This window comes from Listeria valentina, from assembly GCF_011800755.1.
Classification (GTDB): domain Bacteria; phylum Bacillota; class Bacilli; order Lactobacillales; family Listeriaceae; genus Listeria; species Listeria valentina.
On the sequence record NZ_JAATJW010000018.1, the window covers coordinates 1 to 43,339 of the forward strand.

The 43,339-nt window shown below is 38.1% G+C and carries 36 protein-coding genes; 30 read left to right on the top strand and 6 right to left on the bottom strand.

Features of this window, described 5'->3' with window-relative positions; genetic code table 11:
- Window positions 1–180 precede the first annotated feature (180 nt).
- The 12 genes from HCK02_RS06215 (at window position 181) to HCK02_RS06270 (ending at window position 13,893) form a co-directional block, all read left to right on the top strand.
- The gene (locus HCK02_RS06215; protein ID WP_167629227.1) at window positions 181–378 is read left to right on the top strand and encodes a PLDc N-terminal domain-containing protein; all 198 of its coding nucleotides are present in this window, start codon (window positions 181–183) and stop codon (window positions 376–378) included.
- Window positions 375–1,280 (top strand): ABC transporter ATP-binding protein, encoded by a 906-nt coding sequence (locus tag HCK02_RS06220; RefSeq protein ID WP_167629228.1) that lies wholly within the window; start codon window positions 375–377, stop codon window positions 1,278–1,280. Before HCK02_RS06215 ends, HCK02_RS06220 begins: the two co-directional genes overlap by 4 nt.
- Entirely contained in the window at window positions 1,277–2,065 is a 789-nt protein-coding gene (locus HCK02_RS06225) for an ABC transporter permease subunit (protein ID WP_167629229.1), read from the top strand. The genes HCK02_RS06220 and HCK02_RS06225 overlap by 4 nt, the downstream gene beginning before the upstream one ends.
- Window positions 2,066–2,103: 38 nt before the next feature.
- A complete protein-coding gene (gene fumC / locus HCK02_RS06230; RefSeq protein ID WP_167629230.1) occupies window positions 2,104–3,468 on the top strand; it encodes a class II fumarate hydratase in 1,365 nt (454 codons plus the stop codon).
- 118 nt (window positions 3,469–3,586) lie between these two features.
- Window positions 3,587–4,720 (top strand): DUF445 domain-containing protein, encoded by a 1,134-nt coding sequence (locus HCK02_RS06235; protein ID WP_167629231.1) that lies wholly within the window; start codon window positions 3,587–3,589, stop codon window positions 4,718–4,720.
- Window positions 4,721–4,791: 71 nt separating this feature from the next.
- On the top strand, window positions 4,792–5,142 hold the full coding sequence (locus HCK02_RS06240; RefSeq protein WP_167629232.1) for a YlbF/YmcA family competence regulator: 351 nt from the start codon (window positions 4,792–4,794) through the stop codon (window positions 5,140–5,142).
- A gap of 280 nt (window positions 5,143–5,422) precedes the next feature.
- Window positions 5,423–6,652 carry a metallophosphoesterase family protein gene (locus tag HCK02_RS06245; protein WP_167629233.1) on the top strand — a complete coding sequence of 410 codons (1,230 nt, stop codon included), beginning with the start codon at window positions 5,423–5,425 and terminating at the stop codon, window positions 6,650–6,652.
- Window positions 6,649–9,351: an ATP-binding protein gene (locus HCK02_RS06250; RefSeq protein ID WP_167629234.1), complete on the top strand. Its 2,703-nt coding sequence runs from the start codon at window positions 6,649–6,651 to the stop codon at window positions 9,349–9,351. The genes HCK02_RS06245 and HCK02_RS06250 overlap by 4 nt, the downstream gene beginning before the upstream one ends.
- Window positions 9,352–9,389: 38 nt before the next feature.
- The gene (gene yhaM / locus HCK02_RS06255) at window positions 9,390–10,337 is read left to right on the top strand and encodes a 3'-5' exoribonuclease YhaM (protein WP_115753097.1); all 948 of its coding nucleotides are present in this window, start codon (window positions 9,390–9,392) and stop codon (window positions 10,335–10,337) included.
- 164 nt (window positions 10,338–10,501) lie between these two features.
- Window positions 10,502–11,815 (top strand): xylose isomerase, encoded by a 1,314-nt coding sequence (xylA, locus tag HCK02_RS06260; protein WP_167629235.1) that lies wholly within the window; start codon window positions 10,502–10,504, stop codon window positions 11,813–11,815.
- A gap of 16 nt (window positions 11,816–11,831) precedes the next feature.
- On the top strand, window positions 11,832–13,328 hold the full coding sequence (gene xylB, locus HCK02_RS06265) for a xylulokinase (protein ID WP_167629236.1): 1,497 nt from the start codon (window positions 11,832–11,834) through the stop codon (window positions 13,326–13,328).
- 115 nt (window positions 13,329–13,443) lie between these two features.
- A complete protein-coding gene (locus HCK02_RS06270; protein ID WP_167629237.1) occupies window positions 13,444–13,893 on the top strand; it encodes a VOC family protein in 450 nt (149 codons plus the stop codon).
- Between the two features lie 94 nt (window positions 13,894–13,987).
- Here the strand turns inward: HCK02_RS06270 and HCK02_RS06275 are convergent, their stop codons facing one another.
- The 4 genes from HCK02_RS06275 to HCK02_RS06290 form a co-directional block, all read right to left on the bottom strand.
- The gene (locus tag HCK02_RS06275; RefSeq protein WP_167629258.1) at window positions 13,988–14,860 is read right to left on the bottom strand and encodes a peptidylprolyl isomerase; all 873 of its coding nucleotides are present in this window, start codon (window positions 14,858–14,860) and stop codon (window positions 13,988–13,990) included.
- 135 nt (window positions 14,861–14,995) lie between these two features.
- The gene (locus HCK02_RS06280; protein WP_167629238.1) at window positions 14,996–15,535 is read right to left on the bottom strand and encodes a DUF3267 domain-containing protein; all 540 of its coding nucleotides are present in this window, start codon (window positions 15,533–15,535) and stop codon (window positions 14,996–14,998) included.
- Between the two features lie 172 nt (window positions 15,536–15,707).
- Window positions 15,708–16,070, bottom strand: coding sequence for a YtxH domain-containing protein (locus HCK02_RS06285; protein WP_115753082.1), 363 nt, complete (start codon window positions 16,068–16,070; stop codon window positions 15,708–15,710).
- A 68-nt stretch (window positions 16,071–16,138) separates the two neighbouring features.
- Window positions 16,139–16,561, bottom strand: a complete 423-nt coding sequence (locus HCK02_RS06290; protein ID WP_167629239.1) for an HIT family protein — start codon at window positions 16,559–16,561, stop codon at window positions 16,139–16,141.
- A 163-nt stretch (window positions 16,562–16,724) separates the two neighbouring features.
- Here HCK02_RS06290 and HCK02_RS06295 point away from each other — a divergent pair, with 163 nt between their 5' ends.
- Together HCK02_RS06295 and HCK02_RS06300 are read left to right on the top strand one after the other, a co-directional pair.
- Window positions 16,725–17,474 (top strand): ABC transporter ATP-binding protein, encoded by a 750-nt coding sequence (locus HCK02_RS06295; protein ID WP_115753081.1) that lies wholly within the window; start codon window positions 16,725–16,727, stop codon window positions 17,472–17,474.
- Window positions 17,461–18,681, top strand: a complete 1,221-nt coding sequence (locus HCK02_RS06300) for an ABC transporter permease (RefSeq protein ID WP_167629240.1) — start codon at window positions 17,461–17,463, stop codon at window positions 18,679–18,681. The genes HCK02_RS06295 and HCK02_RS06300 overlap by 14 nt, the downstream gene beginning before the upstream one ends.
- An 81-nt stretch (window positions 18,682–18,762) precedes the next feature.
- On the opposite strand, the gene HCK02_RS06305 is transcribed toward HCK02_RS06300, so the two are convergent.
- Window positions 18,763–19,140 carry a hypothetical protein gene (locus HCK02_RS06305; protein ID WP_167629241.1) on the bottom strand — a complete coding sequence of 126 codons (378 nt, stop codon included), beginning with the start codon at window positions 19,138–19,140 and terminating at the stop codon, window positions 18,763–18,765.
- Entirely contained in the window at window positions 19,137–20,591 is a 1,455-nt protein-coding gene (locus HCK02_RS06310; RefSeq protein ID WP_167629242.1) for a helix-turn-helix domain-containing protein, read from the bottom strand. The genes HCK02_RS06305 and HCK02_RS06310 overlap by 4 nt, the downstream gene beginning before the upstream one ends.
- Window positions 20,592–20,795: 204 nt before the next feature.
- Here HCK02_RS06310 and HCK02_RS06315 point away from each other — a divergent pair, with 204 nt between their 5' ends.
- From HCK02_RS06315 to HCK02_RS06390, 16 genes are all read left to right on the top strand, one after another.
- On the top strand, window positions 20,796–21,506 hold the full coding sequence (locus HCK02_RS06315; RefSeq protein WP_167629243.1) for a Crp/Fnr family transcriptional regulator: 711 nt from the start codon (window positions 20,796–20,798) through the stop codon (window positions 21,504–21,506).
- A 159-nt stretch (window positions 21,507–21,665) separates the two neighbouring features.
- Window positions 21,666–25,055: a SpaA isopeptide-forming pilin-related protein gene (locus tag HCK02_RS06320; RefSeq protein WP_167629244.1), complete on the top strand. Its 3,390-nt coding sequence runs from the start codon at window positions 21,666–21,668 to the stop codon at window positions 25,053–25,055.
- 386 nt (window positions 25,056–25,441) lie between these two features.
- Entirely contained in the window at window positions 25,442–28,168 is a 2,727-nt protein-coding gene (locus HCK02_RS06325) for an immunoglobulin-like domain-containing protein (protein ID WP_167629245.1), read from the top strand.
- Between the two features lie 73 nt (window positions 28,169–28,241).
- Window positions 28,242–28,727 carry a DUF4352 domain-containing protein gene (locus tag HCK02_RS06330; protein WP_167629246.1) on the top strand — a complete coding sequence of 162 codons (486 nt, stop codon included), beginning with the start codon at window positions 28,242–28,244 and terminating at the stop codon, window positions 28,725–28,727.
- Window positions 28,728–28,749: 22 nt separating this feature from the next.
- Complete coding sequence (locus tag HCK02_RS06335) at window positions 28,750–30,027, top strand: nucleotide sugar dehydrogenase (RefSeq protein WP_167629247.1); 1,278 nt, start codon at window positions 28,750–28,752, stop codon at window positions 30,025–30,027.
- 24 nt (window positions 30,028–30,051) lie between these two features.
- A complete protein-coding gene (locus HCK02_RS06340; protein ID WP_167629248.1) occupies window positions 30,052–31,314 on the top strand; it encodes a glycosyltransferase family 4 protein in 1,263 nt (420 codons plus the stop codon).
- Entirely contained in the window at window positions 31,268–32,509 is a 1,242-nt protein-coding gene (locus HCK02_RS06345) for a glycosyltransferase family 4 protein (RefSeq protein WP_167629249.1), read from the top strand. Before HCK02_RS06340 ends, HCK02_RS06345 begins: the two co-directional genes overlap by 47 nt.
- Window positions 32,510–32,513: 4 nt before the next feature.
- Window positions 32,514–33,047, top strand: a complete 534-nt coding sequence (locus HCK02_RS06350; protein WP_167629250.1) for a hypothetical protein — start codon at window positions 32,514–32,516, stop codon at window positions 33,045–33,047.
- Entirely contained in the window at window positions 33,008–35,197 is a 2,190-nt protein-coding gene (locus HCK02_RS06355; protein ID WP_167629251.1) for a CgeB family protein, read from the top strand. Before HCK02_RS06350 ends, HCK02_RS06355 begins: the two co-directional genes overlap by 40 nt.
- Before the next feature lie 16 nt (window positions 35,198–35,213).
- Window positions 35,214–37,364, top strand: coding sequence for a glycosyltransferase family protein (locus tag HCK02_RS06360; protein ID WP_167629252.1), 2,151 nt, complete (start codon window positions 35,214–35,216; stop codon window positions 37,362–37,364).
- A 12-nt stretch (window positions 37,365–37,376) separates the two neighbouring features.
- Window positions 37,377–37,706, top strand: coding sequence for a hypothetical protein (locus tag HCK02_RS06365; protein ID WP_167629253.1), 330 nt, complete (start codon window positions 37,377–37,379; stop codon window positions 37,704–37,706).
- Window positions 37,707–37,718: 12 nt separating this feature from the next.
- A complete protein-coding gene (locus tag HCK02_RS06370; RefSeq protein WP_246215540.1) occupies window positions 37,719–38,522 on the top strand; it encodes a hypothetical protein in 804 nt (267 codons plus the stop codon).
- A gap of 16 nt (window positions 38,523–38,538) precedes the next feature.
- Entirely contained in the window at window positions 38,539–39,603 is a 1,065-nt protein-coding gene (locus HCK02_RS06375; RefSeq protein ID WP_167629254.1) for an accessory Sec system protein Asp2, read from the top strand.
- Window positions 39,600–40,409: an ABC transporter permease gene (locus tag HCK02_RS06380; protein ID WP_167629255.1), complete on the top strand. Its 810-nt coding sequence runs from the start codon at window positions 39,600–39,602 to the stop codon at window positions 40,407–40,409. The genes HCK02_RS06375 and HCK02_RS06380 overlap by 4 nt, the downstream gene beginning before the upstream one ends.
- Window positions 40,410–40,421: 12 nt before the next feature.
- A complete protein-coding gene (locus tag HCK02_RS06385) occupies window positions 40,422–41,372 on the top strand; it encodes an ABC transporter ATP-binding protein (protein ID WP_167629256.1) in 951 nt (316 codons plus the stop codon).
- 34 nt (window positions 41,373–41,406) lie between these two features.
- A complete protein-coding gene (locus HCK02_RS06390) occupies window positions 41,407–43,230 on the top strand; it encodes a MucBP domain-containing protein (protein WP_167629257.1) in 1,824 nt (607 codons plus the stop codon).
- Window positions 43,231–43,339: the final 109 nt, after the last annotated feature.

The following is a 43,339-nucleotide window of genomic DNA, read 5'->3' on the forward strand; positions in this document are numbered from 1 at the left end:
TTTATGTATGTTCTATCACAAGTATATCTAAAAAAAGACTGTAAACAAAGTTTTTCACTACTTTGTCTACAGTCTGGCACGTGACGAGGAGTCACGTGCTTTTTTTGCCATCAGCAGTTGACGGCTAGAAACTTCCTGTTATACAATAAATATAACAGGAAGTTGAGGGAGGAACTGTAGATGGAAATTGCTGGGATTGATTTAACGTTATTGCTACCGATTTTTATTTTATATTTAATTTTGCTCGTTACTGCACTTGTTGATCTTATTCGCCACTGGCAGGTAAGGAAAGCGCCGGTTGTTTGGCTTGTTGTGATTCTTGTTGTCAGCTCGTTTGGTCCGATTGCTTACTTTATTTTTGGAAGGAAGGAACTATGACAACTCTTAAAATTCATCAATTATCAAAACAATTTGAAAGCAAAAAAGCGGTTGTGGATGTGTCATTTTCTGTCCAAGATGGGGAATGCCTAGCATTAATTGGCCCGAATGGCGCTGGGAAAACAACGCTAATCAATATGCTCGTGCAAATTTTAAAACCGGATCAAGGGACGATTTTGCTGGATGGGGAAAAAATGAGCGGAGCGCGTGAGAAAATAGGATTCTTGCCGCAGTATCCGGCTTTTTATGGTTTTATGACGGCGGTTGAGACGCTTCGGTTTATGGGAAGGCTTTCCAAAATGAGCGGAAAAGAGCTTGAGATGCGTATTGATGAGGTGCTCCGACAAGTGGGGCTAAGCGAAGAAGGCAAGAAAAGGGTAAGTGGCTTTTCAGGGGGAATGCGGCAACGGTTAGGGATCGCCCAAGCCATTTTGCATAAGCCTAAACTGCTGGTTCTTGATGAGCCGGTTTCTGCTCTTGATCCCATCGGTAGGCGAGAAGTGATCACGCTCATTGAGGAACTGAAAAAGGAGACGACTATTCTTTTTTCGACGCATATTTTGCAAGACGCTGAGGAGATTTGTGACCATATTACGATGATGAGCCGCGGTGAAATCGTGCTCGACAAGCCACTTTCTGAGATCAAAAGGGAAGCGAGTACGTCTGTTTTTGAAGTGGAGTTCGCTCGTTTCCCGGAACAGTGGTTTGAAGAAATAAGAAAAAGTGATCGCTGGATTCGGGCAGAGCGGATTGGAACGATTTGCCGCTTTGAGGCGAAGGATCGCCGTATTGACGGAGAATGGCTGTTTAATGAGGCAGGAAACGCGGGATTAGAAATTCAACGATTTGAGAATATCCACGAAAGTCTGGAACAAATTTTCATGAAGAAGGTGAGCGAATGAAAGCACTGCTAGCAAAGGAATGGCTTGAGAAAAAGCGGAATTTGAAGTGGATTTGGTTGCCGGTTGTTTTTGCTATTCTTGGTTTGACACAGCCGCTCATGGTGAAATTTTTACCGGAAATTTTGAAAGCTGTTGGTGGAATTGAAAATCCAGATGCGCTGTTACAAATGATGGGGACGCAAACTTCGGCAAGCATTCTCGGACAAACTTTAGCTTCCCAGTTTGATCAATTGGGCGTTATCATTTTTGCGGTTGCTACGATGGGCTGCATTTCGGCAGACCGAACGAGTGGCATGCTTGCTTTCATGATGACAAAGCCTCTGCAGGTTTCAAGCTATTTGAACGCGAAATGGATCAGTGAAGGGCTAACGGCTTTCTGCGCGCTTTTGATTGGCTATTTGTTTTCCGTTTATTATACGGTCGCATTGTTCGGAAAAATGGAATGGGAACGTATTATTATAGCTTTTTTTGTTTATTTTATTTGGTTTGTATTTTTAGTAGGGCTGCTCATTTTATGCAGTGCAAGTTTTAGTAGTGGGGCCGCTTCAGCAAGTATTACTGTGGTTGTTGCTATTTTGCTTACGAGTGTCACGGCGGTGGGGACAAAATGGCAAATGCTAAATCCGGCTTATTTAAGTCAAAATGCGGTCGCTTTTCTTGTAGATGGAAAAGGTCTCGAGCACTTTGTTGTTTCGTTACTTTGGACGCTTGGGCTGATTGTGCTGCTTTATTTTGCGGCTTTTTGGGTGATGAAGAAAAAACCACTTCAAACTGAAAATCATTGAAAAAACATGCTATACTGGATGAAAAAGGAGTGTGGCATGTGGAAAGAATCGAAAAAGATACGTTTGGTGAAATTTCTGTAGACGCTTCTAAGTTTTGGGGCGCGCAAACGGAACGAAGCTTACGAAATTTTAAAATTGGTGCGGATAAAATGCCGCTTGAGATTATTGATGCATTTGCGTTTTTAAAAAAGGCTTGTGCGACGGTAAATATTTCGGTGGGAAAGCTTTCTGAGGCAAAAGGTAAGGCGATTAAGCAAGCTTGTGATGAGATTTTGAGTGGGAAGCTCGACGAACATTTTCCGTTAGTGGTTTATCAAACGGGAAGCGGGACGCAAACGAATATGAATGTGAATGAAGTCGTGGCGTATGTTGCGAGTGAAAAAAGTGGACAAAAGATCCATCCAAATGACGATGTGAACATGTCGCAAAGTTCGAATGACACGTTTCCAACAGCGATGCACATTGCGGCTTATCAAAGAATCCAGCAAGAGCTTCTTCCAGAACTCGACAAGTTTGAACGCGTTTTGAAAGAGAAAAAGGAAGCTTTTATGGATGTTGTGAAAATTGGTCGGACTCACCTTCAAGATGCAACACCGCTCACGCTTGGTCAAGAAATCAGTGGCTACGAAGCGATGATCCGTCGAGCGAAGCGCTTTATTGAAGAGAGCAGCAAGGAGCTACTTCCGCTTGCAATTGGCGGAACGGCAGTTGGAACGGGTGTTAACGCACCAACTGGTTTTGGTGATGGGGTGGCGCGCGAACTTGCGAAGCTCACAGGGGCACCGTTTGTTTCGGATGAAAATAAATTTTTTGCGCTTTCGAGCCACAGTCCGCTTAGTTTTGTTCATGGGGCACTGCGAAGTTTGGCGGCAGATTTGATGAAAATCGCGAATGATATTCGCTTTCTTGCTAGTGGACCGCGAAGTGGGATTGGCGAAATTTCGATTCCTGCTAATGAACCAGGTAGTTCGATTATGCCGGGAAAAGTTAATCCAACGCAATGTGAAGCGCTAACGATGGTCGCGGCGCAAGTGATGGGGAACGACACGACGATTGAAGTGGCAAGCAGCCAAGGAAATCTTGAATTGAATGTGTATAAGCCTGTGATTATTTTTAATTTCTTGCAGTCGGTGAAATTGCTCAGTGATGGGATGCGTTCGTTCCGGATGCACACTTTGGATGGGCTTCAAGCTAATGAGCAGGCGATCAAAGAGAAACTTGAAAACTCGTTGATGCTTGTTACGGCGCTAAATCCGCATATTGGTTATGAGAAGGCGGCACAAATTGCTAAGGCTGCTCATGAAAACGGAACGACATTACGAGCGGAAGCTGTGAAATCGGGCTTTTTAACGGCGGAAGAATTTGATGAGTGGGTTGACCCGCTAAAAATGACGAATCTATGAACCAAGAATTTTTTCTTGGTTTTTTTGTGTCATACTTTAGAATGAATTTTCGGCGTAGGCGTTGTCGTTTCCCTGCTTGGTAGCTTATAATGATAACACTTGAAAAGGTGGTGCAGGCGTGAATATTTGGATTTCAATACTGGTCATGATGGTGATTGGCGGTTTTATTGGGATGATGACGAATTTTATTGCAATTCGGATGCTTTTTAGACCATATAAAGCGATTTTTTTAGGGAAGTGGCGGTTGCCTTTTACACCAGGACTTATTCCTAAACGGCGCGATGAGTTAGCGCAGAAAATTGGACAGGTTGTAACAGAACATTTGCTGACAGGCGACATGATTCAAAAGAAGCTACAAGATGAACAGCTACGTGATGGCTTAACTGAGACGGCGCAGGAATTTTTTAAGGAGAAGATGGCGCTGGAAACAACCCCCACTGAGCTCGCGGAATTTGCTGGGTTTCAAAATGGCAAGGAGCGCTTGGTGGACTGGGTTTCAAATAAAGCGGTAAGTGAAACGGAACGATTTTTAAATGAAAAGGAAACAACCAAGCTTGAAAAACTAGTTCCGGATGCGGCAAATGCCTTTTTGATGAAAAATCTGGCGGGCTTGTCTGAGATGGGAATTGCGCGTGCGACGGATTATTTGCAAAGTGACACTGGGAAAAAGCAAATCCATTTGATGCTTGAAACTTTTTTTGAAGAGCATGGCAAAATGGGAAGCTTCGCTAAGATGTTTTTAAATGTGGATGCATTAACGGAAAAGGCACAGCGAGAACTGGAAAAGCTATTAAAGCGCCCTGAAATGAAAGAAACACTTGAAAATTTACTGGTTACGGAGTATCAAGCATTACTTGGGAGAGATTTAGGCGAACTGGTCTCATCTGAGAAAAAAGAAGCTTTTTTGCGGCAAGTTGGGCATGAAGCGCGGTGTTTTCTAGAAAATGAAAAATGGTTGAATCGACCTGTCCAAGAGAATTTAGCGAAATATGAAGAGCAAATTACGCGGCACCTTATTCCGTATATTGTGGAGCGCTTGCTTGCGTTTGCCTCAAGTCATAGCGCCGATTTGTTTAACCGCTTAGAAATTGCTGCGCTAATCGAATCCCAGATTGCCACTTTTTCACTTCATGAGATGGAGCAAATCGTCATCAGTGTTTCCGGAAAAGAACTCAAAATGATTACTTATTTAGGTGGAATTCTTGGTGGTGTGATAGGGATTGTGCAAGGTGTTCTGGCGTTATGGATCTAAAGGTAGCATCTGCGCCGTAGTTTTGTTATAGTTAGAGAAGAATAAATTTTAACTTGTGGAGGATTTTATTAATGAGCGAAAATATTTATGATTTAGCGCACGGATTAGAACGTGGAATTCGCGAAACAGACGAATTTAAAAGCCTAGAAGAAGCTTATAAAAAAGTAACAGAAGATGCAGAAGCAAAGGAAAAGTTTGATCGTTTTCGTGAGATTCAAATCACAATTCAAGAAAAACAAATGACAGGCCAAGATATTGATGATGAAACGGTTGATCGTGCGCAAAAAGTTGCGGAGGAAGTTCAACAAAATGAACTGATTCTTGGCTTGATGGAAAAAGAACAAGGCATGAGCACAATTATTAATGATTTGAATCGCATTATCATGATGCCACTTCAATCATTGTACGAAGTGAAAGAATAGAAGATGAAGATACTCGCTTATGGGCGGGTATCTTTTTTCGTTAAAGGGCTGAAAGTCAAAAAGAAAGCATGGAATGAGCTCAGAAAAAATGGAATGAAATTCGTTGTAAATAAGTTTAAATGCCTTCGTTATGAGAATAAGTTACGGAGGTTTTTTTATTTTAGAAGTAGAAATTAAATAGTAAAAGAAGCTTAAAGCAAAACACTAGATCAAGCTTGCGAAATGCAAGGCAGCTCGTTATAATAGGAACATATATTCGTTTTTGTAGGGAGGCTCTAAAATGGCAAAGGTACGATTTTTACATATCGCAGATTTACACTTGGATAGTCCCTTTACTGGACTTAGTGCGCTTTCAGATGTGGTTTACAAGGAACTAAAGGATGCTGCTCATGAGTCGTTAGTGCGGATTGTCACACGAGCAATAGCGGAGCAAGTAGATTTTGTTTTGATTGCTGGTGACGTTTATGACAAAGAAGATCGGAGTATTAAAGCGCAAGTTCAATTTTATAAAGAAATGAAACGGCTGCAAGATGCTGAAATTGACGTTTTTTTAATTCACGGGAATCACGATTTTCTTGAAAAAGATCGAGATGTTTTAGAGCTTCCAGAAAATGTCTTTACTTTCGGAGAGACTGTCCAGTGTGTGCCTTGGAAGGGAAAGTTTGGCCAAACGGTTAACCTTTATGGGTTTAGTTACACGGAACGCCATGTACGTGAAAAGCGCTTAAATGAATTCCAAAAACAAGGCGAAGCGGATTTTCATATTGCGCTGTTACATGGCTCTGAAGAAACAAAGTCGAGTGAACATGATGTGTATGCCCCGTTTAGTTTGAGTGAATTGAAACAAAAAGGATTCGATTACTGGGCACTTGGTCATATTCATAAAAGAGAAATTCTCTCGGAACACCCTGGCGTTTATTACCCGGGAAATATTCAAGGCCGAAGCCGGAAAGAAACAGGCGCGAAAGGCGGAACGATTGTTGAACTTTCTCCAAGAGGTGCTTCATTTGAATTTTTTGAAACGGCACCAGTGATTTGGGGGAAACTGCAAATCGAACTTGATGGGAAAGTGGATCAAACTAAGCTTTTCCGGAAATTAGAGCAAGCTTTACAAGATTACCGTAATGGGAGCCAGTCTTATATTTTAGATCTAGAAGTTTTAGTAGAAAACCCAGATGGAGTCAATACTACGGACTGGTTGCAAATGTTTGAAGATGAAGTGTCTGCGGCGCCATTCGTATGGGTAAATACGCTGAAATTTCGTCCGAAGCAGTCCGAACAAAATGAGGACTGGCAACAAGATCTTTTGTTAGCTGATGAATTAAAACAATCGATTCAAGAATTGCAGGAAGAAGAAAACTTTTTTGAGGCGATTGAATCACTTTATTTACATGCAGGCGTGCGCCAGTATTTGACTGAACTGGATGAGGACAAGCAAAAACAACTTCTTTCAGATGCGCTTGTCAAGTTAAATGAAACCTATAGAGAAATAGAGGATGGTAAAAAATGAAGATCATCTCAGTAGAAATAGTTGGGTTTGGAAAATGGGAGAATACGACATTTGACGATTTTGGCGATTTCCAGATGATTTATGGCGAAAATGAAGCGGGCAAATCGACTATTATGGCATTTATTCATAGCATTTTATTTGGGTTTCCAGCTAAGCAAAGCTCTTATTTGCGGATGGAGCCGAAAAATAAAGGGGCTTACGGCGGGAAGCTGACATTAACCGAGACGAAATTTGGGACGGTTGTGATTGAGCGCTTGCGCGGGAAATCAGCTGGTGATGTGACCGTTCATATGGAAGATGGGTCGCGACACGGCGAAGAGAAGCTGAATGAGATTTTAAATGGAATGGATCGTCGTACGTATGAAGCGATTTTTTCTTTTAATATTCATGGTTTGCAACAAATTGGTCAAATGAAACAAGAAGAGTTTGAAAAATATTTGCTTGCAACGGGAACGGCTGGATCCGATCGTTTGCTTTTGATGAATGAGTCGCTTAAGAAGCAACTGGATGAGTTATTTAAACCTGGCGGGAAAAAACCTGTGATCAATCAAGCTGTAGAGGCGGTGAAGAAGAGTCGGGATGCTTATCTAGATTCGAAGGAACAAAATGAAAAGTATGCTGGGCTTGTTTCGAAAATGGAACGTTTGAAACAGCAAGAAGCTGAGCGAGCTGGGAATAGGCGTGCGCTTCAAATTGAATTAGCGAATTTGGAGCGGTTAAAAGAAAAATGGCCGATTTATTCAGAAAAAGAAGTTTTGGCGGAACAGATTTCACAGCAAATGGAGTTTCCACCGGATGGCTTGGCTCGTTTTGATCAATTGGAAACGCGTTTTAATGAGCGGAATCACGAGCAGATGCAACTTGAGGAACGCAAAAAAGCGCTAGCTGAACGGAATTTGGTGGAGAATGAACTGGATGCTGGTCTGGCGGGAGCTATTCAAGAGCTTTTGGAGAGCTTTCGGGTCTATCAAGATCGTGCGCAGCAGCTAAAGGAGCAAGAAACAGAAAGTGAAATCCTGACAAGGCAAATAGGGATCGATTTTTCGCGGAAGCCTTTGGATGCAAACTTTGATGAGGAAATTGCGCAAATTAGTTTAGCGGAGCGTGATTTGGAACGAGGCGAGCAGGAAAATAGGTTTGTGCTTGAAGCGGAACAGAAAGAAGAAAAGCGCATCCAGCAAGAAGTAGATGAACTGGAAGGACTTTTGTGGACAAGTGAAAAGATGCAAGAGAAGGAAGCTGGACTGAAGAAAGAGAAGAAACAACCGCCTTATTTACTTGGCGGTGCTGTCATTTTATTGATTCTTGGCATTTCTTTGGCTCTTTTTATTCCCGGATTTTTAGGATACGTTTTACTTGTGATGGCGCTTGTGCTATTTTTGGCGGGCTTTTTTAAGAAAACTGAAAATACGGATGAAGTGGCTCGGATTGAACTCGAAGAACAAAGGCGTTACCGAACAAAATGGAAAGAGTTGCTTGGAAAGCTTGATGAAGTTTTGATGCGGATTGCTTTGCTTGAGGAAACGAAAGCGAAGTTAGATCAGGAAAGAGAGAGCGTTGAGCTGGAAAAAGCCAAGCTTTATGAGTCACTTGATTTGAAGCAAGGCGTTTCATTCGATGCGGATATGGCGTTTGTAAAGGAAAGCTACACGAAGTGGTTGCGGCTTCAAGATTTGGAGGAAAGAAGGAATGCGGGGCACGCTTTCTTGAAAGAGTGGGAAGAGCAGTTGCAGCAGTTTCCGGTAGAAGGGGATTCGCCTGAGGAGAAAGTGGCAAGCTTGCGGCATAAGCTTCGAGTTTATCGCGAAAATGCGGCGAGTGCGGCGAAAAATGAAGAAAAAATGGAGCAACTGGACGGACAACTGGATCTTGCCAAGCGTGATTTAAGAAAAATGCGTGAGGAGATGGATGCTTTGCTGGCTGCGGCGCAAGCGAATTCTGAGCTCGAGTTTCGGGAACTTGGGTTGCGCGATAAGGAGCTCAGGGCGGCAAGGGAACGCTTTACTTTGCTTTCGGCACAACTGCCAGAAACGCTTGATTTTTCGGCTTTCTCGGACTTTGAGGCGCTTAAAGAAGCGGAACTTAAACGCAAGGAGGAGCTTATGGCTATGGACGAGGCGCAAGCTGAATTTGAACGCGTGCGAGCTGAGACACGGCATGAAATCGCGCTCCTTGAAGAAGGCGGAACTTTTTCATATCTGACACAGGAATATTATCTGAAGCGTGGCCGAGTTCGGGAGCTTGCGGATGAATGGATGACTTTAAAGCTTGCAGAGGAGCTCACAAACCGAACCGTTGCTCATTTGCAAGAAACGAAATTCCCGAAAGCGCTTGAACTCGCAACGTTTTATTTTGGAAAATTAACGGGCGGTCGCTATACAAAGGTCTCGTTCAATGATGCGAAACGAATTGAAGTGAAACGATCTGACTTCGTTGTTTTTAAACCGGAAGAATTGAGTCAGGCGACAAAAGAACAACTTTATTTGGCGATTCGGCTAGCCTTGATTGAAATCATCGCAGAAGATTTTCCACTCCCCATTTTGATTGATGATGGTTTTGTGAATTTTGATGCGGAGCGGCTCGATTTATTGATGCAGCTTTTAAAATATCGTAAAGATGAAAATCAAGTCATTTTCTTCTCGTGTCATAAGGAAACTAGCAAATATTTTTCCGATAATCGGGTACTCGTGCTATACTAGGGTTAAAGTATTTTCAAGCAGAGAAGGCAGGCGATAAAATGGATAAAAAATTGTTGCTCCACGATGTTGGTGAGAGTGTAGATTTATTCTTGTTGATTAAATCAAGTACAAAGGGAATTGCTAGTAACGGGAAGCCTTTCTTGACGCTCATGCTGCAAGATAAATCTGGCGAAATTGAAGCAAAGTTGTGGGATGTCTCTGAAGAGGATGAGTCAGCTTATGCGGCGGAACAAATTGTACACATTGCTGGCGAAATTCAAAATTATCGTGGGAGAAAGCAACTTAAAATTCGGCAGATTCGCCTTGCAACACCACTTGATAATGTGAGTGCCGCAGATTTGATGGAAACGGCTCCGCTCGACAAGGAAAAGATTGCGGATGAAATTACGCAATACATTTTTGAAATGAAAAATGCGAACTTGCAACGGATTACGCGTTCGCTAATTAAAAAATATCAAGATGCGTTTTATGAATATCCGGCAGCAATGCGACATCATCACGAGTTTGTCTCTGGATTAAGTTTTCACGTGGTTTCGATGCTGAGGCTGGCGAAAGCTATTTCGGATCAGTATCCAAGTGTCAATCGAGATTTGCTGTATGCAGGAGTGATTTTGCATGACCTTGGCAAGGTGATCGAACTTTCTGGCCCGGTTTCAACTTCTTATACGCTCGAAGGGAATTTGATTGGGCATATTTCGATTGTTGTCGAAGAAGTCAGCAAGATGGCGGAAGAGCTGAAAATCGAAGGAGAAGAAGTTGTCGTATTGAAGCACGTCCTTCTTGCTCACCATGGTAAAGGAGAATGGGGCAGTCCGAAGCCACCACTCGTTCGTGAAGCTGAGATTTTACACCAAATTGATTTGATGGACGCGACGATGAACATGATGGATAAGGCGCTTCGCCATACGAAGCCAGGTGAGTTTTCGGAACGGATTTTTGGTCTTGAAAATCGCTCGTTCTACCGCCCAAATTTTGATGCTGAATAATGAAATGGAAATGCGTGGATACTTTGGTATCTGCGTATTTTTTTTGCAGCACGATGGAAGCGCTTTACAAAATAACCGGAAACGTGTATGATAATAAAGTAAATAAGTTAGTTTGTTAAACCAACCAACTAAAAAGAATTGATTTTAAAGGAGGATGTGGGCACATGAGTTATTTTCCACAAATAGAAAAAATCCAATTTGAAGGGAAAGAAACACGAAATCCATTTGCATTTCGTCATTATAATGCATCCGAAGTCGTTTTAGGGAAAACTATGAAGGAACATCTTCGGTTTGCGGTGGCTTACTGGCATACGATGACTCAAGATGGGAGCGACCCATTTGGAATGGCAATAAACGAACGTTCTTGGTTTGGCAAGTCGGAAATGGAAACCGCAAAAAATCGCGTTGAAGCTTTCTTTGAGATTCTTGAAAAATTAGGGGTTGAGTACTTCTGTTTTCATGATGTCGATATTGCGCCAGCGGGCAATTCGCTTGAAGAGTTTATGGCGAACCTTGACGAAATCACGGATTTAATTAAAGTGAAAATGGATGAAACGGGCATCAAATTGTTGTGGAACACAGCTAATATGTTTTCGCATCCACGTTTTAATAATGGTGCGGGATCGACTAATGATCCAGAGGTTTATGCGTATGCGGCAGCTCAAGTGAAAAAAGGACTGGATATTTCGAAAAAATTAAATGGGCAAAATTATGTCTTTTGGGGCGGTCGTGAAGGTTATGAAACGCTTTTAAATACGGATATGAAATTTGAACAAGACAATATCGCACGTCTTTTCAAGATGGTCATCGCGTATGCTGAAAAGATCGGTCACAAGCCGCAATTTTTAATTGAACCAAAACCAAAAGAGCCTTCGAAGCACCAGTATGACTTTGATGCGGCGACAACGATGGCGTTTATCAAAACTTACGGGCTTGAAGGCGACTTTAAATTAAATTTAGAAGCCAACCACGCGACGCTTGCGGGGCACACATTTGAGCATGAATTGCGTGTTGCACGTGAATACGAAGCTCTTGGTTCAATTGATGCCAATCAAGGCGATTTGTTACTTGGATGGGATACGGATGAATTTCCAACGAATGTCCTTGATGTGACACTTGCAATGTATGAAATTTTGGAAAATGGTGGGATCGCACCTGGTGGCATTAATTTTGATGCGAAAGTAAGACGTTCTTCGTTTGAAATGGAAGATTTGTTACTCGCTCATATCGCGGGAATGGATACTTTTGCTCGTGGGCTCAAGGCGGCGGCAAAATTACAAACGGATGGTTTTCTTAAAGAGGTCACCGCGAATCGTTATGAGAAGTGGAGAGAGTCGGAAATCGGGAAGGCGATTCTTTCGGATAAGGAAGATTTGGAATCTTTAACGCGTTATGCGTATGAACATGGGGATGGGATTCAGTTGAAATCAAGCCATATCGAACACGTGAAATCGCGTTTGAATGATTACTTGGTTTAGGAAAGGAAGTTGACGGATGGGATATGTGCTGGGGATTGATCTTGGAACGAGTTCGCTAAAAGGGATTGTTATGAATAAGCTTGGGGATGTTGTTGCGGAAGCATCTAGCGCATATGAGATAGATTCACGGGCGCCGGGTTTTTCGGAGCAGCAGCCGGAATACTGGAAGAAGGCTTGTGAGGCTGTGCTCGCGCAGCTTAGTGCGGAAGCGCCAAACTTTGGAACGGAACTTGAGGCGATCAGCTTTTCTGGCCAGATGCATTCACTTGTCGTGCTAGATGAGGCGCTTACTCCCGTTTATCCGGCAATTTTATGGAATGACGTACGAACCACAAAGCAGTGCCAAGAGATTACGGAGCGCTTCGGTAAACAAATTCTTGAAATTACCAAAAACAGGGTTCTTGAAGGATTTACACTTCCTAAGATCTTATGGTTGCAAGAAAATGAGGCAGAGACTTGGAACAAAGTTCGCCATATTATGCTACCGAAGGATTATTTGGCTTTTGTTTTGACGGGCGAACTGCACACGGAATATTCGGATGCTGCGGGGACGCTTCTGTTCGATGTCGAGAAAGCGGAATGGTCCGAGGAAATCTTGAACGAATTTGGAATTGATCGGGACTTTTTGCCACCAGTTGGTTCGTCGCTTGAGCAAGTCGGCATCGTGAAGGAAAGCTATAGAGAGCGCTTTGGCTTGAGGCAGGCTGTGAAGGTTTATGCTGGTGGGGCAGACAATGCTTGTGCGGCTTTCGGAGCGGGACTTGTAAATGATGAAGCAGCGCTCGTTTCACTTGGGACCAGTGGCGTTTTTAGCTCGTTTGAGCAAGGGCTATCAAATTATCAAGGGAAACTCCACTTTTTCAACCATGTGCTTCCAGAAGCCAATTATTCCATGGGTGTGACGCTTGCGGCCGGAAGTTCGCTAAACTGGTTTAAAAAGGCATTTGGAAAAGGAAAGTCATTCGAGGAACTGCTTCGTGATGTTCGACTCGTGGCGCCGGGTAGTGAAGGCTTACTTTTTACACCTTACATTGTAGGGGAGCGCACGCCTCATTTTGACTCAGGAATTCGGGGAAGTTTTATTGGAATTGATACAAGGCATGAACTGAAACATTTTGCGCGAGCTGTTCTTGAAGGAATCACTTTCAGTTTGAAGGATTCGCAAGTTTTGATGGAACAAGCTAAAAATAAGCGGTTTCAACGGATTATTAGTGTTGGCGGCGGAGCAAAAAATTCGGACTGGATGCAGATTCAAGCGGATGTGTTTAATGCGGAAATGGTGCGGCTTGAAGTGGAACAAGGTCCCGGGGTTGGTGCGTGCATGATTGCTGCTCTTGGTTGTGGCTGGTTTGATTCGCCTGAAACGTGTCGGGAAGTTTTTGTCCATTATAAGGAAGAAAAATTTATACCAAATCCAGAAAATGTGGCTCGCTATGCTCAATTCTATTCGATTTATCGTGAAATTTATCCGGCGACAAAAGAGTTATCTCATGAACTTTTGGATGTGTTATAAGTTTTTGAAGCAATCAGTGGTTGTATCGCTGATTGCTTTTTTGATGAGCGGGTAAAGATAAAAATACATTCGTACGATGTTAGAAATCTAATGATAAGGAAATGAGGGGTTTTAGATGGCGAAGTTATATCCGTATTTAAGTTACGCTAATGCGAAGGAGGCTTTGGCTTATTATGAAGAGGTATTTGGTGCAACGAAGATTATGCGTGTACCTGTTGGAGAAGAGCAGGCAGATGCTTTCGGTATAGAGAAGGAGCATCTCGAAGATACGACGATTCATGCAAGTTTCACTATCCTTGGAGCAGAGTTGTTTTGCTCGGATAATTTTAAAGGAGATCTCGTTAGGGGCAATCAAATTTGGCTGATGTTAGATGTGAATAGTGAAGATGAGGAAGCTGTTCGAAAGGCCGACATGTTTTTTGAACGCGTTCAAGATTCAGGAACTGTAAATGTAACAATGCCTTATGTTGAACAATTCTGGGGTGGGAAAATGGGGCAATTTATCGATCAGTATGGCATTGGTTGGATGCTCCACTCGCAACCTTATTCGAAATTACCGAACTGAACTTACAGAAATAAGTAGTAAAGAAGATAGTTTTATCATTTCAGGCGTCAAAAAAGCACCAGCTCACTTGAGCTGATGCTTTTTTCAGTTATACTTATTTACTTTTAGAGCTGTTGCTTGAAGTATATTGACTGAAAGCATCTTTCAAGTCTTTATCTTCAACTTTAATGCCAGCATCTTTATAAACTTTCTTCAATGCTTTTTGCATGTTTTCTTGCGTTACTTGTGAAGCGATATAAGCCTTTTTCACAGCTTTTTTATCTTGTTCGAATGTTGTTTTCTTAGCAGGTTTTACCATTTCAATAATGTGGTAACCATATTGAGATTTGACTGGAGCACTGATGTCACCTTTTTTCTTAAGCGCATAAGCAGCTTTTTCGAAAGATTCATCCATTTTTCCAGGACCAAAAGCAGGAAGTAAACCACCATCAGATTTTGTGCTTGTATCTGTTGAATATTCCTTAGCTAGATCTTCAAATTTCGCGCCATCTTTAAGTTTCTTTTCAACTTCTTTAGCTGTATCTTCTTTTTCAACTAAGATATGACGAACTGTGATATCTGGTTGCCAAGTTTTGTAATAAGCTTTAAGTTTTTTGTCAGTTACTTTGACATTATCTTCGGTAGCTTTTTCAACAAGCATGTTGTACTTGATGTTTTCTTTAAAGCTATCCTCTGTTAAACCACTTTGCGCAAGAACACTAGCGAATTGATCACCATATTGATCTTTATACGTTTTAACCTTTGCATTCACTTCTTTATCGGTAACCTTGTATTTTTTATCAAGGACCTTTTCAAAAGTAAGTTGTTGAACCGTTTGGCTGCCATACTTATCTTTCATTGCATCGTATAATTCGTCTTTTGTGACATTGCCATCGTCTGTTTTAACAACATCTCCGCCACTTCCGCACGCTGTAAGTCCAACAACTGCAAGCGCAGAAACGATTCCAAGCGCTGCTTTCTTTTTAATATTCATTTAAAAAATACACACTCCTTAAGTTGATCGAATAAATTCTCTGTATCCAAGTAATATCATACCACAAATTATTGAAAAAATGACCAGAAAACAAAAATCTAATAGTTTTTTAATTTTCTTCCCATCTAATTAATCAGAAATTAAAACCGAATAACCACGTTTCGCTTCCTCGATATAACACCTTTTCGGTAAGTTGCGTAGATTGCTCGCGAGTATAAAAGCTGGATAGCTCATTCCAAAATGAACCGCCATTAAAATTAGGAAAACAGGTGAATTCCAAATAGGAACCATCATCATCCAAAAAATCAGTAGCAATAAAATAACAAAAAAAGGGAAAAGCAAGGAAAATAGGTAGTTCTTTTTTGGCATGATATTTTGCACTTTGATTTGAATACATGGCAGTATATAAAATCGACGAACGAGTTGAATACGGATGCTCGATCGATATTTAAAAGAAGCTAAGATATAAAGTACTTTATGAAGCGGATAAATAAAAAGTAGTGCTAGAAATGAGATTCCATTATATTCCGGAGAAAAATCTCCTGGAACAAAAAAATTGTGAACAAGAAATAAAAGGCAAAGCATGAAAAACCAGCTTAATACCCCTTTTAGAATCATGCGGTGATAGGTATCACGGCGCACTGTGTTCACAGATTTCAAACAACGCATTACTTCGTTCCCCCAATAATGTTCAAGATTGTATAAGTATTGTAGTCCCTATAGCTAGTGATTTCAACCCTTTTTGGAAAATTTTTTCTGTTGAATAAAAATAGTTTACAGAAAGGGAACAAAAATATAAAAATACCTAGTTTCTATGGAGATCAGAAACTAGGTCATGGCCTTACTTATTATCTTTTTTTAACGTCTTTTCAAGATCGGCAATGGTCCGCTGCATATCTTTGATTTCATCTTTCAAGCGTTTTTTCTCGGGTTCCATTTCTTCGTTCCACTTGGAAACAGAATCCATAATATCACTTGAAACATCTTTGATTAAAGTAGAACCTTCAGTTCCGAGCACTTGAATGGACTGTAACAGTTCGTTAGCATTATATGCCAATTCTTTTAAGACAACAGAAGCCTCACCTGATTTTTCAACAATATCAGATCGAAGTTCTCGACCAGATTTTGGTGCAAACAAGATGGAAGTCACAGCTCCTGCAGCTGCACCGATAACTGCACCTAAAAATAGCGATTTTTTATTCATCATGACCAGCTCCTTCAATTAATAACCAACTTTTATTTAAGTAAGGAAAACGAACGACAGCTTAAAAATTAGCTAAGCTGTTCACGTATTGCCACTGCACGCTCTTTAAATTCCTCATCATTATAAGTACCTGAGTTATCTTTCCAAATCAATCCAAAATCATCTTTTTTCGAATAGCGTGGAATAAGATGAACATGACAATGAAAAACCGTTTGAGAAGCGATTTCTTCATTATTATTCAAAATATTCATCCCCTCAAGTGGAAAAGCTGCTTTTAAAGCATTAGCAATTTTTGGAATACGACGGAAAAGTTCCGCAGCGGTTTCAGGCGGCAAATCAAAAATATTACGGACATGTTTTTTGGGGATAACAAGTGTGTGCCCTTTAGTAACTTGACTTAAATCAAGAAAAGCCAACACTTGATCATCTTCATAAACTTTCTCAGAAGGAATTTCTCCTCGAACAATCTTACAGAAAATACAATCATCCACAAGGAACGCCACCTTTCTTTTCATTCAGAATCCTCTATTCTTAATTTACCATAAAAAAAACGGAAAAGCATGTAATAGAGATAAATAATTATGAGAAGTTTATGCTTAAATATGCTATTATTAAACTAGTCCAATCACAAATAAAAAAGGAGGCTGTAATAGAATGCCTTTACTAGAAGTAGAACATCTGACAGGCGGCTACACCAAGCGACCAGTCTTAAAAGATATTTCTTTTGAAATCGATGAAAAACAAATCATTGGCCTTATTGGTTTAAATGGTGCGGGAAAAAGTACAACGATTAAACATATTACGGGACTTATGCAGCCCAAGGAAGGACATATCCGAATTAATGGGCATGAACTAACCGATGATGTTGAAGCGTACCGGTCGCAATTTTCCTATATTCCGGAGACGCCAATTCTTTATGAAGAATTAACACTTTATGAGCATCTCGAACTGACTGCAATGGCTTATGGTCTTTCTAAGGAAGAGTTTGAGTCAAGAATGATGCCACTTCTAAAAGAATTTCGGCTTGAGAAAAAACTAAACTGGTTCCCAGCTCATTTTTCAAAAGGAATGAAACAAAAAGTGATGATCATGTCTGCTTTTTTAGTGGAACCCAAACTTTATATTATTGACGAACCTTTTGTCGGACTTGATCCACTAGGAATTCAATCGCTTCTCGGTTGGATTCGAGAAATGCGCGATAAGGGCTCAAGCATTTTGATGTCGACTCATATTCTCGCGACAGCAGAAAAATATTGCGATGCGTTCATCATTTTGCATCAAGGAGAAATCAGAGCGCGTGGAACGCTCGAAGAACTTCAAGCTCAATTCGGGATGGACGGAGCATCTCTTGATGAGATTTATATCCAGTTGACGAAAGAAGAAGCTGAAGATGAAGAAATTTGATAGTGTTGAGCTCTTCAAAAAGCGATTCAGTTCTTATACCGACGAATTAAATAAATATCTCCGTTATATGTTCAATGATCACTTGCTTTTTGTATTGATTATCGGTATAGGCGCTGGCATATTTTATTATGCCGATTGGGTAAAGCATATCGAGCCGAGCTTTCCAGCTATTCCGCTAATGGTAGTTTTATTAACAGCTTCACTTTGTTTTGCTTCTATGGTAACGCTTTTGAAGCGTCCAGATACAGTTTACTTAACCGTTAAAGAAACCGAGATGCTTCGCTATTTTGAACGGGCAAAGCGAGTAACAATCATTTTACAAAGTTATTTATTTGCGATTGTCTTACTTGTTGCAATGCCAATGTATACTGCCGTTACGGGGTATCACTATAGCCGCTTTATCGGGCTTGTTATACTGCTATTTCTCCTTAAAGCATGGAATGTCTATGTTGGGTTTGAAACTGCGAAATTAGACAATAATGATAGTACTTGGTTGTTTTTCCGAGTTTTTGTTACCGCATTAATGGTTTACTTGTTGCTTGCCTTTTCGTTTTGGTGGACGATTCCGCTTGTCCTTATTGTGCTATTTGTTTCGTACTATTTGATTCGTGGGCAAGCTAAAGGAAAAGTACTGCGGTTTGAATATCTTGTAGATAAAGAAGAAGCCAGAATGAACCGCTTTTATCGCTTAGTGAACTTGTTTACAGATGTTCCGCATTTAAAGGGAACTGTGCGAAGAAGAAGCTATCTCGACTTTCTTTACAAACCGATTCCTTATGCAAAAAGAAAAACCTTTGCTTACTTGTTTAGCCGTACCTTCGTGCGAACCAATGAGTACATCGGTTTATATGCCCGACTAACAGTGGTTGCACTCATTTTGTTGATTTTTGTTCAAGGATTCTACTTAAACATTATTTTTTCATTGCTGTTTATTTATTTAACAGGTTTTCAGTTCATCCCAATGTTACGACATTTTGATGGACAAATGATGTTAAGACTTTATCCGATTCAAGATGCCGTCAGAAATCGGAGTTTCATCCATTTCATCCGAATCTTACTTGTTTTTCAAGCGTTGCTGTTTGGTATCGTTGGAATTGCACAAAACGGTTCGATTGGTGGATTAGCAATTCTCGGGATTAACTTTATCTTTGTTATCGCATTTTCATTTTTGTATATTCCATTTCGGGTCAAAAAGATTTATCAATAATATCAATAAAAAACTATTAAAGAAGACGCTGATAGATTTGAAAAATTAATCTACCAGCGTCTTTTGTTTGAAAAATGGAATTTACAAACCACCGTAAGAAACTCCAAATAAAATGGTTCCACTGATGCTTTTCAGAAATAGTCCAAGTTCTGTAGTGTCTTTTAAAGGTGCAGGTTCTATCCGCGATTCTTTAATGGCATATAACTCATATTCGAGTTGATTGAGACTTTTCTTTTTTGAACTTTTGGTTTTCTTTTTTTCAGGAACGTAAACATGTTGTTTTTCCGAAATTTTGTCAGCATCTGCACCATATTCAAGAGTCGCAGAATTAGATTTGATGGTAATTGGTTCTTCTCTTTGAGTCATTTTCTTATACTGATCATGAACTTGGTCAGCTAAAAGAAAAGTAGAACTGCTACCAATTAGAATAAACCCCAGTAATAAATAGGTCTTTTTCAATTTACTTCACTACTCCTTCGAATTTTAACAAGCAAATCACCTAGAAGCTGCCAGTCTGCATGTGATGGCGGCTCTTTCCATACAACTGTCTCACATTGTAAGTTAGGCATCAAGAAGTCTGAAATAAATAGTTGCGTATCTTCAGTCAGAGTACGTTGAACGATGATATTCATTGACTTAAAACGCAAAACATTGTTCTTGATGTACTCCGAATAGTTTACTCCTCGTGAAAAATCAATGCAGATATAAATTTTTGAACTGATTTCTCCAATTGGAAAGGAGGTGATAAACACGAACAGGTAGTCATACATCAGTGCAATTCTATTGATCAAATCCATACTCTTAATGTGCTTTTCAAAGTACTCAGTCAGGAATTGGTAATATTCAGGATAGACCTCTGAAAAATAAGTCAGTTGGTTTTCAGAGATGAAAGAATTAACTGGGGTAGGAAAAATTTCCCATTTCAGGTTAATTCGGTAAATTTCCATCTCAGTTTTTATAAAATAGTGATCTTCAAATTGGACTTGATATTTATCGTTAAAAAAAGAATTGAATCGATTCATTAGTTGTTTAGTATTTTTGGTAACATTTTTTAAGTTTACATGTGAGAGCTCTGGCGGAAGCACGTCCGTCATTTTTTCGGCATAAAAGAATAATTTCACATAATTAATTTCATGAAGACGAATTTCTTCAGGTAGATCAAACAGATTGAAAAATTTACTGATAGTTTCATCGTGAGTAGTTTCTGAAACAGTTTGCTCTTTTGAAAAAATAAATTCGACTAATGGAGCTTCAGCTTTGATGCGGAAAAAATTTACAAACAAGAAAAAGAAAAGTTTTAAACGTTGTGTAATTGGCAGATTAGAAGATAATTCAGTTGTTAGATTTAAGAAGAATTGTTTTGATGCATCATCCATACGTTCAGAAAGAGGCTCTTTTATACCGTGATAAAAATTGTAGTAAATATTGTATAAAAGATTACGAATGGTGATCTCATCCCCAATTAAAATTCCGCCTTTTATTGTCAAATTAAAAGAAGGCAAAATTTGAATCAATTCTTGTTGTACATTATAGGCCTTTGTTTTACTGATATAAAAGTTATCGGCAAAGGTATAAATGCTCGTTGGTTGGATCATGAGCTCTTGTAGTAAAAGAAAAAGGTAAGAATTTTCTAGATAAGCGAGCTTGAGATATGAAATGTCTTTTTCTGTTAAATCAGGACAGTAAATGAAATGTTTATTTTCTATCTTTATTTGTAATTTTGCTGTCTCTGGTTGTTCTTGAAAGTCTTCGTTAATTTCATCAATTAGTTTCTGTAGCTTGAAGTTTGAGATGGATAAAAAGTCCATAATCTTTTGTGAAGGGAGATATTCCGCATGATGTTGTTCTAGAAACCTCAACAGATACGTTTTTTGCTGTGCTGAGTGATCCAAAAACTGATAGATATTCACAAGCATTCCTCCTGAATAACTAGTCATAACTGCTTTGACTGTTTATGGTTTACAGGTCCATTTTTTTTAATTTTTTTCGAAAAAAAATGAACTGCTTTTTTCGAATCTGTCTTGTATGATTTGCAATAGAGATAGTTAATTTTTTTATGTTGTAGTTTCTATCATCTGGCAAATGTAAAAAATTAGAATAAAGGATGGATGGAAATGAATTTTTTAGAGTTTCAAAATTTTGTTGAAACGGATGACTTGCTTGTGTCGCATATAAGGAAGCATTTTTCGTCACCACTACAAAAAGCTAGCAAAGGAGGTAGAATTTATTGTAATCATGGGAAGGTTCTTCTTATCAAGAAAGGCACCTTAGCACTTCGATATAATAATAGGCATCGAGATGTCATTTGTCAATTATACAGTAAAGATGCTTTTGTATATTCGACAATTTTAGATGATGAACAATTTTATCTAGAAGCACTGGAGAATACGGAATACATGGAATTTTCACTTGATGAATTTTCGCTTCAGCTTGACCAAGATCAACTTTTTTCTCACTTTCTTGCAGCCATTTTATCGAATGAAGAACAAGCGATGAAAAATAGATTGGTATTGGAAACCGAAAAGCTTGAAAATCGAATTTTTTATGTCATCGAAATGATCTTCGAAAATTTATATGGATTCAAAATGCAAGATGCTAAGGAGTCGTATTACGCTCTTCCAGCATGGCTAAAAATTAAGACACTAGCTAGTTTTGCTAATGCAAGTGTAGTCGCCGTATCACGAAACTTACAGGGATTTTCAAAAAAAGATCTTATTGAAACAAAAACAACTATTTGGAAGGTTAACATAAAAAAGTGGCTTGAGGAAAGCCCTTTTAGCAATTCGACACAAAATCGTCAAAAAATGAAAAAAATCATAAACTAGTTGTGCTTTTTCACCTCTTTTATGAATTAGTTTACTTTGGCATACTAGAAGTTGGCGGGTAGATAGCTTGAATTTTTGTGTAATGCCGCCAATGCATAAAAAGCGACCTTAAGAAATCTCATATATTTTATTGGTTTTATTTTGGAGAGGAGATTTAAGATGAAAGTTTTAAAAAAGGAATTGAAAAAGGGTTTAACAGGGGGGCTAGCTCTTTTAATTGTACTAGCCAGTTTGTTTTCTAACTTGGGATTGGGCTCGGAAAAGGTTAAAGCTGCGGATCCTAACGATGGGAATATCCACGTAACGCCCACTAACTTTCTGGATTATTTTGAGTTAAATGGCTCAGCAACTTACGATCAAAGTTCGGGAATTGTTACGTTAACAGAAAATGTGGTAAATCAAAGCGGGAACTTTGCTCTAAAGAAGAAGATTGATACTACAAAGGATTTTACTTTAGTTGGTAAAATTAATTTAGGAGATAAATCAAACATTCAAGGTGGGGCTGATGGTATTGGCTTTGCTTTTCATTCAGGAAACACATCAGACATTGGAACGAATGGTGGAGCACTTGGAGTTGGAGGATTAACGGGAGGATTTGGGTGGAAAGCTGATTCCCATTATAATTTTGAAGGTGGATCGAATTATGTGAAAGATCCTGACGAATTTGCAACCCCAATTTCTCCAGATACTAGTACGCCTTCTTTTGGTGGTTTTGTTTACAACGATAGTAGTAAGGTGGCACATACTTATGAAGGAGCAGATGCACCAGCTGCTGTCATTGAACAACCAACAAGTAATCAATTTAAAGATATTCAGTTTTCCTATGATGGTGACACGAAAACAATGACTGTTACTTATGAAGGAAAGACTTGGTCAAAAAATATTTCTGAATGGAATGACGAAAATTCGTTAGCCTTTATCGTCTCTGCTTCAACAGGAAATAAATATAACTTGCAACAGTTTCAAATCGTTTCGTTTGATTATGTGACAACTGGGTCAGTAGTACTTACCAAATCAGATGCAAAAGATAACGCACAAAAACTTTCGGGGGCAGAATTCAGTCTGCAAGATAATTCTGGAGCTGTTGTAAAATCAGGCCTTACAACGGATGCAAATGGACAAATTTCAGTAGATGGATTACCTTTTGGAGATTATCAATTTGTAGAAACAAAAGCGCCAACAGGCTATGTATTAGATGCAACACCAATTCCGTTTACACTTACTTCAGCTAATACGTCTGTACCGCTTGAAGTAAGTGCAATCAATACGCAGCAGCCGGGGGATGTTACTTTAACAAAGGTAGATTCTGCTGATAAAAGCAAAACGCTTGCTGGCGTAGAATTTAGTTTGCAAGATGCCACAGGTCAGGATTTACAAAAAGGTCTTATAACGGATGCAAATGGACAAATTACGGTTCAGGATTTAGAGCCAGGTGACTATCAATTTGTAGAAACGAAAACATTACCGGGCTATGTACTAGACAGTACGCCGCATAAATTTACAATCATAAACACACAGACAAGTGCAGTTCAAGTTATGGTTGAGAACACGCAGCAACCAGGGGATGTAGTCTTGACAAAGGTAGATAAGACAGATGCTTCAAAAACGTTGTCAGGTGCAGAATTTAGTTTGCAAGATAGTGCTGGAACAACCATTCAAGCTGGTCTAATGACAGATGATAGTGGTCAAATTACAGTTAAAGATTTGGCGCCAGGCGACTATCAATTTGTGGAAACGAAAGCACCGACAGGCTACCTGCTAGATACTACACCGCTTAAGTTTACGATTACAAATATGCAGACAGACGCTGTACAAGTGACAGCTGAAAATACGCAGCAACCAGGAGATGTGGTCTTAACAAAAGTTGATAAAGCGGATGCTTCAAAAACGTTATCTGGTGCAGAATTTAGCTTGCAAGATAGCAATGGAACAGTTGTTCAAACTGGTCTAACAACGGATGCAAATGGACAAATTACAGTTAAAGATTTGGCACCAGGTGACTATCAATTTGTAGAAACGAAAGCTCCAACTGGTTACGTGCTTGATGAGACGCCGCTTGCCTTTACCATTACGAATACGCAAACTAGTGCAGTTAAAGTAACGGCTGAAAATACAGAGCGCACTGGGGATGCTATCTTGAAGAAAGTGGATTCTGCTGATTCAAGTAAGACACTAGAAAATGCAGAATTTAGTTTGCAAGATGCTTCTGGAAAAGATATTAAAGCTGGGCTTACTACGGATGCAAATGGAGAAATTTCTGTAAAAGATTTAAAAGCAGGGGATTATCAATTTGTTGAAACAAAAGCACCAACGGGTTATGTATTAGATAGTACGCCACACAAATTCACCATTACAAATACACAAACAGATGCTGTTCAAGTAATAGCTGCAAACACGCAACAACCAGGCGATGTAGTGCTAACAAAAGTTGATACAAATGATATTTCAAAAGCATTAGCAGACGCGGAATTTAGTTTGCAAGATAGCTCAGGAACTACTATTCAAGCTGGCTTAACAACAAACGAGAATGGTCAAATTGTAGTAGAAGATCTAGCACCAGGAAATTATCAATTTGTGGAAACAAAAGCGCCAGTAGGTTATATACTGGATAATACACCGCATAAATTTACGATCACAAATACGCAAACTGAAGCTGTGAGTGTCATAGTTAAAAATGTGCAACAACCAGGAGATGTGGAACTTACGAAAGTTGATACTAATGATAGCAGTAAAACTTTAGCTGGTGCAGAATTTAAATTGCAAGATAGTGCTGGAAATACGATCAAAACAAAACTTCAGACAGATAAAAATGGGAAACTTCTAGTCAAAGACATGACACCGGGAAATTATCAATTTGTGGAAACAAAAGCGCCTCAAGGCTATGTATTAGATACTACACCACTGAAGTTTACCATTACGAATACACAAACTAAACCTGTCCAAGTAACAGCTAAAAATACAGTTAAGGTAGATCCAACAATTCATAAAGATGTTGAAGGCGGGCAGCAATATACTTTGAAACATAAAAATGAATCGTTCGATTGGCATATTACAACTTCGTTTGGAAATGATACAGCTAATTGGAACCGGGCTTCGATCAAAGACGACGTAAATCAAATTCTGGATATTGAATCAATTAAAGTGGTTGATGAGAACGGAAAAGATGTGACTAAAGAAGGTGTAATAACCAAAGAAGATAACCATGTAGTTTTTAAAATTGCTAAAAAAGATGGGAGCTATGCCTTTCTTGCTGGTCACACTTATACAATGACAATTACTACAAAAATCAAAGCGGATGCAACAGACGAACAAATTATTGGTTTTATTAATCAAGGAGGTATTCCTAACCGAGGTGATTTTGATTTTGGGACAGATGAGACTATACAATCAGATGAAATTCCAACTGTAATGCCGCAAGATCCTAAAAATGATGAAGGATTACTTCCACATACAGGAGATACAAACGACTCATTGTTCTTGTTTGCAGGACTTTTGTTGATTGCTGGTCTCTATGCTAGCTTTTTGAAAAGAAGAAGTTCGAACAAATAATAAACGTATTAAGAAAAAAATAGAAGATTGTTAGTAAAAGATGGCTTGATAAACCAGAGATTATTTCTGGGGAATCAAGCCATCTTTTTTGAGGTGTCAAAATTGTGTCGAATTAGCTAAAAGTATGCTATAAGCTTATATTCGAGGTACTTGTTTTTTAAAATTTTAATAAAAAAAATGAACTGCTTTTAGGCGGTTACCGACTTATAATTGGTATTACCAAATTGGTTTTTCAAAGGGGGTGATCAAACTTTAAGTGGTGAGATAAAGATGAGTGATGAAAACAAACTTGTATATTAAAGTAGAAAAAAATAGAGAATATACGGAACTATGGTGATAGACAGATGCTTTTCCAAATACAAGAATTAAAGGAGTAATGATAGGAAATGAAATTTTTGAAAAAGGGTATTATCTCTTTATTTATTGCTTTTCTGACGGTTGCGCCCGTTTTAAACGTCGCTGGGCCATGGCAACAAAAAGTAAAAGCTGCTGACACAGCAACTTCTGATGTACCTGCTCCACCAGAAGAAATTGAAGATTTAACAAAGGTTTTTGAACCGGGAAACGGAAATGCTTCAATTAGTAGCGATGGCAAGGCAGTTAGTCTCGCTACTGGTTATTATCAGGCAGGATCGATGTTTGCAAACTATAAATTGGATTTATCCAAAGACTTTACACTCGGATCATATTTGTATTTTGGTAAAATGGATCCGGACACGAAGTTCGCAGATGGAATTACATTTACAATGCACAATGACAGCAGAGGTGTAACTGCGCTTGGAAATGATGGGCAGGCACTTGGAGCTTATTCTTGGGATGGCTCTTATATCCAAAATGCTTTGTCTTTTGAGTATGATTCATTCTACAATGCTTCTAATCTCGATGCTTATGACCAGAACTTAATAGAAAACACATATGGACATACAGCTTTTGTCACACCAGAAAACTTAGGGAAACTTGAAGCTCAACCACATAATGCGGTAAGTTACATGACAGAGCAAATTGCAGATGGGTCGTGGAAAAAACTTAGTATTCATTGGGATGCGACTAACCACAAATTCACATACACATTTAATGGCGTAAGTAACTCCTATGTGATTGATCCAGTTAAGACTTTTGGATCAAATGAAGTTTATTGGGGATTCACAGGTTCAACTGGACACTATACAGGCGCACATGATTTCCTAATTGGAATTAATGAACTGCCTCAACAACATAAAGTTACCGCTCATTATGTAGATAAAAAAACAGGACAAAAAATAAAAGATGATTATTCTGTCAATGTTGTTGAAGGAAAAAGCTACTCGGTTCCGAAAGACGAAATTGCAGATTATACGTACGACTCTTCTTCAGATCCATTAACTGGAACGATGGGCAGTCAAGATCGTGAAGTTACGCTTTACTACAATAAAAAAGAAAATCATAAATTGACAGTTCACTACGTGGATAAAGATACAGGTAAAACACTTCATACGGATTATACAGCAGATGTAAAAGAAGGGGATAGTTATACGGCTCCTAAAGAAACAATTGCTGACTATACGTATGATTCTTCCTCTGCTCCGTTGACTGGAACGATGGGGAATAGCGACACAGAAATTACACTTTACTATAAAAAGAATATCGCTGAACATAAGTTAGTTGCTCACTATGTTGATAAAGAAACAGGTAAGTCAATCCATGCAGATTATACAGCAACTGTAAAAGAAGGAGATAGTTATACTGTTCCAAAAGAAACAATTACTGATTATACGTACAACTCTTCTTCAGAGAGTTTAACTGGGACAATGGGAACTGGAGATAAAGAAATTACAGTTTACTATGACCGAGTTTTAAAAGGAACAGTCACTGCTGATGATTTTATTATTGGTGAAGATTGGACTGTTACAGGTGAATACACTGGTGACGTTTATAAACTTGTCATTATGATTGACGGTAAAATGTCTGGTCAAAAGTTCCCAACTTCAAGTCCATATAGTCTTTATGTAGGATCTTCTAAGATCTTGAATACAAGTCAAAATGTGGAAGTTATTGCTTATGATATTAATGGAAAAGAATTAGATCGTGCTAAAGTTAACCTGATTAAAAGCGGTGGGGTTCTTAATCCAAATAGCTTTAAGGTAGGAACGGATTCTTATATTACAGGAACTTATACTGGTACGATTACAAAGATTCAGCTATATGTTGACGGCAAGTATACTGGCAAAACGATTCCTGTAAAAGATGGCAAAATTAATTATTATGCACGCGATGTGATCACAAGTATTGATCAAAATGTGGAATTAGTGGGACTAAGTAAAAATGGTGTTGAATTGGATCGTAAACCTGTCCAACTTGTTGCTGGTGCTGGAACCATTACTGCAGATGAATATAAAGTTGGAAGTAGCTATATAACTGGGACAAGTACAGGAGACGTTGCAAAAGTACGCATCTCGGTTGATGGTGTGGAAAAAACTTCTATCGTAACTGTTAATGCTGATGGTTCTTTTAAATACTACGTAGGTGGTTTAAATCTAACAGCAACTAGCAAAGTGGAAGTTATCGGTTATAGCGCCAATTATGAAGAATTAGATCGAGATACCGTTTCGATTACTAGTGCATCTGGTACGATCTCCGCTGATACTTATAATGTAGGAAATTACTATGTGACAGGTAAGGCAACAGGAGACGTAACCAAAGTGAAAATTGAAGTGGATGGTAAAGACTATCCAAATGCTATCACAGTTGTTAAAAGTGATGGAACATTCAGTTATTTTGTTAATGATAAAAACATTAAAGCAGATAGCAAAGTAGAAGTTATTGGTCTAAGTTCGAAGGGCGAAGAGTTAAGTCGTGCAACAGTAAAAATTGTTGACTGGACAGGAACTATTATTCCGAACAGCTATAAGATTGGAAGCAGCTATATTACAGGCAAAGTAACTGGAAACGTTAAGCGTATTGGTCTTAAAGTAGATGGAACAGCGCTTTCTGCTTTTACAGTGGTAAAAGCAGATGGTACTTTTAGTTATTATGCAAAGGATAAAGGGATTACAGCGGACAGTAAAGTAGAGTTGATTGGAATGGATGATTCAGGCACCGCGTTTACACAAGCACAAGTAACAATTACAAAATAAAAACAGATATAAAGGGCTGTAAAGTAAAGCAGTCCTTTATATTTACTATGAAGAATAAGGTGAATTTAACAAAATGAAAAAAAGAAAAATTCTAGTTAGTGCACTAGTTGCGTTTCTTGCGATGCTCATTATTTCAGGCTGCAGCTCGACGCCAAATAGTCAAACAAACGACAAAAATAAAGAAACGGATCAAACTACTGAAAAAGAAATGTATGTCACAAAAACTGTAAATAAAATAGACATGAAAATCGTCGATGTTAAAACAACCGAAAATGGAAAAGGAAATAAAAACCTTGTTACCCTAGAAATGAAGTTCACTAATCATGATGTTTCAGAAGTTGGAGTAGGAGCATATGATTTTACCATGAAAGCAAAGGACAAAACTTATAAGGTATCTGCGAATGGAAATACATTTGGGGATGCTTTTCAGCCGGAAAAAACATTAAGTGGAAAGGTTTCATTTGAAATACCTAAAGATATAAAAACAGCTAAATTATTATACATGCCAGAAAAAAAAGAGTTAGCAGAATGGAATATTGTGATTCCAACGGCTAAATAAAGATGAGAAAGAAGGATACACATTGAAAATTACAGTTGTTGGATTAGGCTATATTGGGTTACCAACTGCGCTGATGTTTGCTAATCATGGGCAAGAAGTGTGTGGAGTAGATATCAGTGAATCAGTCTTAAATAAGTTGACTAATGGACAAATTCATATTGAAGAACCAGGACTGCAAAAAGAACTAGATAAAGCGCTTATGAGTGGCCGATTTCATGCTAGAAGAGAAGTAGAGCCAGCCGACACATTTATTATTTCCGTTCCAACCCCTAATCACTCGGACACGTATAAATCTTGCAATTTAGATTATGTGGAAAGTGCCGTAAGATCTGTACTACCCGTTTTGGAAAAAGGAAACACGATCATCATTGAATCAACAATTGCTCCGCGCTCTATGGTAGATCATATCTATCCAATGGTAGAAGCAAGTGGATTTACAGTTGGAGAAAATGTTTTCTTAGTACACTGTCCAGAACGCGTTTTACCAGGACAAGTAATCCACGAATTAATTTATAACAATCGGATTATTGGCGGAATCACAGATGCTTGCACAGAGGCTGGAAAGGCAGTGTACAATACTTTTGTACAAGGAGAGCTTTTAGCGACAACAGCCTCCGCCGCTGAGATGTCTAAGTTGATGGAAAATACGTATCGAGATGTGAATATTGCACTTGCTAATGAACTTGTTAAGGTTTGTGATGAGCTGGATATTGATGCACTAGAAGTGATTGATCTAGCCAACAAACATCCACGAGTAAATCTTCATTCACCGGGACCGGGCGTTGGTGGGCATTGTTTGGCAGTGGATCCATACTTTATTATTGAAAAAGCTCCTAGGCAAACGCCGTTGATTCAAGCATCTCGAACAGTTAATTCACTAATGCCAAGCTTCATTGTCCAAAAAGTAGAAGATCTATTGCATAATATAGCCAAACCAAAAATTGCTGTTCTAGGGTTGACGTATAAAGGAAATATTGATGATATACGAGAAAGTCCAGCTATGGAAATTTTTGATCAGCTCGTTTTTCATGCAAACTATCAAGTCAGGGCTTTCGATTCTCATGTTCAAGCTGATTTCGTAAGTACTGATTTTAAGGAAACAATCGACGAGGTGGATCTAGTTTTGATTTTGACAGATCACCATGAATTTAAAAATTTAAAATTAGAGGACTTTGAGGCAGCGGCTTCCGAAGTCATTATTCTTGATACAAAAAATATTGCCACTCAACTTACAAATAGCGATAACTATTATAACTTAGGAAGTTTATCGAAAATAAATACAAAAACGACACATGTATAGTAGTTTTTTTGGGGGAGCTGAATCGTGAAGGAGCAGGAAAACAAGGTGAAAAAGAAGGTTTTGGTGATTACACAGAATTTTGCTCCAGAAATTGGAAGTGCAGCCAATCGAATGGAACGAGTTTGTGAGTTTTTAAATGAAGCAGGGGACGTGACAGTGCTTACTACAGAACCACAGTATCCGCAAAAAGAAATCTATTCAAAAAGTCTATTCGAGCAATCTCTTTCAACTGAAATTGTGGTTAAGCGAGTAAAAACGCGAAAATATGCAACTGAAAAGAATCTCTTTTCTCGTTTTTTGCTTTATTTAGAAGTATTCATCAAATTGCTATTTGCTATTCGGCAAGAAAAGCAAAACTATGATATTATTCTTGCCACGACTCCTCCGCTTTCAATTCCATTAGTTGCTCTTTTGGCTAAAAGAAAATTTAAAGCCGATTTGGTTTTGGATATTCGCGATTTGTGGCCCGAATCAATGAGCATATTCAGCCACTCTGTTGCCACCATTGCTCGATGGTCAAGTTATTGGATAGAAAGAGTTATTTATCAGAAAGCAGATCGGATTATTGTGAATAGTGAAGGTTTTATTCCCTTTATCCGAGAAAAAGTAGGTGAAAAAAAGGAGATTCTTTTTTTACCAAACGCATTGACGCTAGATGAATTTTATCCAGAGAGAAGTTTTGAGCGCAAGGAAAGCTTAAAGGTTGTTTATGCAGGAAACATGGGTGCTGCACAAGATTTGGACAGCTTTATTTTATTAGCTAAAAGTTTGCGAAGCTATCCTCATATTTGCTTTCAAATGATTGGTTATGGAGCGGACTATGCTCGTATTCAAAAACGAGTCAGCGATGAGCAGATTCAAAATATTGAAATTAGCCCCCCTGAGCCCAGAAAAAAAATCATTGAACATTTAAAAAAAGCAGATGTAGCATATGTTGGTCTGGAAAATATTCCAATTTTGCATACTGTAATTCCCGGAAAGGTGATTGACTACATGGGTGTGGCACTTCCGATCATCGGCGTTGCTTCTGGCTACTCAAAAAAAATAATTGAAGAAGCACGTGCTGGTATCATATTTGAGAAAAAGCAAATTTTGGCAATCAAAAAAGTACTACTAAATTGGGTGAATCATCCCGAAATTCGATTTTACCATGGTGAAAATGGGAGAGCGTTTGCTGAAAAGCATTTTAATTGGGAATTGAATCGGTCGCTAATGAATAAATTTGTAATGGGAGACGAAGATGAAGAAAAAAGTCACGATGTTTGTTTGGAACGAATTTACAAATGATGCGCGTGTCTTGCGGGAATGTACTGCACTTCATGAAGCTGGCTATCGAGTGTTCTTAATTGCTTTACGAGGCAATCAAGAAAAATTAGAGAAACCACTTGATCAATTTTATGTGCGTCGAGTTCGCTTCAACTGGCCCAAACCTAAACGATTTTGGAGCAAGTTTTTGATTATTATTTTGTGGGGGTTACTCACGTGGTTCTCGCCTCTTTTAGGAATGATTCTTGTAGCAATGTGGTTTCTAATCTACCAAACAAAATGTGGAAGCTTTTTAAAAAAGGTCATTCAAATTGTAGAAATGATTTATTGGGGAATTAGGACTCAAACGGATGTTTATCATGCCAACGATTTAAATACCCTTTTTCAAGCCGTTGTTTGTGCGAAGTGGTTGAAAAATAAGCCGCTCGTTTTTGATTCGCATGAAGTGAATCTCAGTAGAACTGGATATAACGCAGCTTACTATGGGATAGCTGAAAAATGGTTACTCCATTTTGTTGATCGTTGTATTCATGAAAACCATACAAGAGCTAAATTTATTCGGAGAGTGTACGGATTTTATCCAGCTGTTGTTTATAACTATCCTTTTTTTTCTGATGAAACAGAAGTTCCTTACAATCTACATGAAAAATTGAATATCGCTAATGATGAGCCGATTTTGCTTTATCAAGGAGGGTTGCAAAGTGGGAGAGGACTAGAAAAGTTGATTGATGCAACGCCGTTGATCAAACGGGGCGTTGTTGTTTTTTTAGGAGATGGCAAGCTGAGAGCCGAATTGATTAGGCAAACAGAGCGGCTGAGATTACAACACCGCATTAAATTTTTACCTAAAGTGCCCGTGGGTGAGCTGCCACTTTATACAAGAAATGCATATCTTGGTATTCAGCTATTGAATGATACATGCTTTAATCATTATTCAGCTGCATCAAACAAATTATTTGAATACATGATGGCAGGGGTACCCGTAGTAGCTTGCTCTTTTCCAGAAATCAGAAAAGTTGTAACAAAGGAAAAAATTGGTGTCATTGTTCAATCGAATGATGTGAATTCGATCGCAAGAGGAATCAATGAAATGTTGGATCACCCTGAAATGCGTGATGAAATGAGCCAAAATGCACGAAAAGCTCGACTTCGCTACTCGTGGGAAAGAGAGCAGGAAGGCTTTTTGCGAATTTATCAGGAATTAGTAAAGGAGTGAAGAAATGAAATTAGAAACGGTTCCTACAGGTAAGCAATTTTTTGAGATAAAGCTACATGAAAAAGAACTTCAACTGGAAAAATCGATTCATGAAGAAATTACATTAAAGGCTGAAAATCAAAAGTTAAAACGACAGATGGAAGAGCTACAACTTCAGCTGAAAAGTAGTGAACTAGAAACGCAAAATCTCACTCAACAAACAAAAGAATTAGGTGCCATCCAGAAAGAAACAAAAGAAGCATTAAGGACAGAAGGAAAACTAGTGGAAGAGTTGAAGAACTCTAAAGCTGAATTAAGTGTATATAAACAAAAAACATTCAATTTGCTAGAAGATTTGCGTCCAGTGTTACAGGAATTAACTCAAACAATTGAAAAGCTGGAAAGTAGTCATTTTAAATTAGAGAAACAGTTAGAAAAGAAAGAACATGAATTTGAAGTTTTAAACGAGCGCTATCAAAAAGTGTTAAATACAAAAACAATGAAATGGACTGGAAAGTATTGGAAACTAAGAAAGAAAATTCTCTTAAAGAGAAAGTAAATCAAATCTATAAATCCATAAATCACTTTCAAACAAACATTATTGCTGAAATTCGACCAAAACTAGTTTCGGAAGAAGTTCTTTTGAACAGCGCAAATTGGTGGCACATCGAAGAAGAAGGATTGCATATTTATTCTGTCGAAGGAGACCTTTTCTTTGCAAACAGCAAGAATCGGTCCAACTATGCATCTTTCATGGAAAAAAATGTTGCTTTTACAAGACTTCCTGAGTATCTAATCCGTGTTTTACCAGAAGAAGAACTACGCGTTCATTTCTCTATTGAACAGTCAGAGGGGATTCAAGCAAAACTAGCTATTGCAGAATATGACGGAAAAGAAAAGGGACAAACAACATTAATTTCTTTAGAAGAGGAGCAATTTGTTACGTTGGGTAAAAATACGAAATCTCTCCGACTCGCTTTAAAGGTATCAGGAAAAGGCATAGTGCGGATTAAAAATATCATTTTAGAGCGAGTTTTTAAGCCAAGCCCTAAAAAACTAATAAACCATCAGACGTTTCGAAATCCAATTGACGCAGTTAAAGAATTTCGAGACTTAAAAGTAGCGTGTATTTTCGATGAGTTTACTATGACTAATTATTCATCAGAAGTGGAATTGATCACATTTACGCCAGAAAATTGGGAAACCGTTTTGAGTGAAAATAAGCCACACATCTTGTTTATCGAATCTGCTTGGCATGGAAATTTTGACACTTGGCAATATAAAATTGGGAAATACAATAACGTTCACCGAGAAGAGCTATTTGCTTTGCTGGAATGGTGCAAAAAGCAAGAGATTCCGACACTTTTTTGGAATAAAGAAGACCCGATTCATTTTGAGAAATTTATTGATACCGCCAAACGATTTGATTATATTTTCACATCAGATGCTAATAAAATAAATGATTATAAAAAACAAGCCAAACATGAGCGTGTCTATGCACTACCATTTGCGGCTAATCCAACTTTCCATAATCCTATTCAATTGCCGGAACCTAGAAAAAATGCGATTTGTTTTGCTGGTTCTTACTATGCAAATCGCCATCCGGAAAGACGGCGAATTATGGATGAAATGCTAGAAATCAGTAAAGCGTTTGGACTTGTAATTTATGATCGCAACTTTGAACGACCTGAACCAGAATTTCGTTTTCCTAATCAATTTTTAGAGAATGTTGTCGGTAGCCTTTCATATAGTGAAATTGATAAAGCTTATAAAGGTTATCGTTTTATGCTAAATGTGAATAGTGTTATTCATTCTCCAACTATGTTTTCCCGGCGAGTTTTTGAAGGAATGGCCTGTGGGACGCCAGTGCTTAGTAGCTATTCAGAAGGAATTGATCATTTGTTTGGAAATCTAGTCATGATTTCGCGAAAACCTGAAGAATTAAGTAAACAAATGATGAAAATGATGAAAGATGAGACTTTGTATCGACGGAAGTCATTAGAGGGGATCCGCGAAATTTATGAAAAACATACGTATAAGCACCGTTTGCAATTTATTTTAGGGAAATTGGAAGTGCAAAGTGCGATAAAAGTAAAATCTCCTTCTGTAACTGTTATTTATTTCGCCTCATCGGAAAAAGAAATACAGCAAGTTAGGGATAAATTTGAAAAGCAAAGTTATTCAGCAAAACAACTGGCTATTTTTATTCAAGACGTCGAAAATTTTTCGGATATTAATCATATTTTTAATGATTATCAAAGTGAAAAGGTATCGATTTATTTATTTGAATACCTTGACCATTATACGGATTTTTCTTCATTATTCTCCACAGATTTTATAACAATGTGGAACGATATGCACTTTTATGGAAGACATTATTTGAAAGATTTGATGCTTGCATCCATTTATACAGATGCAGACTTTATTGGAAAGGCTAGTTATTTTTTGCTCGAACAGGATCAACTGGCTTCTGTTAATCAGCTTAGTGAGTATATTTATACAAATGAGTTATTGCCTTCAAGATCTATCGTTCGCACTGACTTTGTTTTCAAGAAAAGTTTAAAAACTGTGCTTAAAGATTTGTTCAAGGATGTAAATTTGTCTTCTTACATGAGTCAAGGAGCTAAATTCTTTAGTAGCGATAAATTTAACTTTATCGAAAATGGAGCACAAGTTGAAAAGCGTTTAAGAGAACAAGTTGAGATTTAGGAGGAACGTATACGAAATGAGTCAATTACGAATCTTACTTTATGGAGATATCGATTTGAATTTTATGGACGGATCAGCAGTCTGGCTTACTTCGATTGCACCAGTACTGAGTTCAAATCCACGGATTCAAGTAGATTTATTATTAAAAGCAAAAGAGCAAAACAGCCGTTTAACGAGTGCATTAGAAGGCTATGACAATTTGAAAATCATTCAACCTTTTGAGTCGTTTGCTAAGCTAGTTGAAACTCGAAACACACGTTTAACAGTTGCAGAAGCCGTTCAAATTATGGCTAGTCTTCATCAAGAGAATCCTTATGATCTTGTTATAGTTCGCGGATTTAATCTAGTACGAGAGATCATGCATTATGAGGTGTTTCAACCTATCACAGTTCCTTACTTGACCGATTTTAAGCACGATCACCGGTCAACAAAAGAAGAGCGCGTTGATTTAAAACGGGTATACGACCATTTTGATCATCTTTTTTTACAGACAAAAGAAACGAAGGAAGCCTTTAAAAAATTAGTGCAAGTGGATGGCAAAAAAATTCAATTGCTTTATCCAATGATTCCAGACTTGGAGAAGGAATTACCACGATTTCAAAATCGGCATTCGCGATTGATTTATAGCGGAAAATTCCATGAGGACTGGTATACAGAAGAAATTATTGAAGCTACAAAAAAATTAGTAAAAGAAAACCCTCAAATACACACGCAAATTGTGGGGGATAAATTTCAAGAACGATTGCGTGAACCGGAAAATCAGTTACGTATAAAAAATGACTTTCAAAAGACGTCTGCGATTGATTGGATAGGGGCAGTATCGAGAGACAGCTGTCAGGCTTTGATCGCAGAAGCTGATGTTGGGATTAGTTGGAGAAGTGAAAGTCTTGATAACGATGATAGTGTTGAACTTTCAAGTAAACTACTTGAATATGGTAGATTGGGCAAACCAGCACTTGTAAGACGGACAAAAATGCACGAAGACTTATTAGGAAAAGAATATCCTCTTTTTGTGGATAGTGAGGCTGATTTTGTGAGTAAAACGCTAGCAGTTCTATCAGATGATAGGCTTTATTTTGAAGCAGCTCAAATGATTTATCAGGCGAGTAAAGCTTTTACCTTTTCAGCTGCTTATGAACGTTTAAAAGACTTTATTTGGTCCTTTAAAAAAACAAAAACCCATTTATTGTTTGCAGGGCATGATTTGAAATTTGCGGTGATGCTAATGGAATACTTTGAGCAACACCCAGATTTTGAAGTAAAAAAAGACCAGTTCACATCGCATGAAAAGCATGATGAAAAATATAGCCAAGAATGCTTGAAGTGGGCGGATGTTATTTTTTGTGAATGGGGATTAGGAAATGCAGTATGGTATTCAAAACATAAAAGGGAAGATCAAGTTTTAATAACGAGGATGCATTTTCAAGAAAAAGATTTGAATTATCCAAGACAGATGGTACAAGAAAAAATCGATGAATTTATTGTGATTACTCCTTATATGTTAGAAGAATTTCACCGGATTTTTAAAATACCTCGACATAAAATGAGGTACTTGGATAATTTGATTGATAGCGAAAAATTGGATTTACCGAAAACAGAGGATTATCAGTTTCATTTGGGAATTTGCGGGATTTTACCAGCACGAAAGCGACTTGACCTTGCAGTGGATTTACTTGAAAAACTTTGGAAAAAAGATTCGCGATATAAACTGTTCGTGAAAAGTAAACTTCCTGAAGAGCTTCCCTGGTTAATGGCAAGAGAAAAAGAACGGAGCTATTATACAGATCTATTTGAGCGAATTAACCAAGCGCCGTGGAAAGACAATATCGTGTTTGACCCACATGGGAACGATGTAGATAGATGGTTACAAAAAATTGGCTATTTACTCTCCCCAAGTGATTTTGAAGGGTCACATGTATCTGTTTCGGAAGCGATGGCAAGTGGAGCAGTTCCTATCATTCGCGATTGGAAAGGGGCAGATACTGTCTATCCGAAACGTTATATTGTATCGAATTTAGACGGTGCAGCAGCGCTTGTTTCTGACTCGCAGTGGAATGAACAAGCCATTTTAAGTCGCAAGAAATACGCATGTGAAAAATTTTCCCGTGATAAAATCGTGATCCAAGTAGAACAACTCATAAAAGAAATGCTTACAAAAGCACGATGAGGAGTAATTAAAATGAAGAAAAGATTGAGGAAAAAGATGAAGAAACAAGAAGAACTAATTCAAGATGTAGCCGTATTTATTTCAGGAGACTATTTACAAGTAAAGTGTCATACAGCTCGAAAAATAAATCCTGAGGACTATGAGTTTGCTTTTTACACCTATCAAACAGGTGTCGCAGAAGCTATTAATAAATCGAAATATACTTCGTTTGATACCCACCAAGTTTTACTGAAAAGTGGTGGTGAATATCGTGTGAAGGTTTTTGTGCGTCATAGGGGAGACAGCGAAGTTACAACTAAAATAAGCCAGCCGATTCGAAAAACTCGAATTGTTGATTTATGAAGGTGAAATGTGATGGCGATGCTACATGGCAAACATCTTCAAAACGGCAGTGATGTCCTTGTCTTAGTTTTTCAAAACGCTGCCAAGCCACTTAATGATGCAATTCCTGGAGTCTTTTTAAATGAAATCGGCCAAAAACAAATAGCTGAGATGCACGAGCGATATACTTGGATGAAATTTTCTGAACGAGTTCGAGTAGCAGACTACCTTTTCATCAAAGACCACTTTTCAAGCGTTTATGGTTGGTATTTCATTGACCATGGCAAAATGATCCATACAAAATTAAATCAAGAATTAACAAATTTTATTCAACAACATGGTTATAAAAAAGTGATTGCTTTTGGTTCTAGTAAAGGGGGGACTGGGGCATTACTTTATGGGCTATTAAATCCACATATTACAGATGTCTTTTCACTTGTCCCGCAGATTCACGTGGCAGACTTTATCAATACCCTTTGTCAGGCAGAGAAAAGCTTGTTTTTTGCAGAAGATGAACGATTTGAAAATCAAGTAAACCAGTTTTTTTATTCCCCGTCTCTTTATCAAATAAAGCCGGATTGCAACTTAAACTTTTACACTGGGCTAAATGATATCCAATTCAATGCTTTAGTGCAGTACCGTTATTTTTTGCAAGAACAAGGAGTTAAGAGTCAACTGTTCATAAATCGAGGTGAAGAAAAACATACGCGACTTGTCAATCAGTACACCTCTTTTATTTTTGCAGTTTTAGAAGACTTAATACGAGGAGAAAAAAAGCGTACAGAAAAAACAAGTGTTCAAGTAGAATCAGGTGTTCATTTGTTAAAACAGATCTAAAGAAAGAGGCTAGATTATGAAAGTAAATATGAAAGAGTTAAAGTTCCAAAATGGTAAGTTAACCTTTACGTTTGATTTATATAATTCATTTCGTCAAAGTTACGAATTTGCTTATTATCTTTATCAAAATGGTCACATCATTCAACGAGTTTGGTACGAGACTTGTCAAAAGTATAATGAACTTGCGATTGTACCAACGTATAGTGGAAGCTATCAAATTCGTCTTTTCATTCGAAATGAAAAAAAAGTGATGCAGTGGAATGAACTTTCAAATCTTGTGCATTTAAATTTGTCCGATGGGCAATTGCTTGATACAACTTTGGAACAGGAAAAAATATTTTATAGTGATGTGCCAGTAAAATACATTTTTCAAAAAGCGCAAACGCCATCAGACCAGCTAGTTATTTCTTTTTCAGGACTTTACTCCACTGAGTTTAAAGGGGGCGCACCAGTCTACAATCATATACGCACACTTGGACCAGTGAATGCCAATAAGTTATTTATCTTAGATTCATATAAAAATCAGTTTTGCTATTATGTAGGATTTGCTGGCTCACATGACTATGAAAGAAGCGTGATTGCTCTGATCACAACAATTGCCAATAAAGAAGGGATTGCTTCAGAAAATATTATTGCAACGGGGTCAAGTAAAGGCGGAACAGCAGCTCTTTATTATAGCTTAAAATATTATTTTGGAAAGGCCATTGTTGGAGCCCCGCAAATTTATATTGCAGATTATTTGAACCGAAGAGCGACTTCTCCTTCTATGCGGGAACGTTTTGACCAATTAATGGGCCCTGATTCAAACTATGGTTTTTCTTTTTGGAATCAGTTGATTTTTAACCAAGTAGAGCTCACAGAGAAATTTCCAGAGTTTTATTTTCATGTTGGAAAAGGAGATTTTCATTATCCAGATCATCTTCAGCCGCTTTTAACGCGATTTTCTGAAAAAGGCATAGCTTATCAGCTAGATTTAGGAGATTACGAGGAACACAGCGAGACGGGGCTTTATTTTACTCCATTTTTGCTCAAACAAACTGAACAACTCATTACAAAAAATCAGAGTGGAGGGGTAGAGTGAACACTTTGATCACGTGGGGAAAAGTGCACTTGCTCAATTGGAGTAAAATTTTTCGTTTAGCAAAATTTGATAAAAAAGCTATGCATCAAAATCATTTTTTTGGACTGCTCTGGGAATTTCTAAGTCCGGCTCTTCAAATTATCATTTATTATGTAGTTTTTGGCTTACGGCTTGGAGGGCATGCAGCACTCCCTTCAGGTGTTCCCTATTTATACTGGATGCTTATCGGTATCATTCCATGGTTTTACATGAGTTCTAGTATTGTTTCAGGAGCTGCTTCGATTTATTCAAACTTAGGCTTACTTTCTAAAACAGCTTTTCCAGTTGAAATTTTGCCCACCATTTCTGTTATTAAAGGGCTAAATAGTTTTTTTACGATGTTTGGCTTATTTCTCATTTTGTATGTTGGATCAGGCTTTTATCCAACACTAGAATGGCTGCAGCTCATTTATTACTTTTTGTTAACCGTTTTATTTTTGATGACGATTTCATTATTTACATCCGTTATCACAGTTGTTTTTCGTGATTTTCAACTTATTATTAATTCAGCCATGAGGTTACTATTTTTCATTTCAGGTGCGGTCATTGATGTAACAGCGAATGAAAATTCCATTTTGACGAAGTTGTTTAAACTAAATCCATTTGTCTACTTAGTTGAAGGCTTTCGAGATGCGTTGCTTTCTAGAGAATGGTTCTTCGAAAAAACATGGTGGACGATTTACTTTTTTAGTATCATGTTTCTCATTTTGCTAATGGGTATTTATTTGATGAATCGCTATAAATCCAAATTTACGGAATATATGTAAGAAGGGATAAAAATGAGTTTGAAAACAAATAAAAGGATAAAAAAAACTACTTTTTCAACTATGGAAGAAGCTGTTTCACTAAAAAATATTGCTAAAACTTTCCAATTAAAGCGGAAAAAATTCAGCGACTTTTTTCGCTTCCATCAAGAACCAACAGCTTACTTTGAAGCACTGGAAGATATTTCTTTCCAAGTGAAACAGGGTAGTTGTGTGGGTTTTATTGGATTAAATGGTTCAGGAAAGTCAACACTTTCTAATTTAATCGCTGACCATCTTAGCCCAAGCTCAGGCGAAATTAAGCGAAATGGAAAAGTTTCACTTCTTGCGATTAGCTCTGGTCTTAAGCCGAATTTAACAGGAATAGAAAATATTGAACTGAAGCTTTTGCTCATGGGTTTTACCTCTTCAGAAATTAAAGCAAGAATAGAAAAAATTGTTCGTTTTACGGAGTTGCACGATTTTATCCATCAGCCAATAAAACAGTATTCAAGTGGGATGAAAGCAAAACTAGGCTTTGGAATAGCGATCCAAACAGATCCAGATATTCTTATTATTGATGAAGCTCTTTCCGTCGGGGACCTTACATTTTATCAGAAATGTTTAAATGAAATTGAACGTTTCAAGCAAGCTGGAAAAACGATTTTTTTTGTGAGTCATGCAATCAGTCAAATAAGAGAAACCTGTGATCAAGTTGTTTGGCTACATTATGGTCAGCTAAAGCTTTTTGGTGAAAGTAAAGAAGTTTGTCTGGAATACAGTAAATTTATTCATCATTTTAACAAGAAAACGAAAGAAGAACGAACAGCTTATCAAAGCGAGATGATGAAAAATCAATATGTTTTAAAAAAGGTGAAAGAAAAAAAGACCACTTTAAGCCTTTCTGAGGTTGTTTTTCCAATTTTACTGGCGGCATTATTAATTCTAACCATTGGATTAAGCGTGTTTAAAATGTTTTCAAGCTAGCCTCGAAACTATGAGATAGGGAGCGTTGTAAATAATGAAAAAAAGAGCATGGTTTCAAATGGTGCTTGCAATTTTGCTAATAACTTCTGTATTTCTTCAATTTGATAAGGTGGCTGCCGAAGATCAACTGACTAGCGAGGTAGATCCTTTTTTCACGTTAACTGTAGAATACCTGGATAAAGAAACAGGAGAAGTGCTTCAAGAAGAAACACAGCTAAATTTAAAAGCAGGGGAACCTTATCAAATTACTGCACCTAAATTCGAACATTACGTCTTTCTTGATTCAACACAAAGTTTAACGGGTAACATGGCTCAAGCCGATCAAAAAATTGTCCTCTACTATCAAAAGAGTCAACATACACTGACTGTTCAATACTTGGACAAGGATACCATGACTAAAATCCATCCTAACTATTCAGCTTCACTAGATTACGGTGAAAAATATAGCATTCCTGAATATGCAATCGATAATTATGTATTTCAATCAGCGACAGCAGCGCCAAATGGAACAATGCCGGATGCAGATTTAAATGTTACTTTCTACTATATAAAAAATGGAGTGGGAACACTTGAGCCTAATTTGTTTACAATTAATAAAGATAAGTTTGTAACAGGAACTTACAGTGGTGATGTGAGTCAAATCAGTTTAGTTGTGAACAATAAATTTTATCCCTTTTTGAAAGTTTCTGATTCGGATTACAATTTTCAATATGAGGCAAGCAAACTAATCACCGATCTTTCACAAAACGTTTGGGTATATGCCTATGACAAACATGGTAAAGAATTAGACCGACAAAAAGTCATGCTAGACAGGCTACCGGTCGGAACGATTACGACAAATCAATTTGTTTTAGGGCAATCAAGTTATGTAACGGGAAACTATACAGGCGATACAGCAAAGATTGCACTGGAAGTTGATGGAGAAAAAAAACAAACCATTGCCATTCCAGAAGGAGGGAGTTATCAGTATTACGCAAGTAATTTCATTCATGCAGACACAGAAGCAGTCTATATGATTGCGTATGATGAAACAGGTATTGAACTTGATCGAAAAAAAGTAAACATTTATCAAACTACTGGTAGCGTCATAGCTAAGCCATTTACAGTGGAAAAAGATCATTATATTACTGGGAATTATACAGGTGATGTTAAAAAAATCGCTATCTTGCTAGACGATAAGCGAGGGCAGACTATTACTGTCCCAGAAGATGGGACATACAGTTATTACGTCGGTAACAAGCTACAAAGTGGACACCATTCTGCTTGGATGATTGCGTATGATGCAGCTGGAAAAGAACTGAGCCGAACACAAATAGAATTTATTCATTATGTGACAGCTGGCAGTATAAGTACAGATCCGTTTATCTTAGAAAAAGATAGTTATATTACAGGAACTTACGATGGGGATGTTACAAAAATTGCACTGGAAATTGATGGTGAACTGAGACAAGCTATTTCGGTTTCAGCAGATAGTCAGAGCTATCGCTATTATGTTGAGAAACGAAAGGAACTTCAAATCGGGGAGCATCAAGTAAATGTGATCGCTTATGATGCAGCTGGAAAAGAACTTGACCGAAAACCAGTCGAGCTAACCCACTATGTAACAAGTGGTAGCATTACTACAAATCCTTTTATACTAGGGAAAGATAGCTATGTGACAGGGAACTATACTGGGGATGTTCAAAAGATCGCAATCGAAACTGACGGTGAGCGCAGGCAAGTGATTTCCGTTCCAATAGACGGAAGTTATAAGTATTATGTTGGAAGATTTCAAGTAGCGGAAGCAGAAATTTATATGGTTGCTTATGATGCTTTCGGAAAAGAATTAGATCGATCGGAAGTCATTCTTACGAATTAAGGGACTAAAAAGGAGAGGCGCCAAGCGCCTCTCCTCAGACTGTCGAAAAACGCCCATCCCTCCATGAGAAAGAAGAGGGATGGGCGTTTTTTTCTATAAAAATGGAAAA

Coding starts and splice junctions, on each gene's coding strand:
- HCK02_RS06270 (WP_167629237.1), top strand. CDS start 13,444: ATGGCGAAGTTATATCCGTATTTAAGTTACGCTAATGCGAAGGAGGCT.
- HCK02_RS06285 (WP_115753082.1), bottom strand. CDS start 16,070: ATGAATAAAAAATCGCTATTTTTAGGTGCAGTTATCGGTGCAGCTGCA.
- HCK02_RS06345 (WP_167629249.1), top strand. CDS start 31,268: ATGAAGAAAAAAGTCACGATGTTTGTTTGGAACGAATTTACAAATGAT.
- HCK02_RS06375 (WP_167629254.1), top strand. CDS start 38,539: ATGAAAGTAAATATGAAAGAGTTAAAGTTCCAAAATGGTAAGTTAACC.
- HCK02_RS06325 (WP_167629245.1), top strand. CDS start 25,442: ATGAAATTTTTGAAAAAGGGTATTATCTCTTTATTTATTGCTTTTCTG.
- HCK02_RS06370 (WP_246215540.1), top strand. CDS start 37,719: ATGGCGATGCTACATGGCAAACATCTTCAAAACGGCAGTGATGTCCTT.
- HCK02_RS06350 (WP_167629250.1), top strand. CDS start 32,514: ATGAAATTAGAAACGGTTCCTACAGGTAAGCAATTTTTTGAGATAAAG.
- xylA (WP_167629235.1), top strand. CDS start 10,502: ATGAGTTATTTTCCACAAATAGAAAAAATCCAATTTGAAGGGAAAGAA.
- HCK02_RS06390 (WP_167629257.1), top strand. CDS start 41,407: ATGAAAAAAAGAGCATGGTTTCAAATGGTGCTTGCAATTTTGCTAATA.
- HCK02_RS06295 (WP_115753081.1), top strand. CDS start 16,725: ATGCCTTTACTAGAAGTAGAACATCTGACAGGCGGCTACACCAAGCGA.
- HCK02_RS06365 (WP_167629253.1), top strand. CDS start 37,377: ATGAAGAAAAGATTGAGGAAAAAGATGAAGAAACAAGAAGAACTAATT.
- xylB (WP_167629236.1), top strand. CDS start 11,832: ATGGGATATGTGCTGGGGATTGATCTTGGAACGAGTTCGCTAAAAGGG.
- HCK02_RS06315 (WP_167629243.1), top strand. CDS start 20,796: ATGAATTTTTTAGAGTTTCAAAATTTTGTTGAAACGGATGACTTGCTT.
- HCK02_RS06385 (WP_167629256.1), top strand. CDS start 40,422: ATGAGTTTGAAAACAAATAAAAGGATAAAAAAAACTACTTTTTCAACT.
- HCK02_RS06250 (WP_167629234.1), top strand. CDS start 6,649: ATGAAGATCATCTCAGTAGAAATAGTTGGGTTTGGAAAATGGGAGAAT.
- HCK02_RS06320 (WP_167629244.1), top strand. CDS start 21,666: ATGAAAGTTTTAAAAAAGGAATTGAAAAAGGGTTTAACAGGGGGGCTA.
- HCK02_RS06240 (WP_167629232.1), top strand. CDS start 4,792: ATGAGCGAAAATATTTATGATTTAGCGCACGGATTAGAACGTGGAATT.
- HCK02_RS06360 (WP_167629252.1), top strand. CDS start 35,214: ATGAGTCAATTACGAATCTTACTTTATGGAGATATCGATTTGAATTTT.
- HCK02_RS06300 (WP_167629240.1), top strand. CDS start 17,461: ATGAAGAAATTTGATAGTGTTGAGCTCTTCAAAAAGCGATTCAGTTCT.
- HCK02_RS06220 (WP_167629228.1), top strand. CDS start 375: ATGACAACTCTTAAAATTCATCAATTATCAAAACAATTTGAAAGCAAA.
- HCK02_RS06225 (WP_167629229.1), top strand. CDS start 1,277: ATGAAAGCACTGCTAGCAAAGGAATGGCTTGAGAAAAAGCGGAATTTG.
- HCK02_RS06215 (WP_167629227.1), top strand. CDS start 181: ATGGAAATTGCTGGGATTGATTTAACGTTATTGCTACCGATTTTTATT.
- HCK02_RS06330 (WP_167629246.1), top strand. CDS start 28,242: ATGAAAAAAAGAAAAATTCTAGTTAGTGCACTAGTTGCGTTTCTTGCG.
- HCK02_RS06280 (WP_167629238.1), bottom strand. CDS start 15,535: ATGCGTTGTTTGAAATCTGTGAACACAGTGCGCCGTGATACCTATCAC.
- HCK02_RS06245 (WP_167629233.1), top strand. CDS start 5,423: ATGGCAAAGGTACGATTTTTACATATCGCAGATTTACACTTGGATAGT.
- yhaM (WP_115753097.1), top strand. CDS start 9,390: ATGGATAAAAAATTGTTGCTCCACGATGTTGGTGAGAGTGTAGATTTA.